This window comes from Mangrovimonas sp. CR14 (assembly GCF_011764015.1).
GTDB classification, from domain to species: domain Bacteria; phylum Bacteroidota; class Bacteroidia; order Flavobacteriales; family Flavobacteriaceae; genus Mangrovimonas; species Mangrovimonas futianensis.
Map to the genome: position 1 here is coordinate 461,372 of NZ_JAAFZY010000002.1, position 57,671 is coordinate 519,042.

Below are 57,671 nucleotides of genomic sequence, written 5' to 3' on the forward strand. Positions count from 1 at the left end.
TATGACAGTATTCTTATTAGTGGTTGTAACATTCATGATTATGACAAAGCGCTTATTTACGGTAATGTAACGGGGGCGGTTCTAAACTCTTTCACAGTAGAAAATAGTATTGTAACAAATGTATTGACGAATGGAGGTGATTTTATCGACTTTAGAAATTCAGATGTTTTAAATATCGATGTAAATACTAGTACTTTCAATAACTGTGCACCAGGAAGAGATTTCTTTAGAATTGATGCGGCCGGAGATTCTAATGGTGTAGGCTTGACAAGCAATATTAATTTAGCTAATTGTACGCTATACGCCTGCTCAAATTCTGATAGTAGAAGAATCTTTTACGTAAGATTTGACAGTAATGATATTACGGTTACCAATAATTTGATTACTGATACTGCCGTAGAAGGTTATTCGGATAGAAATGAGACAGATGAAACCATCACATTTGCCAACAATAATTACTTCAATGCACCTACATTGTATGATTCATCAGTAGCTAGATATGATACCTCTACTACCTACACAACAGTAGACCCTGGATATGTAGACGCTGCAAATGGAGATTTCACAGTAACCACTCAATCGTTAATCGATTTTAATGTTGGAGACCCACGTTGGCTTCAATAATAAGTTAGTTTGAATTAGTCTATAAAGGGAGGAGTGAATAAAAATCACTCCTCTTTTTTTAATTTTATACACATGAAACTTTTAGCACCTCTTTTTATTTTTACCCTCTTTTTAAATTTTAGCACCTCTTGCTCCTCTCAAGATTTGGCATTCCCATCGGCTGAAGGTTTTGGTAAATTTGTGTCAGGAGGAAGAGATGGCATTGTTTACAAAGTCACCAACCTAAATGACGACGGAGAGGGTAGCCTAAGAAAGGGTATTTTAAAAAGCGGCCCTCGCATCATCATTTTTGACGTATCTGGCACCATTGAATTAAAGAAAGATTTGGATATCAACAAAGGAGATTTATCCATATTGGGGCAAACTGCTCCTGGCGATGGAATTACAATTAAAGGATATCCCGTTACTATTAAAGCGGACAATGTTATTGTTAGATATTTAAGATTCCGAATGGGGGATGTCAATCAGGTTGAAGGTGATGCATTAGGATGCAGAAAAACCAATAATGTGATTATAGACCATTGCTCCATAAGTTGGGGGACCGATGAAAATGCCTCCTTTTATAACAACAAAAATTTCACCCTGCAATGGTGTGTCATCTCTGAAGCTTTAAATCGTTCTGTTCATCACAAAGGAGCACATGGATATGGCGGCATTTGGGGCGGTGTAAGAGCATCTTTCCATCACAACCTATTAGCACACAACAACAGCAGAAATCCGCGTTTTAGCGGCTCTGAAACAACTCAAAATTCGGAAAATGAATTTGTAGATTTTAGAAACAACGTCATCTACAATTGGGGTGAAAATAGCATTTATGGAGGAGAAAAAGGTCGCTACAACCTTGTCAACAATTATTTTAAATCGGGTCCTGCAACAACCTCATCTAAATTGAATCGGATTGTAAGTCCTTCTGAACCTTATGGTCAATTTTATGTGGATGGCAATTTTGTATATGGCTACCCAGCCGTTTCCGAAGATAATTGGAATGGCGGCGTTCAATGTGAAAATCCGAATGAGGCCAAACTAATAGAACCGATTGCTATATTCAACAATACGGTAACTCAAACAGCACTAACTGCTTTTGATTGCGTATTGACAACTGCAGGAGCTAGTCTACATAGAGATGCCGTAGACTTAAGAATCGCAAGCAATGTACTTCATGGCGCAGTTTCTTACCAAAACGGGATTATTGATTCCCAAATGAATGTTGGAGGTTGGCCTCAACTCATTTCGAAAAAACTAGACAAAGATTCGGATGAAGACGGCATACCAGATGATTGGGAGTTACAAAATGGCTTGGATCCAAATAAAAAGGATTCCAACCTAAAATCGATAAACCCCAACTATTCAAACATTGAGGTTTATGCCAATTCTCTAATAAGTAATAAGTAAATATCCTTAATTAATCCTGAAATTCAAAGGCTCCAATATCGGGAGCTGTCCCTGAAAAAGGCAATCCTACATCCGCTCCTTGATCAATTAAATCACTCGTAGAAACAAGTTTCAGAAAGTCAATATCTGGCAAACTTCCATCAGCATTTCTGGGTGAGGCCAAAAGATTAATATCCACACTTACAAAATCGGAAGCATCAGTCACCAAACCAGATTGCCAACCGTTATGGCTTATGTCTGTTTGGGTAGCTGAATAGGAATCAGAATTAACGCCTGAAAAAGAAAGCGTATTTTTAATCAAAAGAAAATTAGCAATATTGGTACTGCTGAAATTAATATTTCTTCCATTGTTGTAGGCCGAACAATTGTATAATTCGACATCTCCCCTATTACTATTATGATCAAAGCCATCATAAATGTTTCCTGCTGCAATACAGTTTTTATAGACACCATGATGCTTTAAGGTCTTGTCATCGCTACCCCCAGTTTTAAATCCGTTACCATCACCGGCTCCCGGGTTTCCGTCCATTAAGTAGCCATTATTAAAGGCCCAACAGTTTTCATAATAGGTCGTGATATCATCATTATCCCTTAAATAGCCATCCCAGCCATCATCTAAATTTTGCCAAGCCCTACAACCAATAAACTTATTATTGGAACCAGCAGTAAGCTTACAAGCAAATCCATCGGCATTCTCTAAGGTCGAATCAGCATTATAATAGGAGTCGCAATTCAAAATAGTATTATTACTTCCACCCGAAGAAATTTGCAGTCCAGAGTCGGCATTCTCACTAAAGGTGCAAAACTCTATTAGATTGTTATCCCCTGTTATATACATACCGTTATCACCAGCTCCAAAAATATCAACACCCTTAATGTGCCAATAGTCTCCAGAAAGATAAACTCCTCTATTATTTGAGTTTTCAGTCATAGAAGAAAAATTAAACTTGGGACGTTCTGTAGCTTCCGGGTTAGCCATTAAAATGATGGGATTTCCATTTGTTCCTGATCCAGAAATTTGAATGGTGGAACTGAATTCATATTCCCCTCCTTGAATGTAAATAATATCTCCTGCAGAGGCATTAGCAATCGCTTGAAGAATTTCTTGGCTGGTTTGCACTATATTATCAGGAATAGAACCCACCCCCGATATTGAAAAGGATCTTTCTCCATATGCTCCAGACCCATCTTTAGCTATGGCTTGTACTACAACAGATCCGTTGGAAACAGCTGTTAGTAATCCGGTGTTAGATATAGTCGCTACGGCTGTATTGGAAACCCACCAATTGACCGATTTATTGGTCGCATTGGTTGGCAAGACTTGAACCGATAGCTGACTGCTGCCTCCATCCGTTATCGTCTCTCCTATAATGGATATGGAACTCACTTTGACATCGTTTTCCTCACTAGGGGAATCCTCACTACAGCTCGTATAACAGAAAGCCAAAGTAAAAATCAAAATTTGGGCAAAAAATCTTTTCATGGCATGTATAAATAGGTTAAAAACTATAAAGAAACCCCTCGTTTCCAAGGAATAAAGTCATCTTGATTTAAAAGTTTAGCCTTTGCTTGCTTTGTGCCACTAGCAATTTGTATAATCTCCTCCAAAGTTTGCTCAGCCATTTCTTCAATGGTCTTTTCGCCTTTGATAATTCCTCCGGTATCGATGTCGATGATATCATTCATTTTCTTAGCTAATTCGGAGTTGGAAGACACCTTTATAATAGGAGCAATCGGATTACCCGTTGGCGTACCCAATCCAGTCGTAAAAAGAACCACATTGGCTCCAGAACCTACCATAGCTGTCGTACTTTCCACATCGTTTCCTGGTGTACATAACAGATTCAAGCCAGATTCAGTCACATATTCTCCATAATCCAAGACATCTACAATCGGCGAAATACCGCCCTTTTTAGCAGCTCCAGCCGATTTCATGGCATCTGTTATCAAACCATCTTTTATGTTACCAGGTGACGGATTCATATCAAATCCAGAGCCGGCATTAACCACTGACGCTTCAAAATCTTTCATCAGACCCAAAAACTTATCTGCCTTTTCTTCAGTCACACAACGATTAACTAACTCCTGCTCCACGCCACATAACTCTGGAAACTCTGATAGTATGGCTGTCCCTCCTAAAGCTACCAAAAGATCAGACGTATAGCCTAAAGTTGGGTTTGCAGAAATACCTGAAAAACCATCTGAGCCGCCACATTCCAAACCTAATCTTAACTTGGATAGCGGTGCTGGCTTACGCTCTATTTTATTAGCTTCTTTGATGCCTTCAAATGACTTTTTAATAATAGCAGAAAGCATTTCATCAACCGTCCCCATTTTTTGTTGTTCATACATTAAAATGGGTTTCTTATTATCGGGGCTGATAGCTTCCAATGCTTGATTAAATATATCTATCTGCAAATTTTGACACCCTAAACTCAATACCGTAGCTCCGGCCACATTGGGGTTTTTTACATATCCAGCTAATAATCGGGCTAAGGTTTCAGAATCTTGTCTAATACCACCACAACCACCAGCATGGGTAATAAATTTCACTTCGATATTGTCAAATACATTGGTTGTTACCTCATGCGTTTCTGTCGCTACCGAGCTTTCCCCATCATTCACCAAAGAACGCAACAGCATTCTATGGCTATTTGTTTTTTGTGTTAAAAGTTCCTTTTCAAAAACTTCTTTTAGGATTTCAATATTTCGATTTTCACAGAAAACCAATGGAAAAAACAACCAAACATTGGCTGTACCTACTTGACCATCTTCACGATGATATCCCATAAAAGTGCGGTCTTTCCATTTATCTATATTTGGTGGATTCCACCCAATACTATCCGTTTTGCCAAACACCTTCTCACTTTGATGGGTTACATTACCCGTAGTAAGAACCTCACCCTTTTGAATTTTAGTATTGGCTTTCCCAACCAAAACCCCATACATGATTATTTTATCAGATGGCTCCAAATCGGTTAAAGCAATTTTATGCTTTGCTTTGACATCTGAAACCAATAAGATTTCTTGCTCTTCTAAAAATGCATTTTCACCCTTAGAAAGGTTGATAAGTGCCACAGCAACATTATCAGATGGATGGACTTTTATTAATTGTTTCTGCATAATCCTGAATCTTTTTATAAGGATTCTTTAAAGTTCTTGAATCCCTTCTCTACACCATGTTCTTCAATTTCCTTCAGTGCCGTAGCCACTGCCTTTGACAAGTTGGGCACTTGATTTAAATCTTCGTCCCAAAAAGCAATTTGACCTAACACATTTTCCACAAGTTTGTCATAATCGTTTTCCTTCCAAGCATTTTCAAAATATGCAACGATATCTGCACCATCTTTAACCGGAAGAGTAGCTCCTTTCCATGTGCCTTTATAGAATCTTATCAAACAAGCAAATGCAAATGTTAAATGAGCTGGCAAGGCACTTTTTCTTTGGGCATATTCCAGCAAACTGGGAAGTACACGAACCTTAAATTTTGATATGGAATTCAAGGCAATGTCTGCCAATTGGTGTTTAATAAATGGATTTCTGAAACGGTCCAAAACTTCATGGGCAAACTCTTGCAATTCGGTCTTGTCCATATCCAAAGTTTCAATGATTTCATCAAAAATCGCTTTATTGACGAAATCTCCTGTAAAATCATTATCCACAGTTTCCTTCACCGTGGTATTTCCATAAAGTAAAGAAAATGGCACCATGGTAGTATGAGCACCATTTAAAATTCGAACCTTTCTAGTTCGATATGGCTGCATATCTTCCACGATTTTCACATCCAATTCGGTTTTATCGAATGGAAGTTTGGCCTTTAAATCGGCTCCTCCCTCTATGACCCAAAGGAAAAAAGCTTCAGCTGTTACAACCAAATTATCGTGATAATCTAATTCAGCCAAATAAGTATCAATATCGTCCTTTGGATATCCTGGAACAATGCGGTCTACCAACGTATTATGGAAAGTACATGCTGTATTTATCCATGTTTTAAAACCATCTCCCAATTCCCAATCATTACAATAATCCAAGATGATTTTCTGAAGTGTATCGGCATTGTAATTAATTAATTCACAAGGTATGATGGTAAGCCCTTTTTCTGGATCACCAGAAAAATGTTCAAAACGCTCCCAAAGAAATCTTGTTAGTTTAGCCGGAAAGGAAGTTGGCGGCGTCATATCTGCCCTATCATCTGCTTGATAAGCGATTCCAGCTTCCGTAGTATTAGAAATAATAAATTGTAAAGAGCTTTCTCTAGCTAGAGCCAAATAAGCATCATATTGGGTATAAGGATCGATACCTTTGACAATATTGGTTATCAATTCACTCTGATCAATAACCTGCCCTTTTCGTAATCCTTTTAAGAATAGTGTGTAAAGTCCATCTTGATCATTGAGCATAGATACCATACCACGATCAATAGGTTGAACTACAGCGATTCCTGCATTAAAATCTACTGCTTGATTCAGCTTTTGAAATGCGTATTCCACAAAAGCCCTTAAAAAATTGCCTTCTCCAAATTGAAGGACTTTAATAGGAAATAAGTCTCCCACAGAGACATTATTTCTATTTAATGGTTGTTTCTTATCTATATTTTGTGCCATTCCTAAACAATTACAAATTAAACAATCGAGGTAACCACAAGGTCAACTCTGGAAAATAGGTTACCAAAAACAGGGCAACAATCATTGCCAAGAATAAAGGAACCAAAGGTTTTACAACTTTTTGTATGGTAGTTTGTGCCACACCAACACCTACGAACAGCACCGATCCTACAGGTGGTGTACAAAGTCCAATACAAAGGTTAAGCACCATGATAATTCCAAAATGAATGGGGTCCATACCCAATTTGGTTACCACTGGTAAAAAGATGGGCGTGAATATTAAAACCGCTGGAGTCATATCCATAAAAATCCCTACAAACAAAAGCAGCAAATTAATAATCAATAAAATGACAATCTTATTGTCACTTATAGATAATAAAGCAGAACTGATATCTTGAGGTATGTTCTCATAAGACATTACCCATGACATACTCATAGATGCTCCAATCAATAACATAACTACAGCCGTAGTAGACGAAGAATCCAACAAGATCTCTGGAAGTGATTTAAAGGTGATTTCTTTGTAGTAAAATCCGAGAAGCAAGGTATACAACACGGCAATGGCAGAGGCCTCTGTAGCTGTAAAAATCCCGCTAACGATACCTCCAATAACTACTACCAACAACATCAAACTTGGCAAAGCCGCAATAAAGGTCTTTGTTACCTCCTTTAAAGAGCTACGCTCTCCTTGCTTATATTTTTTCTTTTTGGCCCAAAACGATGCCACCAACATTAAAAACAATCCTGTTAATATACCAGGAATATATCCTGCCAAAAACAGAGCTGCAATAGATACACCCCCACTAGCTAATGAATAAACGATTAATACATTACTAGGAGGAATTACCAATCCTGTGGTGGCCGAAGTAATATTTACGGCAGCACCAAACTCTTTTGAGTAGCCTTCTTTCTCCATTTCAGGACCCAAAATACTTCCCATAGCTGAAGCCGAAGCCATAGCCGAACCCGCAATAGCACCCATTAACATGGCGCCTATAACATTGATTAAGGCTAACCCACCTGGAAGGGATCCAACCAAGGTTTTCGCAAACGCAATAAGTCTATGGGCTATGCCCCCTTTATTCATTAATTGGCCCGAGAGTATAAAAAACGGAATTGCCAAAAGGGCAAAACTATCCAAACCAGTACCCATCCTTTGAGAAACCGTGGTAAGTGCTGGTAAGCTAGGAATACTCACCAACATGGTTAAAACAGATGAAATAGAGATACTCCAAGCGACTGGTGTTCCTATTGACAATAAGGCAATAAAACTAAAAACTAGTACAATTACTGGGAAATAATCCATGGTTAGTTAAGGGTTTTAATATCAGAAATCTTATAAAAAATAATCAATAGGCCACTCAAGGGGATACAAGAATAAACCCATGCTAATGGAATTTGTAAGGCTGGCGAATGCTGTCCCAACACAGAGGTAATATAAACAAGCCTAATCCCTCCTATAACCAAACAAAAAAAGGCAAATGCAATAATCAATATATAGACTATGCGTTTTATTTTTTTCTGGGTTTCGGTAGTTGCTTTTTGAGGCAAAACATCAATTGCCACATGCATGTTTCTACCTGAAACATAAGCTGCTCCCAAAATTCCCAACCAAATCATAAGATATCTTGCCAATTCATCTGTAAATGAACTTGGGGTCCCAACCACAAACCTGGTAAAGACCTGCCATAAAACATTCACTACCATCACCGCCATAATGGTGATAAGTAGTCTACCCAAAATCAAATCAATTCTGCTTCTAAGATTCATATTATCTGGTACTTTTTATTTGATCTATCAATTCTTTGATTTCGGGATCCTGCTCATATTGCTTGTAAACCGATTTCGTTTTTTCTGAAAAAGGCTCCTTGTTTGGCAATATGACTGAAACGCCAGCTGCCTTAACGGCCTCTAGAGCTTCTTTTTCCGAATCTTCCCAAAGCACTCTTTGATAAGTCACAGATTTGTCTACGGCCTCTTGCAACCAAACACGTTCCTGGTCTGATAAATGATCCCATGTATGCTTCCCAATGATTAAGACATCAGGAAGTAAGGTATGTTCATCTAAACTGTAGTATTTACAAACCTCATAGTGTCTAGACAAATAAAAACTAGGAGGATTGTTCTCTGCCCCATCCACGACACCTTGTTGCAAGGAGGTGTATAATTCACCCCATGAAATAGGTGTTGGAGAGCCTCCTAAACTTTTAACCATTTCAATGGCTGAGGCACTTTCCATAACCCTGATTTTCATTCCTTTTAAATCAGATGGTTCTTCAATGGGTTTTTCCTTGGTATAAAAACTTCGGCTACCAGCATCATAATATCCCATACCCTTAATCCAATAATCCTCACCTTCATCCAAAAGTTGTTTCCCTATAGGACCATCTAAAATTTGAAACGCATGTTCCTTATCCCTAAACAAATAGGGAAGACCAAACACTTTCATTTTTGGCGCAAAATTTTCCATGACTCCAACAGAAACTTTGGTCATGTCTAAACTTCCTATTTGCAGCAATTCAACACATTCCCTTTCGGTTCCTAATTGTTGACTTGGATAAATTTCCAATTCCATTTTACCACCTGAAATTTCGGCGAGATCCTCACCCATTTTCACCATGGCTTTATGTACCGAATGATTCACATCCAGTCCATGACCTAGTTTAATAACACGGTGTTCCTGTGTATTAGCACAGCCCATGAAAATTAAAAATCCAAGTAACGATAATGCTGCAAGAAGTTTATTTTGCATCTTATTTTCTAACTTTCTTAATGATGTCTAAAGCGTCTTTCACCTTTGCTTCCAACCCTTTAAAATCTTTATTTGCTAAAATATCTTTTGAAATAAGCTTAGAACCCATTCCTACGCAAGTAACACCTGCGTCAAACCAAGCTCTTAGGTTGTCTTCTTCTGGAGAAACACCACCCGTAGGCATAATCGATGTCCAAGGTTGTGGCCCTTTAACACCTTTTACAAACTGCGGTCCGTAAATATCACCCGGGAATAATTTGACAATCTCGCAGCCTAATTCCTCTGCTCTAGCAATTTCAGTCAAGGAACCACATCCTGGAGACCACAATACTTTTCTACGGTTACATACCACAGCGATATCCTCTCTCAAAACAGGAGTTACAATAAAATTGGCTCCCAATTGCATATATAGGGATGCTGCTGCTGCATCGGTAACTGATCCTACTCCTAAAATCATACCTGGCAATTCTGCTGAAGCATACTTTACCAATTCACCAAAAACCTCATGAGCAAAGTCACCTCTCGCGGTAAACTCTAGCAAACGAGCACCTCCATCAAAACAGGCTTTTAAAACCTTCTTACTTAATTCTATATCTCTATGAAAAAACAATGGAATCATTCCATTCTCTTTCATTACTTGAGCCACCTCAAGTCGTGTATATTGTGCCATAATCTGTTATGTTATAGTCCTGTGAATGCTGAATGACCCGTTCTTTTCATTACAGCATCCACATGAACCCATTTAAATATTTTTAATTAGCGAGCCACTCTTCCAGAAGCGTCTCCTCCCATAAGTTTTTTCACCTCATCAATAGTTACCAAGTTGGCATCTCCCTTGATGGTATGTTTTAAACAAGAAGCTGCAACAGCAAAATCCAAGGCATTTTGATCATCATCAGGATAGGTCAATAAACCATAGATAAGACCTCCCATAAAGGAATCACCACCTCCTACACGGTCAACAATATCTGTAATTTGATATTGTCTGGTTTCAAACATTTTCTCTCCGTTGTAAAGAACTCCAGCCCATGTGTTATGTGAAGCCGAGATTGATCCTCTTAAGGTAGTAATCACTTTTTTAGCTCTTGGAAACTTCTCCATCATCTGTTGGCAAACAGACAAAAAGGCCTCAGCTTTGACATTGTGCCCTTCTGTTTGCACAGAAATACCTTCTGGCTTAATTCCAAAGTGCATTTCAGCATCTTCTTCATTTCCAAGAATGATATCACAGTATGACGTCAATTCGGTCATGATAGCTTCTCTATCACCACCATATTTCCATAATTTAGCACGGTAATTCAAGTCGGTTGAAATGGTAATACCCTTTTTACTAGCAGCCTTAACAGCCTCTAGACAAACGTCTGCTGAACTTTGTGAAATAGCAGGAGTAATTCCTGTCCAGTGAAACCAATTGGCTCCCTCAAATACCTCATCCCAATCAATCATGCCTGGTTGAATCTCACTCATCGCAGAATGCGCTCGGTCGTATACCACCTTAGAACCACGTGATACAGCCCCAGTCTCTAAGAAGTAGATTCCTAAACGGTCTCCACCCCATACGATCTTATCTACGCCTACGCCTCTCTTTCTCATTTCCATCATGGCACATTCACCAATGTCATTTTTTGGTAATCTGGTCACAAAATCTACAGGTACACCATAGTTTGCTAAAGAAACAGCTACATTTGATTCTCCTCCTCCATAAACGACATCAAAATTATTAGCTTGTGAAAATCTTAAAAATCCTTGTGGAGCCAATCTTAGCATGATCTCTCCAAATGTTACTACTTTGCTCATGTATTCTAGTGGTTATAATTATTCTTTAGTTATAAAATCTTCTCTCATGGGACTAAACACATCTACCAGCAAACCGCTTTCTAGACAGCTTACCCCATGAATAGTATTTGAAGGGATAAAAAAGCAATCCCCTTTGCTTAATTCTTTAGTTTCATCACCAATGGTCACTTCAAACTTACCAGAAGCGATGTGGGTTACTTGAGAATGTGGATGATGGTGTAAGGCACCAACGCCACCCTTTTCAAAAAGCACGTGAACCATCATAAGGTGATTATCATAACTTACAATCTGCCTTTTAATTTTAGGTTCTACCTGCTCCCAGGACGCGGACGAATGTTCAAAAAATAACGGATTCATTGTTGGATTCCTTTTAAAATTTGAAATAATCTTTGGCGTTGTAATAGCTGATATCCTGAACAATCTTTCCAATCCATTCCATTTCATTAGGCAGTTCACCTCGTTTTATCTCATCTCCCAAAATCTGACATAACAACCTTCTGAAATATTCGTGTCTTGGAAACGAAAGAAAACTTCTGGAGTCTGTCAACATTCCAACAAAGCAACTTAAAAGTCCCATGTTAGATAAGGCGTTTAACTGTTTGGTCATTCCATCCTTTTGGTCTAAAAACCACCAGCCCGAACCAAACTGTACTTTTCCTTTAACGCTCCCATCATTGAAATTACCAATCATGGTCGCCATCACTTCATTATCTGAAGGATTCAAGTTATAAAGTATGGTCTTGGTTAGTTTATCTTTACTATCAAGAGCATTTAAGAAAGCAGATAGATTCACTGCCTGCGGATAGTCTCCTATGGAATCCCATCCCGTATCAGGTCCTAATTGCCTATGCATTCTTGCATTATTGTTTCTCAAAGCTCCCAAGTGGAATTGTTGCACCCAACCATAGCTATGGTATGTTTCTGATAAAAACATTAAAATAGCTGTATGGAATTTTTGAATATCTTCTACTGACAAGGTCTCACCCTGCAATTTTCTCGTGAAAATTTGATTAATTTCCTGATCGGATGCTGGTAAATAATCAATATAATTGAGTCCATGATCACATAACTTGCAACCATTTTCATTAAAATATGCAACTCTTTGTAACAAAGCATCACACAAATTCTGATAGGATTGAATCTCAATCTGGGTAACTTCTCCTAACTTTTGCAGGTAGTCTGTATAGCCCTCAGCCTCAATCAATATAGATTTATCTGGCCTAAATGCCGTAGATACTTTCACTTTGAAATCACCACCGCTCAATTGTTTATGATACTGAAGATTATCTATAGGGTCTTCAGTAGTACAAACCAACTCGGCATTCATCTTTAGCAATAGGTTCTGACAACTGAAAGCCTCTGAACTTAATTTCTCCGAAGTTTCTTCATAGATACGATTAGCCGTTTTTGGACTCAACAAATCGTACTCCCCAAAATACCTTGCCAATTCTAAATGTGTCCAATGGTATAATGGATTTCTTAAGGTATATGGCACCGTTTCGGCCCATTTCAAAAATTTATCCTTGTCTGATGCCTCCCCTGTAATGAAGTGCTCATCAATTCCTAAGGTTCTCATGGCTCTCCATTTGTAATGGTCACCATTGATCCAAACTTGTGATAAATTTCCATATATTTTATTATCAACCATTTCCTGAGGTGGTAAATGGTTGTGATAATCTATAATAGGAAGCTCTTTAGCATAGTTATGATACAACTCTTCCGCATAAGAGTTCTCTAACAAAAAATTATCATGAATAAAATGTTTGCTCATAAAGTTATGACATTTAATTTTCGTTGGCTGGCTTCCCTATGGTTGCCAAAATCCCTCCATCGACATAGATGATTTGTCCGTTGACAAAATCACTTGCCTTGGAAGCCAAAAACACGGCAGCACCTTGTAAATCGGATGGATCTCCCCATCGGGCAGCTGGTGTTCTATTAATAATGAATTCGTTAAATGGATGGCCATCAACTCTTATTGGCTCTGTTTGGGAAGTTGCAAAATATCCAGGACCTATACCATTAACTTGAATTCCATATTTAGCCCATTCGGTTGCTAAATTTCGAGTCAACATTTTTAAACCTCCTTTAGCAGAGGCATAGGCACTTACAGTATTTCTACCAAGTTCACTCATCATAGAGCAAATATTGATGATTTTACCTTCTCCTCTTTTGATCATACTTCTTCCAACGAGTTGGGACATGATAAAAGCCCCTACCAAATCAACATCTACAACTCTTCGAAACTCCTCAACCGACATATCTTCAGCAGGAACACGTTTGATGATACCCGCATTATTCACTAGAATATCAATTGGCCCTTCCTCTTCCATCAAATCCACCTGTTTAGCCGATTCCTTTTCATCAGTCACATCAAACAAATATCCAGAGGCCTGAAACCCCAATTCCTTGTAATAGGCCAAGGCCTTTTCCAATTTTTCGGGGGTGGTGCTGGTAATAATAAGTTCGGCACCAGCCTTTCCTAAGCCTTCAGCCATGGCCATTCCCAATCCGTGGGTACCACCAGTGACTAAAGCTCTTTTATTTTTTAAACTAAAAAGTTCCATGCTTTTATTTTAATTCGTTTGGAGGACACACATCCATATCACCATAATCCAAATTCTCTCCTGCCATACCCCAAATAAACGTATAGTTAGATGTTCCTGCTCCAGAATGGATAGACCATTCTGGCGAAAGCACTGCTTGGTGATTGTTCATGAAAATGTGTCTTGTATTTTGTGGCTGCCCCATAAAGTGACAAATGGTTTGATCTGGATCCAAATCAAAATAGAAATACGCCTCCATCCTTCTCTCATGAGTATGTGCTGGCATCGTATTCCATACGTTACCTGGTAGCAACTCAGTCATTCCCATTTGCAACTGGCAAGTTTCCACTATACTATTAACGATAAGCTTATTTAAGATACGCTTGTTGGCTTGTTTTTCATCTCCTAACTCGATAATCTCAGCATCTTCACGACCTATTTTTTTAGTTGTAAAACTTTGATGCGCCGGAGCTGAATTGATATAGAATAAAGCTTGCTCCCCATCATGACTTGCAAACAACACGTCTTTATGACCTTTGGCTACGTAAAGCGCCTCTTTTGTTTTCAACTCATAGACCGTTCCATCAACCGTAACAGAACCTGTTCCGCCGATATTGATGATCCCCAATTCTCTTCTATCCAAAAAGTTTTCAGACTTCAAATAAGGAATGGTTTCCAATTTTAAGGATTGCCCCACTGGCATCACACCACCTACAATCAATCTATCGTACATGGAATAGGTCACATTGATCTGATTTTCAACAAATAAATTCTCAATTAAGAAATGCTCACGCAACTCCTCAGTACTATATTTATTGGCATCTGTAGGGTTGGCAGCATATCTAAAGCTATAATTCATCATAATTTTCTATTTTCGCATTGTAATCGATTACACAAATATAAAATATTTTATTTTAAATATCATAAATTTTTATTTTTACAATTTAATAGGTGCTTTTTTAAGGAATTAGCAACGATAATTTCGAGGAGCAACCCATTTTAAATCAATAAATTACATCAATCTCATGAAAATTGCACACAATTATACAGGAAAAGTTGCTGTCATTACCGGTGGTGGTGGAGCCCTTGGAGGCGCTATGGCTCTTGGCTTAGCCCTAGAAGGTATTACAGTGATACTATTAGGAAGAACCCAACAGAGTCTGGAAGAGCAAGCCAAAAAAATAGGCAATCTAGGCGGGCAGGCAGTTGGGATGGTTGCAGATGTTTTAGACAAAGAGAGTTTAGAAACAGTCAAAGAAGAGATTCTTGAGCGCTTCCATAAAATTGATATTTTGGTTAATGCGGCAGGAGGCAATATCAAAGGAGCTGTCATCCAACCTGAAGAAAGTGTCTTTGATATGGACATGGCCGATTTTGACAAGGTTGTAGACCTTAATTTGAAAGGTTCCTTATTACCAACTTTGGTATTTGGTAAGGAAATGTCTAAAAATGCTCATGCGAATATTATTAATATTTCCTCTATCGCTGCCCAAGAGACTTTAACTAGAGTCCTGGGTTATTCAGCTTCTAAGGCTGCCATTGAAAACACTACAAAATGGTTAGCCGTAGAATTTGCCAAGAAATATGAAAATCCGATAAGGGTCAATGCCATTGCGCCTGGTTTTTTTATTGGGGAACAAAACAGAAACCTGCTTCTAAATGCCGATGGAAGCCTTACTGAAAGAGGAGCAACCATTATTCAAAACACACCTATGGGTCGCTTTGGAAAACCAGAAGAACTTATTTCCTCGCTTCTCTATTTAGTATCTGATGCCTCGAGCTTTATCACGGGCACCGTGCTATATGTAGACGGCGGATTTAAAACGTTTTCTGGGGTTTAAATCTTTTCCGTTATTCATGTAAACATTATTCAACACCAAAAATATTTGATTGACATATCATAAACATCCTTTTAAAAATAGTATTCACTTTTAGACTCACTTGATATCGAAAAGTATATCCGACCATTTTGTTTTAAGGGCATTCCCTTAAAGAATTTACATATATTTGAGTTTTAAATCTCAAGGTAAAATCAACCAATCTTTTAGGCATTTAACTAATGAATGATAATATAATTGTCATAGTAGTTTTACTATTATATTTCTCACCCGTTTTTTATCAATTGAGCTTATTAATAAGGGAGAAAAATTCAGATAGCAAAATCCTTATTAAAAAAATCAGAAAGTATCTAAAAGTAAGTTTATTTGTTTTAGTACCGAGCATAATAGCATTTGCCATTTTAATTCACACCAACTTTTTGGATTATGAAAAGCCAATGACCTTTGATAAGTATAACCAAATTACTTTCGAAAATTTTAGAGGTTTAGAATTTTTCAAAAAATCATTATATGGAAATGAACGATTTGCATATGTAGTTACAGAAATAGATAGTGACATAAAAAATAATTCTGTAACAGTTCAATCTTTGTTTTACCCCTCCCGATCATTTGTTTATAAAAAAAACACCAATAGTAAGGAATTACTAACTCATGAAAAATACCATATTAAAATAACTGAATTATATGCCCGAAAAGCCAAAGAAAAAATTTCAAACCTCAATAAACCGGAAAAAGGAATAATCAAGAAAATAATTGAAGAAATTAAAATTGAGGAACGTAAATACCAGCGAAAATATGATTACGATACGTTTCATAGTTATGTTCTGAAAGAACAAAAAAAATACGAAAAAGAAATTGACAGTTTATTAAATTTACTGTCCAAATTTAAGAACCCACAAATTAACTTTAATGAACAAATTTAAATTTATAATTCTAGCAATAAGTACCATTATTTTAACCAACTGCAATTCTGACAACCACGAATTTCCTATTGACAAAAGATATTGGGACTTAAATGACTACCATGAAGCAGTTCTAGAATTAAACTACGGCTATGAAAAGGATGAAAAATTACCAACATTTGATGACCCTGAAACAAGAATTATTGTTGAGAAACTTACCGACGAAACAAATTTTGAGATTGTACTGGGTGATGATGAGCTGGGTCTAAAACATAGAAATGATATTGCAGACAAATTCTTTGATGAATGGAGAAGCATGAATGATATTTATAATGCCCTTGATAGGAAAGACCAGTATTTATATGGAAAGGAAATGCTTGCTGTTTGGCAATTTGGCTTAGGACTCCAATTAAAATCTTTTAAACTTGGAAACGATCAAATCAAGGAAAGGGCAGACGACCCTGATTCCTTTCAGGTCAAAAATAATGTTGACTCGAATATAAAAATACTTATCAATAATTTTATTATTTATTTGGATCACATTAATAATGAAAATGCATTTACTGAAGAAGGTAAAGCAAAGCTTGCCGAAGGCATAAATAACTATTTCCCTAAATTAATAGAGCAAAATCCTGATGCAAATTATAGTAGCATGAAAAATAAGGCAGAGTTAATGGATAAAAAAAGTGAATCAGTTGTTATTAAGAAGGCACTAAATGACTTAATTCAATTAATAGATTCAAAAAAAACGAGTAGAGAATAATTTTTCAACCCAAAATATAGGCTCTAAACCAGAATCAATTCCATTGTCTCTGGTTTTTTTTATAGGTGAACAAAATAGAAACTTGCTCCTAAATGCCGATGGAAGTCTTACTGAAAGAGGAGCAACCATTATTCAAAACACACCTATGGGACGCTTTGGAAAACCAGAAGAACTTATTTCCTCTCTTCTCTATTTAGTATCTGACGCCTCGAGCTTTATCACAGGAACTGTGCTATATGTAGACGGCGGATTTAAAACGTTTTCTGGGGTGTAAAATCAATCGATTTTGTGATGTTATTCGTTTTGTTTGGCAAAAATCACAGTCCTTTTTTTTAGCAAACTTAAGGACAGAGCTTTTCGAAAAATTTGTCTTTTAAAAAGTTTTGATATAATTTCAAAGACAGCAACCAAAACTTCTTAATATCAAGCCCTTTAAGGGGCTAGAAATTATGAAGTGGTGTTTTTGAATTGGAAACCAAATACTTTTTCATTTCAATGGAATTAAAAAAACAGCCAATTTTAACTCTCATTACATGAAACCACATACGATAAGTTATTACTTCATTTGCCTCATTTTATTATGTACCACTGGGATGAGTGCTCAATCATACATAGGAGCCACAACAGATCATTATTCGGGTATACATGGGGTCATTTTAAACCCTGCCTATATTGTCAACACGCCTTATAGGGTGGATATCAATTTGGCTTCAGCAAGCGCTCTTGGTGGCAGTGATTATTTTGCAATCAATGTGGGCGATATCTTAAAATCAAATGGCGGCTTTGATTTTGATGAAGACGTTGACAAATTTCCTAAAGACGACAACAACTTCTTTTTCAATGCTGATGTATTAGGACCTTCATTAATGTTTAATTTAAACAGTAAAAGCAGTTTTGGTTTTTCAACAAGAGCAAGAGGATTTTTGAACCTAAATAACATCAACGGTCAATTATATGAAAATCTGGAAGACGGCTTTGATAATTCCCAAGATTTCAATTTCAACTTGGAGGACTTTGTTGGGAAGGTTAACGCCTGGGGTGAAATAGGGTTCACATATGCCAGAACCCTTATACAAACGGACAAAAATATCTTTGCGGGAGGTATCACACTTAAGTATTTAATGGGTGCAGGTTCAGCCTTTTTTAATACACCCATGTTATCTGGACAATATGACGCTACCTCTAACACCCTATCTACCAATGGTTCTTTAAGTTACGGATTGAGTCACCCAGATTTTTCACCCGAAAACATCAAGTTCAACCACCTAACCTCAGGTTTTGGTGCCGATTTAGGTATAAGCTACCAATGGAATGAAGAAAATGCAGATGGTATAAATTCTGAGTCTTACATCCCATACAAATTAAAACTAGGGGTTTCGATAACGGATATCGGATCAATTAATTACAAAAATGGCGAAGTCACGCAATATGACATGAACAACATTGTGGATGCTGACATTTTTGATGAAGATGACTTCCAACAAGTTTTAGAAGATTATTATAGCGGAGAGACCACATCTAGAAATATTAAAATCAAACTGCCTACGGCATTTCACCTCATGGCAGATTACCATATCAAGAATAATTTTTACGCGAGTATTAACGGAGATTTTTCTTTGATTTCAAGTAAAAAACATAAGGTAAGTCACATAATAAACAACTTCACCCTTACACCAAGATTTACCACCAAATGGTTTAGCGTCTATAGCCCATTTAGCTTAAGAGAATATGGGAATTTTGCTTGGGGCTTTGGTTTTAGGGCCGGTCCTCTTATGGTAGGATCTGGATCAGCATTGAGCAATTTGATTAGTAATAACTCAAAATCTACGGATATTTATGTAGGTTTAAAGGTCCCTTTGTATCTTTAAATTATTTCCTTTTATTAAAACTTACATGAAACAATGCAACGAAAAAAAAAGGTTAAAATTTTGGGGTTAATTCTTCTTCTCATTGGAATCATCACGCAGTTTGCTTTTCAAGGAAAAATTATTGACATGGTTGCCAGCATGTTTATAGGCGGAGGTGTCGGATTACTCGTGGGAGCATGGGTAGGGAAAAAACAAGAAACCAACAATTAACCCTTTTTAAAAAATTCGCAATGATCAAAATCAGATATAGCAAAAGAAGATTGAAAAGTTATTTCCTCCTGGGGCTTTTCATGATTATCATCGGCATCCTTTTTCATTTACTTTCTATATTTTATGAAACGTGGAGCAAACCTCCATTAAACACTTTAGGTATCGGACAGGTGTCAGCCGGTATTTTCTTTTGGGTGATTTCTCTTTTTGAAAACACGAAACAATACCTAACTATAAAAAACGAGGTATTAATAAAGCACACACTTTTTGCAAAAAAGATAAACTTAAACGACATTACTGAAATACGGGAATTTGCAGGAGATTTAAAGCTGATTACCAACCAGACAGAATTTGTTATCGACACTCAAATCGCGGATCCCGATTCTCTTCAGGAACTCAAAAAAGCATTAAAACAATATAATAAAGCTTGGACCTAAAAAAATAGATTCTCAAAATATTCCATTTAAAAAAGATGCCATAAGAAAAAAGAAAGTAACTTACTCTTAATATTTGGATTCTAACACCTATTAAAACAATTGTAAGTTGATTAAAACCATCCTTTTAATACTACTGGGACTCTTTTTTATTCTTAATGGAATAAACCACTTGATTAACACCCATACTTATAAAGAATATGCAGATAAAAAAGGGTTGATTTCACCTAGATTAATGGTTAGGATAAGTGGTATCGCTCTTATTTTTGGTGGACTATCTATTGCCACGGGATATTTTTTATTGATTGGCATCATTGGGCTTTCTCTTTTCCTGGTTGTAGCCTCTTTCACCATTCATCAATTTTGGAAGGAGTCCAATACCGAAAAACGGTTGTTGGAAGGGATGCACTTTGCAAAAAATATGGCCATCTTAACAGAATTAATTTACATCGCCTACTCTTAAAAACCACAAGATGAAAACAAGCCGTTTAGAAGCCTTTAGTGATGGCGTTCTTGCCATAGTAATAACTATCATGGTTTTAGAATTAAAAGTTCCAATTGGATCTGACTTTGAAACCTTAAAACCACTCATTCCCAAATTTTTATCTTACATCCTTAGTTTTGTTTATTTAGGTATTTACTGGAACAACCACCACCATCTTTTCCAAGCTATAGAAAAAGTAAATGGTCAGGTACTTTGGGCTAATTTAGCCCTTCTCTTTACTCTATCCATGGTTCCCTTTACGACCGCTTGGATGGGTGAAAACAACTGGGCTAAAAATCCAGTGGCACTTTACGGAATCAATCTTCTGTTGAGCGCCATCGCTTTCTTGGTGCTTGAAAGAACAGCCATAAAACATGAGGGAAAAGCTTCTAAAATTGGTTTGGCCATAAAAAATCACAAAAAGGAAATCCTATCTATTGCCTTGTATATTGTGGGCGTAATCGGTTCCATAAAATTTCCTATTTTAGGAATCCTATGTTATGCCTTGGTCGCCCTCATTTGGCTGACCCCTGATAGTAGGGTTGAAAAACAATTAAAAAAATCAATTATGACAACAAAAGAATACACCAACGGAGAGGTTACCATACTTTGGAAACCAGAAAAATGTATCCATTCAGGAATTTGTGTAAAAACACTACCCAAAGTATACAACCCAAAAGAAAAACCATGGGTCAAGCCTGAGAATGCATCAAGTGAAGAGCTCATAAATCAGGTGGCTAAATGTCCTTCAGGCGCTTTAAGCATCAAAAAATAAAAATTATATGGTAAGCATTGAAAGAGAGGAAACAGGCAGCAAAGGAAGGTTTGTGATTTATGAAGATGGTGTTTTTGCTGGAGAAATGACCTATACATGGGCAGGTTCTAACAAGTTCATTATTGACCACACAGGCATCGAACCTGGATTTTCTGGAAAAGGTTTTGGAAAGAAAATGGTTTTGGAGGCAGTCGAAATGGCTCGAAAACAGAACGTAAAAATCTTACCGCTTTGTCCCTTTGCCAAAGCTGAATTTGACAAAAACAAGTCCATTGCAGATGTGAGATTCTAGGGGAAATTCCTCTAAAAAAAGATAAAAAGCCCCAATTTCTTGGAGCTTTGTGCATTTTTGCGGTCTGGACGGGACTCGAACATTAATGATATACCTCTAAGCTTTAAACTTTGATAATAGAATAACGCCCACGAGGTCTCCTTTTTTATTATATTCTTCTTGTTTAACCATACCTACCCCCTTAGCATACCAAATTTTATTAGTGCCCTTTTTGGTAATCATCATTTTGGTTTCTGAATTTTCAGTTATAATCACACAATCAAAAGTACCTGCTGGAACCGTAATGGTTTCCTCACCCACTACCTTTTTATTGAAACTTTTCACTCCAAAATCCATTTTAAGACTTCCAGACTGAATTTCCATTTCCATGGTTGAATCTGGCAATTCTTGACCAACGCTTAAATTATTTGGCATTGCAGCATTGGTCCCAGACACCTTAGCCTCGGCATCTGAGTTACTTTCAGATAACGATGAAGAAAGCTTTTCCTTCAACAAGGTAATGGTATCCACTGTAATTTTATCGCCATCACAAATCATTTCGTAATTAGCATTGACCGTTTCCTCCCCTTTGCTATCAGTAGTAACAGCATGTACAACGGCTACCGTTTGACCTCCTTTGTTGGTTACTTGAGTAATCACATTTTTAGTGGTCGATTCTAACCTGTTTTTTTTGTCATAACTTTTTGTCTCAAACTCCACTCCTTTTTTCATGGGGTGATATCCCTCGCAATTTTGTGAAAACCCAAGGGAACAAGACCCCACAAAAAAGCTCAATACTAACATACTTTTTATCCAATTTTTCATATTATTTTCCATTTATAATTATCATTAAAGTTTACTAATTCTACCAAATTTTTACACGGCTATCTGGAGCCAAGTACAAAGAATCCCCTGGTTTGATACCAAAGGCCTCATACCAAGCATCCATATTGCGAACCACACCATTTACTCGAAATTTACCGGGACTGTGATTATCTGAAACAGCCATCATCCTGGCATAGTCATCCGTCATAATCCAACTCCACAATTGGGCATTGGCTATAAAAAAACGTTGATCCCCAGTTAAACCATCTATCACTGGTGCTTCACCATTTTGATGATCGTTTACATAGTTATGATAAGCCTCTAAAGCAATAGCCAAACCTCCCACATCACCTATATTCTCTCCTAGAGTGAGCCGCCCATTCAAATACACACCTGGAATCGTTTCATATTGATCATATTGATTAGCTAATTCAGTTGCTCTATTTTCAAATTCTTCTCTAGATGCCACTGTCCACCAGTTTCGCAACAATCCTTCTGCATCCGATTTGCTACCCTTATCATCAAAACCATGGCCGACCTCATGGCCTACAACCGAAAGTACTCCACCAAAATTAGATGCAGGATCTGCCGTTGGGTCAAAATTGGGTGACTGTAGAATACCCACTGGTATAACCACGTCATTCATTTCTGACTGGTAATAGGCATTAACCATTTGAGGAGGCATCAGCCACTCCCATTCCCTTTTTGCCTCTGTAAGTCTTGAAATCTGGTCTTCTGATTCTGATTTTGCAATCTTTCTAAAATTCCCAATTAAATCATCCTCTTCAAATTCCAAACTAGACAAATCAATAATTTTATCTGGTCGTCCCACCTTCCAGTGGATATTATTGAATTTTGCTACAGCCTCTTTTTTGGTTTCCTCGTCCATCCATACGTTGGATTCCAATCTGTTTACTATCGCTTGTTTCATATAACCTACTAGCATTTCAATTGTTTCCTCTACTTCGGTTGTATAATATTTATCCGCATAGAGTTCTCCTAACTGCCAACTCAGAAACTTATTAAGGATCCCTTTAGCTTTATCCTCAAGGGATTGTTGCTCAGCAACTCCCATCATTATTTTTCCCGCAAAATCAAAATAGACATCATTAATCTCTGTCGATAAAAAGGTAGCATTGGATTTTATTAAATAGAATGCCATAAGGGATTTTAAATCATCCATTGAAGCTTCTCCAAATATTTTTGAAACTCCCTTGATGGCGGTATCTGTCTGTACTACCAATTCAGAATAACTTCCTTTACCGTTGGCATCCCAATAGGCCTGCCAGTCAATTCCTGGCGCATAGGCTTTCAATTCCTCAGTGGTCATCAAGTGGTACATCTTATCTGGGTCTCTTTTTTGAGTCCCTGTCCAAAAAACATTGGCCATTTTTGTTTCTAATCGTAAGATGGCTTCGGCCCTTTTCTGTGGGCTGTCAATTCCAGCATACGTAAACAAAGACTTAATTAAATCCACATATTTTTTACGTATATCTATATTCCTTTCTGTATCCTGTAAATAATATTCCATTTCACCAATTCCTAAATCAGGCTGACTGATAATGGGAACATACCGCTTGGTATTCTTGGCATCCAAAAACACATAACCGCCCCACATATGTGGCATTAAAGGCTGTGCCATAATTCGGGATAAATCTGATCGCGTTTTGGCTGCAAAAATGGTATCCAATTCGGGCTGAAGTGCCTTCATTCCCAATTCATTTCTAGTGATGGTATCCATGTAGCTTTTATAAAACGCCTGGATTTGGCCTTTGGGAGAGTTTTTGGGGAAGTCCCCTTCCTTTAAGACTTCGGCCATGATCTCTCCTACTTGATTTTGGGTTCTGAAAGTTAATTCTATCATATTACCATTCATGGGCATCCCAGGATACATATCGGCCGTTTTTAACCATTCACCATTGGCATACCTAAAGAAATTATTTCCGGGAACAGTAGTACTGTCTATATGGCTCAAATTTATCCCGGATGTTTGTTCCTCATCTATTTTTGTTTGCGCCTCTTTTTCCTTGCATGAAAAAAGACTTAGCAATAGAGCCGAAAAAAGTATTACATTTTTCATATTGATAATTTTTAATTACTGAAAAAAAAAGTGGATTCCATTCAATTGAAACCCACTCCAAACTTTACAATAATCGATTATTAACCTGAGATTTATTTACTAACATAACTTGAACCTCAATGGTTTTGAAGCAAGCTGACTATAAATTTTCATCGCAGTGATGCGAGAAAAGTATTTTTTCCAATTTATAATCGTAACTAACTGTTTTTAAACACTCTTTAGATCTATAGTTGTACCACAACTTGTAAGTATAACCATCTTTTTGAAACAACTTGATTTCCTTGAAATTATCATCTTGTAGTTTACGATACATACTTGTAGCAGATCCATTGACATAGGTTTGGTAATTATCATGGCTTCTATCATTATCATAGGAGTGATAAAAGTCGCGTCTATCTCTATCTCTATCTCTATATCTATCCCTATCTCTATTATTGTTATATGACGAACTACTACCATCATCATCACAATTACTTGAATTTGACTTGTAAATTGATTTCACACGACCATCTGAAACACGAACCATAACACATTTGTCTCTTCTTCTACTCCACCAATATTGGTGTATGGTGTTCCCTGCCTTATTGGATTTTATAAAGCGATACCCTTCATCTTCCATGGCATTATCTAAGGAACTGGCTCTTGCATCAACCAAATCCCTAAGTTCATCTACATTAGATTGTCCATAAGATGCCAAACCTATTAAAACAATGGCACCCGTTAAAAACATTTTTTTCATAATTTAATAGCTTAAAATTTCTCTTTTAAATATAATTAATAAAAATTTTCCTACCAATAAAAGGATTTCTAAAAATTTGACTTTAAAACATTTACAAAATAACTCACGGCATCCTCATTTAGCACTTAAATTGTAAATATCTAAAAATCATAACATTGACTCCCCTGACAAAGTATAATCCCTTTCTTTTTATGAGTTAAATTTTTTCATAAAAACATCAATTTAAATATCAATTAATAAGCAATTGAATAGATTTCTCTGTTAAAAAACTACAAATTGAAAAAGTTTTAAAGCAGAAAAAACATCATCCATGAAAAAATCACCCTTTTGAAATAAAAAAATAACTAACTTGAGAATGAATTTTTTTTAACTAATCCAACTTAATCCCCTTTTTATGAAAAAAATAGCCTTAGTTCCCGCTTTCCTTATTTTTCTTGTTTGGTTCTTTTTTACCTTTGGCCTTCAATTTGTCATGGGGACTCATGAATCAGGCATTGATCTAAGTGAGATTGTTTCGAAGCAATTAAACTACGGCATCTTTTTATCGGCCCTAACCTGTTTAATTTTTGCCTATTTTGGAAAACATCAAATACGGGTAGGCTTAAGTGGCTCAAGGAAATTTACTGATAAAGTTATAATCATTCCCATCATATTTATCATTATCGCTCAAATTGGAGCTTTTACCGGTGGCGCCTATTCCAACTCCTCTTTTGTTACTTGGGTTTTAATCAACACCTTGTTCGTAGGTATTTCTGAAGAGATGATGTTTCGTGGCATTTTTATGAGTTCTTTTACCAATAAATTTGGGTATTGGCCTGCGGTTATTTGGACCTCACTGATTTTTGGAGGCATCCACGTCCTTAATGGTTTTATAACTGGCGATTTTGCTATGGCTACACTTCAAGCGTTTATGGCAACGTGTTCTGGATTGTTGTTTCTTGCCATTAGGGTTAGAACTTTAAGTATTATCACTGCCATTATTTTACATTGGATTTGGGACTTCACAGTATTCATTTCAGGAACAGTAATAACGCCTACAGAAGACTTGGTTAGCTTGATTCCGTCCATGCTATTAGTAATAGCACCGGTTCTCTTTGGGATTATTGGTATTCTATCCCTTCGCAACAAAAAAGCCGCAGAAGCTTATGTTGCAAGTCAAGCAGAAGGATAAACACTACCCTAGAAAATAGCCAACCTAATAGGACACCTAAAACGGAAGAAAAGGCTACTTTTCAGTAACCTATAAACACAAAAAAAGCCCCAATTTCTTGGAGCTCTTTATTTGCTTATAACTTATCTATAAAGATTCTAATCTAAATAGAATTTGCTACCCTAAGTTATCAAGCAATTGCTATTAATAAATTGACTAAAACAAATTCGAAAAGACTCCATGGAGCTTTCTTTATATGACAGTTATTTTACAACGATTCTTTTCACTAATCTTTGCCCGTAGATATCCTCTATAGCCAATAAATAGATTCCTGTTTTCACAGATGAAACATCTAACCGTCCATCAATCAACTGGTTTGACTGTAATACTTTTTTTCCTGTAACATCAAATAAAGTCACTTTATCCACAACTACACCAGAGATATTGATAACCCCATGACTTACTGGGTTAGGAAATATTTGTGCCTGTAACACTGAATTTTCTTCAACATTTAAAGTACCACCAGAGCTAAATACGATCCTGTCGATTACAAAATCTCCAGGAGATGAAGCATTACCATTATTTGTATCTCTAATAATAACTTGAATATTCTGTGTCATCCCTAACCAATAAGCAACACCTCCATTCAGCTCTTGGGAAAGATCAACGGAGAATGTTGCAAAATTACCCATAGATGTAGCCATGTCGTAGGATTTTCCTTTATATGAACTATAATCATCAACGGGACTCTGCCATTGCACTCTAAACTGGTTATTAAGAGAAGATTCATTTTTATATACCATGTGCATCCAATGATAAGAATCTGCATCTATGGTTCCAGGATAAATAACCTTTCCGTTTTCACCAACATTTGGAGTTATGGTCATATTTCCACCTGCCACAGAAATAGTTGAGCTGTTTTCTTCCCATCCTTCAGAATCACCATCTGAGTTAAATTCAAAAGCTACTTCTGTTCCAGGCTCCGTATTCTCCGCCACTATTTCAATCTCATCAATTTTTAGACTTCCAGAAATAGTTGGTCCTGATTTAATTCTTAGACCCAGACGAGAAATATCACCACTGGCATTTGGACTTGATGGAATAGTTATGACATACTCATTAAATCCAGATCCGTAAGGAATTTCAAAATCCTGTTTCCCAGCTGAACCCCAACTAGTACTTCCTGTTGGAAGATTACCTAATTGGAACGTTGTATGTTGAGCTCCATCAACCATGATTAAATTCTCAGCAATAATCCTAACCGTCATGTATTCAGAAGAAGATAATTCTGGGCTAAAATCAGAATTTTGATTCATACCTGCATATCCTCCAGGGAAATCACCTCCGCCATCGCCTTGAAGTGTATAGATACCTCCTGAAACATCCCAACCTGGAGCTCCAGAATTTGCCCAACCTTCATTATCACCATCGGTGTTGAAATCGTAAACTATTGATTGAGCCTGGGAAACCATAGCAACAAACAACATTGTAAATAATAAAGTAATTTTTTTCATAATATTAGTATTAGATTATTGGTTAATAATTAGTTTTTTAATTTGCGTATCCCCCTGCTTTGTACGCATTCTTATAAAGTAAAGCCCTCGGTTTACATTTGGTAGTGTTACCAAATTCCCGTTGAAGGACAAAGGAAATACTTGCCCAGTTACCGAAACCAAATCCATGTTTTCAACATGCTCTAGATGCTTTCCAGAAATATGCACATAGTTTGAGGAGGTGGGGTTCGGATAAATTTTATATTCATTTGTCATTTGCAATTCTGCCACCGAAAGAGAAGACAAATCTGTCATTGAAAAATCATCAAAGTAATAGGTCCCTTGGTCCCTTCCACACAAAACTTGCAATTGTAAGGCCGTAACAGCTGAAGGAATTTCAAAATCACTTTCAAAATATTCAAAAGTTGAGGACAAGGTATTTATCGAACCAAACAGATAACTAGTACTTGTTCCTTCAACAACCTTCAATCGTATTCTGAAAGCTTGATCCTCAACAGATCCTTTAGCGAAACATGAAAATCGTAATGTGGTATCCCCATAAGTGGAGGCATCAACTTCCAAATTCCTTAACATAACAGAATTCCAAGCGCCTGAGGCAGAAGCCACATCTACTTGCATGGTCAATCCGTAATAGGAATTAGCTGAAGTGGCATTTTCATTAGTGGCTTCAGACACTCCTTGAATAAAAAGATCCCACCCCGTATCATATCCACATTCAACATCAGCATTGGTAATAATCCCTGAAGTTTCGCAAGCTTCAGAATTTTCTCCTAGCAAAGCCTCTTTTACATCTTCTACCCAGGTTTGGGAACTTACCAAATAAATGGATTTATTGGCCTTCTCTCCGGCATCCCAGGCAGTAAAACTGAACCCTCTGCTAATAGCTGCCTCAGCTACATATTCATGATATAAAACTCTAGAGGCGTTATCGGGTCCGCCATAAGGACTGTAAGTACCATTATAATAATTGTAGCCTTCGACATTATCGGCTCCAAACTCGCCAAGAAACACAGGCACATTATTGGTAGCAGCCCAATCCATCACCTGATCAAAGTGGTTATCTATATTAGCCATATCGGCTTCTGTTCCCCAATCAAAATCATTCCAATTCTCTTTGGAAGAACTCGTAAAAGCAAACGGTTTGTAATAATGGAAAGTGGGTATCAAAAAGTTGTCACTGACCAAAAAATCAGTAGGCAACTGCAATGGTGCTTCCCAAGAGTTCACGCCGCCTCCATTTACAATGACATTGCGGGTTGGATTGGTTAACCGAATGATATCTAAAATCTCTTGATTGATAAAATTGACTTCATCAGCATTCATACTGAAATAAGCTTCATTCATAATCTCAAATAGCAGATCTTCTGATTTGCTCTGAAACCTTTCAGAAATATCTCTCCAGATGGCTCTAAAGCGATCCTCTGCGGCCAATCGGTCATTTCCTACGCGGTAATAATCACTCTCTTCATTGTAGCTTTCCCAGAACCAATGGTCGCCATGAACATCAATAATGGCCACCATTCCATTATTAAGAGCCCAATCGGTTACTTCTTCAACGCGATCTAAATAAGATTCGTTAACCAAATAATCGTCCGGACTCCCAATATAATTCCCTCCACCGTCTTCATAGGTCACCTCATCAAATGGTGTGGTTTGGGTATCAAACCTAATGGGAATTCTTACCGTTTCAAATCCAGCGATTGCCACGTTTTCAAAATAACTTTCTTCAACAGGGTCTGCCCAGTTCCCCTCATATGGAGCACTTAGGGTATTCCCAAGGTTAATTCCTCGCCCCATCCTTTCTACCATTTGAAATGGTGTGGCTTGAGCAAATCCTATAAAAGGACTTAAAAAGTAAACAATGGCAATCAAATTTTTCACTAGTCTTTTCCTTTTTAAATGACTTATTAGTCTTCAGACATTTGGTCCTTACCTTTTTTCCTTGCCTTTTTTTGGTCTTTAGTCAAAACGTCATTAAAGATTTGCTTAAAATACTTTTTGTTTATAGCTTTCATTTTATCCTGATCTCCCCCTGCTTTTCGCTCTATTTTTAACTCTTGTAAACGAGCCAAGTGTAATTCATAAACCTGATCTTTTTGTTCCTTTGACAAAGCCAAAGATTTATCCCCTTCAACTATTTGTTCATTCAATTCATTGACTTTTTCCATGGCCTTTTCCTTCATGTTATCAGATTGCGAAAATCCAGTAATTGTGAGTCCAAGAATTAAAATAAAAGTTGTTATTATTTTTTTCATTTCTATTAAATTTAAATTAGTTGTTGATAATATTAGTTTGTTGTGTTATTAATTAAAAACCTTCAAGTTGTCTAACCTCCATTGTGTTTTCCAATAAGTATCATCAATCGTTTGGAAAACCCTAACTGAGACATAAAAATTAGACTCAGGTGAAATATTCATTTCCTTTCTTTTGTAATTACTGATAGCATATCCCTCAGACTCCATATCCATAGCAGTTTCCACATCTATTTCAATCCAATCACTTTCATTCCAGACTCCAGAACCCGTGTAAGATGTAGAATAGTAAAAGGTAACCACTGCATTATTAAATTGTGGCGCTTGATTATAAGTTAAATCAAGAGATACGGTCACGTCTCCAGAAACTTCCATTAGAGGAGAAATCACCACGTTATCAATAACACCATTTCCATTCTGAGCATTACTATAAAAAAGGACCAAGCCACCATCCGATGTTTGAGTGACATCATCCACATCGGCATACTTCCCAGCGTTAATATTGTATTTAAATTTTTTAGTATCAGGTAAGTCTTGAGCAGGTAGAGAAAATGCTTCAAAACCTACCTCTTCTAGTTGTGAAACGGTGGCATCTTCAAACGTTTGAAGAAAATTAAAGGATGCGAAGTCATTATCCTCAATCGTCATGGTCATTTCCTGAACATTTACCCCTGGTAATAAACCTCCCGTAACTGAAGTAATAGTTAAGACAATATCCTCGGCCTCTTCTAAATCTGAATCATCTAGTATTTCTAAATTCAAAGTGGCAGAACTAGAACCAGCTGGAATCATTAGCACATACGGATTTGTAGAACCTCCATCTACCGTAAAATCTGAACCTAGAGTAGCATCTCCCGAAAAACTGATTTCAACAGTAGCATCAGCTGTAGTAGTTCCTGATATATCAAACAACACTGCTACTGTACCATCCCCTTCGTTAACAGACATTGATGACGTAGTAAAATCCATCACCGGATTGGGGCTTGCGTCATCATTTATAATGGTCACTACAGTTTGTGAAGTGGCCCCAATAGTTAGTCCGCCATCTACTTCTGAAATAGCAAAGAGAATATCCTTATCTGCTTCAAATTCATCATTATCAATTGAAAGTATATTGAAGTTTGCGGAAGTTGCACCTCCTGGCACGTTTAAAGTGAAGGTATTTGACGATTGTCCTTCAATCGTATAATCTGTACCATAAACCGCATCTCCTGTAGCTTCTATGGTAATTGCACCTCCATCTGTGGTTGCTTGGTCAAATGATAAATTAACAGTAGTCGGTAAGGTATCATTCTCATCCATTTCTTGAGAAACACTCTCAAAATTCACAAGAGCTATGTTTGGGTCATCATTTTCTATTATCCTGAAGGTTAAAACATTTTGTTCTCCTACCTGTAAACTACCAGAAGCTTCACTTATGGTTACGGTCAAATATTTATCCTCCCCAATGACATCATCGTCAATAGGTTTTATGGAAAATGTGGATAACAATCCACCTGCAGGCACCTCCATTGTGAAATTGGAAGCGTTGGCACTCGTTTCATAATCTACGCCATATTGAGCGCCTGTTATATCAATGGTATAAGAACCACCTCCATGGTACACATTGTCCATACCAACATTTATAGATAAGGCGGCCGTAGCATTTTCAATTTCAACCAATTCTTCTAATGAAAAATTAACGTTTGCTGTTCCCCCATAGTTGGACTCATCATCCTCACAGGCAAACAGAATACTCGTAATTATCAATAGTGTTGTTAAAAGCTTGCTTTTCATAGTTTGTGTTAATTTTGCATGATAAAATTCCTAAAATTTATAAAAATCAAGGTTTAATAATTGTCAGATAGGGTTCGAAAATTGTGATAACTGTAATTTTTACAGTGTAAATTTGAATAAAGAGCAATAAATTAGGGTTCCTATTAAAAAACTAATACCCCTCGATATTCATTTTATAATTGGCATGCAAAACGGAATGAAGTTGCTTTACGATATCCTGATAGGCAAGTTTACCCACCACATTTTCATTTTCATCTGGATCCAAATTAAGGTCGTAAAGCATACTATCTACTAAAGACCCATCTTGGAGATTAATGTATTCTGTATAGCTATAATTTGGAGTTTGCAATGTAAAGCCATTGCCTTTTTTAATCAAAATATAATCCTTCCCTGGTAAGTTTGGATTCTCTAGAATAGGGACCAGACTCTTACCATCTAACTTATCTTTTGGCATTTGAAGTTCACACAATTCTGCCAAGGTCGGATAAATATCTACAAGCTCTACAAGTGCATTGGATGATGTTCCATTATTTTTTGAAAATGGATTGTAAATAATCAATGGAACTTTGGTAGATGTGCGGTAGTTGGTAAATTTGGCCCATTGGGTATGCTCTTGCAAATTATAACCGTGATCTGAAACCAAAACAACCAAGGTGTTGTCATCAAGATTTTGTTCTCGTAATTCCTTTAAAATTTTCCCAATCAAGGTATCAACATAACTTACCGTTGCATAATAACCATGTATAAGATCAACTGCCAACGAATCGCTCACTTGACCTTCTTTTGGAATCCCAGAATAAGCTCTCATTTCAGGCCATTTGCTTATGGATATGCTCGGTGCATTCTTGGGTACAAAATTATTGTAAGGTTGCTTAACACTATCCCTTGGATATAAATCCCAATATTTTTTAGGAGCATTAAATGGTAAATGCGGACTAATAAAGCCAGCTGTCAAAAAAAATGGAGTCTTCGAATTCTTTAATTTCTTCAGATCTCGTATAACCTTTTCCGTCATCAAACCATCTATATAAATGGAATCATGGACCGCTGCACTTTCAAAAGCTGGTCCTGTATTTGTCAATCGGTATTCCTCAATGTTTTCAGGCAATTGATAATCTTTCCAAAGCGATTGCCAATAATCAGTTGGAGATAATCCCAAGTCGTTCTCATCAAAAGCATATGGCCGCCATATTTCATCCCAGTCCTCTTCCCTATCATCGAGATGATGATAAATTTTTCCATTGGAAATAGTAGTATAACCATTCATCCGAAACAATTGAGGCAAAGTAACCGCATCAGGTGTTTCTTCTTCCACAAATGTATTATAATTCAGAAACCGATTCTTGGTTGGCAATAATCCTGTTAACATACTGGCTCTTGAGGCACCACAGACTGGTACATTACAATAAGCGTTATTGAACTTTATACCATTGACAGCTAAATTATCCATGTTTGGTGCAATTACCATGGGTTGTCCATAGGCAGCCCATTCTGGACGCAAGTCGTCCATATACAACAAAAGCACATTAGGTTTCAAATTTGCTGGTTGAAATAAGTCCCCTTTAAAACTCATGAAAATCAAAACCAACGACAACGATGCCAGTCCAATTATCTTTCTACGCATGTTAATAGTTTTCTACTATGATTAAAATGATGAATGTCTTCAAGCCTTCCTTTTCTAAAATCAATATTAAACAAGAAAGACTCCTATCTATAATTTATACCTTTTGATATCACTTTCTTTGTAGCCGATTCTTTGTGACATTGTATAAATGTAAAATCCTTGTTTTACATCAATTGGTTTAGAATACAACTTCCAGCCACTATCAAAATCTAATTTCTCATCAGGATTTTCTGAAATATAGTAGGCTACGGATGCTCCTTGTGTATCACAGTCTAAGGAAACTTCTCCATTTTCATAATTCAATTTAACGGGCTTGGTTATAGGCTGTTCAAATTGGGGCCACATGGCTGCAATCAATTCACTCTCTGGCATGGTGCCTAAATCTGGTCTATCCTTTTGAAATTCCTCCAAAGCATGTCTCATTTTGATTAGATCTTCTGTGTAGGTAGAATCCAATGCCAAATTATTGAGGTTATGAGGGTCCTTTTCCACATCATATAATTCCTCAATTTTTTTGGTTTCAAACCACATTTGTTCGATGGAATCTAGCTTACCTTGTTCTTGAAGCCCTAGAAAAACTGGCATCATTGGGATTTGTTTTCTGTACCCAACATCTTTGTATTTCGTTAGCTCTGGAAAATCATTTCTTAAGTAAAGAAACCGTTTATTCCTTATCGCCCTAATACGGTCTGAAAATTCATCAAATCGGTCAGAACTGCCGAATACAAAATCTCTTTCTTTTGCCTTGTAATCACCCATAAAAGCATGTCCCTCCATATAAGGCTTTGGTTTTTCGCCAATAAGGCTTAACATGGTAGGCGCCAAATCCACAAACGAAATCAGTTGGTCAGTTCTACCTACCGCACCATTAAGATTCTTTACCATAAAAGGAACCTTTAATCCTGAATCGTAAATTTCACGTTTTTGACGCGGTAGCGGTCCACCATGATCACTGTAGAAGAAAATAATGGTATTGTCATAAAGGTTGGCATCTTTCAATTCCTCAATAATCTTACCAACCTTAGCGTCCATAATCTCTATATTGCTGTAATTTCTTGCCACTGTTTCCCTTGTAGCCTTGTTATCTGGTAAATAAGGTGGAACAGGAACACCATCTGCATTTACCGTTAAAGGCCTATCTTCATGTTTCCATAATTGACTTTCATGGGTTTCATTGATATTAAAAACAGCAAAGAATGGTTGATTTTTGGATCTGTTTTTAAAATGGGCTTTGGGTCCATTTTCATCCCAAGCCGTAACTGGTGCCGCAAATTGATAATCCGTTTTTGGATTGTTTGTACAGAAATACCCCAATTCTCTCATATATTCTGTAAAACATTTAACATCTGGCGGAATCACGGCAGCATATTGTCTTATAGGATGACCTTCAAGATCATTCGTTTGATATGCTTCAGCAGATTTATATTCACGCTTTCCCCAACCTTGAACATCCATTCCAGTTCTCATATGCATGGTCCCAATACTGGTTGGGTACATACCCGTAATAATACTCGATCTGCTTGGAGCACACACCCCTACTGGAGCAAAGGCGTTGTCAAAAATCAAACTTTCTTTTGCCAATCGGTCTAAGTTTGGTGTTTGTGCCGTTGAATCTCCATAAAATGACAAGGTAGGACTGATATCCTCACAGGTTATCCAAACAATATTTGGTCTTTGCTTGCCTTCTTGTACCGAATTTTGACCCTTTTTTGTATCAAGATTTTCACAAGTAAACAAAAGAAGGACCATCAAAAAAATACTTCCTAGTCTCACTATATATTGATTTTGAATGTTGAATTTTTACGTGGCAATAAATCAAAAGTTCCTTTGATTACTTTTCCATCTTTTACAAAAGAATATTCATAGGTTCCAAAAAACCCCCTCCCAGATGCTTCCCCATTTTCATTGGTTTCACCATAAACATTGGTTTTCCATTCCTCATGAACCAAGGAGAAAAAAGCCTTCCCCATAACTCCTATTTGCCCATCTTCTGTATAGATATCTACTTTATCTCTGTCATCATCTGTACAACCCCAAAATAGAAACTCACTCACATAAGGGTGGCTAAAAGCTGCAATCATAAAATCTCTTGTGTACTGCTCTCTGATTTCGGGATCCTGAACATCCATGGTGAATTCAGACACTCCGATTTGTTTCCCAAGAGATGCGTAATAATTCAATAGTTCCAAAACCCTTTCTGGAGGCGTTAAATCACTTCCTATATGACATTGAATTCCGATACCTTGAACCAATCCGCCAGTGTTGGCATCAATCCGTTTGATAAAATCGTAATACCATTGTTGCTTTTTGGTATCAATTCCCCCTTTGCTTATGATCCCATATTCGTTGGTGTACCTTAAAGCTAGAGGCTGATGCTTTTTAGCTGCTTTAAAACCATCATACAGAATTTGTTCAGAACCTGTGATTTTCTGTAAGTCTTTATTGGTATAAGCCTCATTTACTACATCCCACTTAAAAATACGGCCTTTGGTAACTTCAAGCAGATTATTGACGTGGGTTTCCATAATCTCAGTAACCTTTTCGGGATTGTCCCTGTTTTGTCTAACCTCGGGAGTCAAATATTGAAACCCGGGCCAAATTAAAACATGTCCCTTGACATCAATATCATCTTTCTCCAAAACATCCAAAGCTTCTAAGGTTGCTTTTCTTTTATTCTCTCGATTCCAAGCTTTGATTTTTAAATCGTTTGCCAAGACCGTGTAATGAAACGCCTTTTTGAAGTTTTCATATTTAAGGTTCCCTTCAACTATGTCTTGTGCATCCATGGCTGCACCAAATGGAAATGCATGTTTTACCAATTTAATACTGATATTTTGGTGGGCAGCCGGTTGACCATCCTTAAGTAATTGAACCGTGAACTTGCCCTTTCTCAGCATCTCAATGCGCTCATTGGCTTTTTGGCGCCATTCGGCATCGGCTTCCATACCGACATAAGAAATTTTAGTTTTGGGTAAAGAGGTTACCTCTGTTCCTCTTGGATAAACTTGAAATTTAATATCCTTAATTAAAAATTCTTGAGGTTTGAACCCATATTGAAGAACCAATCTAAAATCATCTTTTGATATATCCCTTGTCGCCTGAAATGGAATAAAATATTCCTGCCAATCTGAAGAGATACTCAGAGTACTCGTGAGATTATCTTGATAAGATTCTGATTGCCTAAAGAGCCAAAGCATTTTTGCCTCCCCCGTTTCAAGTGAAGAAAAAACTGTTTTGGCCTGAAATGAAAGCAAGAATACCTGGTCCTTACTTAAATTGGTATGCTTCGTTGGTATTTTATTGGCTAGTTGATAGATAAATTGAGGTTGATCACTGGTTGTAACCGTAAAAATTTGCTCATCATCCACTTGGTTCATCGTTATCTTCCCGCTATCCTTGTCACTGGTTAGAAACCTCATTTTTGATGCATCAATGATATTGTGACCATTTATTATAGTCTGAGCTTTTACAAATCCGGTCATCAAAAAAAACAGGATAAGAAATTGCTTTCCTCTTTTAAAATTTTTCATGTTCAATAAATTTTTTCTCCTAATTGACGTTTAAATCTCTCAATCCTTTTTTGGACTTAATTTATAATTTGGATTTGGTCTTGGATCTTGATAGCTCGTTTCGTTTTTCCATTGTTCTAATTGTATCTTTAGTTTTTTGGACACTTCAGGAAAATCCTGATAGATATCCTTAGTTTCATATGGGTCCGTTGTTAAATGATACATATAATAAGAATGATTCTCAACCACTTCTGTTAACTTATACCCATCCATTTGAATTACATTCACCCATTGACTCCTGAATTCACGAGTTTTAGGATTATACCCAGCATAATTGGTATATTCCCAAATTAAGGCCTTCCTTTTTGTCTTGTTTTGAGATCCTAATAGGATAGGGGATAAATCTTCACCATCCAATTGATAGTTTTCTGGTTTTTGAGAGTTAGTTAAACCTAGAATAGTTGGGTAAAGGTCTATATGGATTATTGGCTCTTTGCTTAAAGTATTAAAAGCAATGTGGTTTGGCCATTTGAAAATATACGGAACACGTATACCTCCTTCAAAAGTTTCTCCTTTCACACCTTTATATGGCTGATTAAAGATATTGCTTTCGGTTTTGTAATGACCATTGTCACTAGTAAATATAACAATTGTATCATCTTCCAATCCTAATTCATTTAGTTTAGATAATAACTGACCTACACTATCATCTAAGCTCTTTATCATGGCTAAAACTTTAATTTCGTCAGGGCCTACCGAATCATTTCCTTGGAGTTTATTTTTAAAATGGTCAAGGTATTTTTTTTTAGGTTCTAGAGGTTTGTGAACCAAATAGTAGGGAACATATGCAAAGAAAGGATTTTTAGAAGCTTTGGCTTTTTTTATAAAATCAATAGTTTTTTCAGTTATATAATCGGCTGAATATAAAGACGCGTCTATGTTGTTTTGTTTAGGATAGGTTTTAAAGTTATAATGTCCAGTGATTTCAAAACCTTCATCAAAACCTTGATTTTGAATTTGAAGTTCGTTATGACCCAAATGCCATTTCCCATAAGCGGATGTCATGTAGCCATTAGCTTTTAAAGCTTCAGCTATTGTGATCTTATTTAAGGTTAGACCCACCCCAGAACCTTCTAAGTGGTAGTTGTCTGGAGGGAGATATTTCATTCCATTTAGTGTTTTTTCATCTTTTTTAAACCGGTCTGCAACCCGATACACTTGATGTCTCGGAACGTACTGGCCAGACATAATTGAAGCTCTGGAGGGCGCGCAAGTTGGATCGTTAGAATAACCATTAGTAAAATGCATCCCTTCGGAAAACAACTTATCAATATTTGGAGATTCCACAAGATGGTTACCATAACAGTTTAAGGCGTTAATACCTAGGTCATCTGCTAAAATAAATAAGATGTTAGGCTTATTTACAGTCTTGTTCTGAGCTTGCCCAATGTAAAGTATTAGGCAAGAAAGGAGAATTAAAAATTTATTCATAAACATTGAATGCGGTTATTTGAGTTGTATAAACACTTTCTAGAACATTAAATCGAATCGCTGTGATAGGAGCTCCATTCATCTTGACACGTAACCCCTCGCCAATAGTTTGTCCCGTAACTACTTTTTTCCAATAACCATAAATGTCTTTAGTCTCAATGCTGAATTTTCTTAGTGAATGCGAACGCATGTTTTCACTTAACAATATGGTCTTTATATTTTTAGGGGTTTTAAAATCTAATTGTAACCAAGGAGTTTTATCATTTTTTTCAGGTTCCCACCATGATTTCAGGTGAATCCCTTCACTAAACACGTTGCCTTTGGTTTTATAAATAACTTCAGGAGTGTTTTTTTCTTTGATATAGGAAGATGAAGATACCTCAAACTCCAATTTGCTAACTGGTTTTGCTTTCCAGGTTTCAATTCTCTCAAAGTGTTTAGGATTTTCTTTTAACTCAAGCGCTACAATATTATCTAGATGATTGTTATACTTGTTTTTATCAAATTTAAGAATAAGCCTATTGTCTTTAATTTCATAGCCTTCAAAACCATCAGTGATTCCTACAGCAGCAACTATTTCAGTAGGTAACTTGGGCAACTCAAAAATAGCCTGATTGTCATCAGATACTTTTTCTATAAAATGAAGGTATAATATATTGTCCTTTTGTGTCGAGGCTCCCCAGTCGCCTCCCATTAAAAATCCTCTTCGTGTGTTGTAAAGGGTATGACCATATTTTTTTAAAAAGGCTCCTACTCTATAACCTTCCTCTGCTTCTTCTTTAACAAATTCACCTTTTCCATTCGGGCCAAAATTAAGAAGTAAATTACCGCCATTACCTATAACTTGAATTAGCATTCCAATGATGGTTTCAGCAGGTTTTATAGGACCGTTTTTATGATAAAGCCATTTATCTGTCATGGTTAAGTTCGCCTCCCAATATCTGGGATGATTGACAGGACCTAGGCTTTGTTCCGGATTATCATAATCCCCTCGTAAGTTATCATCAGGCCACCCAAAACCAACGCGAGAATTAGACAACAGTCCCGGTTGGTCTTTTTTCATTTGTTTTAGAACATGATAAGAGTCCCATTGCCAGTACTTAGTTGCCAAATGATCCCAAAACACACCGTCAATTCGACCATAATCAGTGAATAACGTATTGATATGTTCTTTCATATAAGGAAGGTAATTTTCATAGTGACTCTCTCTTAAACAATCGGGCTGATGCCAATCAGGTTGTGAGTAATACCAAAACAATTTAATACCTGCCTTATGAGCTGCATCAGCTAATTGTTTACAGATATCCCTACCATATGGTGTATTCATAATATCGAAGTCCGTATTCTTAGCGTCAAAAAAACAGAAACCGTCATGATGTTTGGCTGTAAATACCAAATAGCTGGCACCAAATTCCTTTACTTGCTGCATCCATTTATCGGCATCAAAATTTACTGGGTTGAATTGTTTGTATAAGGTATCATACACCTCCGGTTTTACACCTTTTAAAGCCGGTTTTCCTGCACCTGGCCTTTCTCCAAATCGCCCCCAACTCAAAACGTCAGTTGCCAAAAGAGCTGGACCCCAATGCACGAAGATTCCTAATTTGGCATCTTTAAACCACTTCATATCCTCTTCGGAGGCAAGTAACTCTTTTTGTTGATCCAAGTTCACTTTCATGGATGTATCTTTTGGTTCAAATTGCCATTTTGCCTTGTAGGACATTTTCTTTTGAGCAAATGAGAATCCTCCACAAAGAATGATTAAGACTAGTGTTAGATTTTTCATCATAAATTTTTTAGGTTTTATTTTCTTAATCCAATTAAATGGTTGGCTCACCATCAAGATATCCCAACGATTTTAAAAAAAGATCTGTTTTCCTCAAGGTATCTATAAAATAATTTCCTTTGTTGAAGAATGAATGTGTTGCACCTTCGTATAAAAATAAATCACACCTACTACCGATGGCTTTCATCTTCTTTTCATATAGTTTAGATGATTCCAATGGTGTAGTCTTGTCTTTAGATCCAAAAAAGATTATGGTTGGAGGAGCTCCTTTGGTAATATTGTGCAAAGGAGATATTTCTAAATACCTGCCATTCATTCTGTTATACCCAAATCCCTTTTTACTGTTATCGTATACAGGATTAAATAGAACTAAAGCATTAGGTTTTGAACTAATACTTAAATCCTCTTTAGGTCCTTCCAAGCCTTCTATGTTACCACATGCTGCTGCCAAATGACCGCCTGCCGATCCACCACCAGCAGCTATCTTATTAGGGTTTATACATAACTTTTCGGCATGTTTTCTAACATATCTAATGGCAGATTTGGCGTCTTCAACGGCATCAAACGGTGTTGTACCATGTATTTTTTTAATTCTATAATCTACCGAAATGGCTATCATGCCTCTTGATGCTAAATAACTAGACTGTCTTTTAAAGGCTTTATAGTTTCCCGTATTCCAACCTCCCCCATGAAAAAATACAATGCTGTTGTATGCTTTATTTTTATTGAAATTTTGAGGTTTATAAATATGTAAATAGAGTTTAACTGTATCTACCAATTTGTATTGAATAGTTTCTGGTTGTATCTCGGGCATGGAAGACTGCCCTTGAATTGTGTAACACAAAATATTTATCCAAATTAGTAAAAATGCTCTCATAACAAATGGTTATTAAAACTTGGCTTTCCAATTATTTAATTCAGTTAATAAACTATTTGCTAGTTCAGGCATTTCTCCTGAAAGATTATGAGATTCTGAAGGGTCTTTTGAAATATTATAAAGCTCAGTTCTACCTTCTACATACCAATTAATCAACTTATAATCCCCTTTTCTAATGGCAGAAGATTTGGTATCTCCAGTATTTACAGGTCTTGCTTTTGAAGAGTGCCAAAAGACCGTTCTATTACTCCACTTTTCTTTATTATGAAGAATGGGCAGAAAACTCTTTCCTTCAGTCTCTAGTGATTTTTTAGTTGTAATATCCAACAAGGTTGGAAAAACATCCATGAGCACCACAAGAGATTCTTCATCTGTCTTAGGGTTAAATTGGCCCTTCCACTTTACAAAAAGAGGCACTTTAATTCCGCCTTCATATAACCAACCTTTTCCAGCCCGGAGCGGAAAATTTGTAGTAGCCAAATCTCTTTCTTTGGTTCCGTCATTGGAAAGTCCTCCATGATCTGAGGAAAAAACAACGATGGTGTTGTCTTCAATTTGCAAATCTTTAAGCAGTTGCAATAACTTACCCACATTTTCATCCATGGTTTCTACCATGGCCGCATACTTAGGATGATCTTGACGCATTTTGGTGCGCCCTGTTCCTTCTTTGATATATTCTGGTTGATTTCCAAAATCAAAATTTCGGATTTCTTCCTGATTCCTTTCAATATCTTTTTCCTTTGCTTCTAGCGGTTGATGGACTGCATAAAAAGAGAACATGGCCATAAAAGGTTTGTTTTTGTCTCTAGTTTTAATGTATGACATGACATTTTCTGTCATAACATCCATCAAATAGTCTCCATCTTTACTTACTTCATCTACATCTGGAATTGGCGTTTTCTTTGATTTACCATTGCCCCACTTTTGTTGGTTGAACGGATATAAAAAACTGATGGGAGAACCGGCATGACCAGCGGCAAAACTGAATTCATAACCAAATTCTTTTAAGCTCATCTCATCTCCCAAATGCCATTTCCCAAAATAAGCTGTTTGATATCCTGCTTTTTTAATGTTCTTTACAAAATTTTTATTTTCTGGAACATGGTCCATTTTAAATCCATCATCTGGAACATCCCCATTTTGAATAGGGTAATCTCCAGTCATCATGGCATATCTAGATGGGACACAACGCGGGTAATTGGCATAAGCGTTATTCAATACAACTGACTCTGATGCCAATTTATCTATATTGGGAGTTTGGTATATTTGGCTTCCATTGCAGCTTAAATCATGAAACCCCAAATCATCCACATGGATAATGAGTATGTTCGGTTTTTTGTCCAGAACTTGTGTTTCCTCCTCTGCGACAGTTGTAGTAGAATTGCATGAATTCAACACCAAACCGATAATCCCTATAAAAATTAAAAACCTATAACCGTTCATACCTCCTATTTCCTATTTCTTTATAATTTTTAAAAATTGTACTCCATTTTCAGTTTCAACTTTTAAAACATACATGCCCTTTAATAGTTGGGATACATTTACCGTGTCTTCAAAAAAATGATCATTGGAATAAATTTTTGCCCCGGTCATGTCGTAAATATGCAAGGACTTAATTGGGTTTGGGCATTTCAAATTCAACTGGTCGTTTACTGGATTTGGATAAACAGACAACTCGGATATCAAGGACTCTTTTACTCCTAAAGTATTTTGAACTTCAATTAAAGAAATAGAAAACTGACCTGCCATAAATGAAGCTCCTACCGTAGAAGTACTAGTCAAAATATTTGAATCCCCATCTGCCACACCCGAAATGTAAGGTTGTAAGGATTGATATTGGGTTAAATTACGCACCCCAGAGTAGGTTAGGAGATTGTCTAAATCAACTTCATCAAAATCGATATTATTGATATTGATAATTAGAAGGGTTTCTTTTTCAGCATTTTTAAATTTTAAGCCAAACAATGATTCAATACCATTTACGGATATAGGATTGGTTTCAAAATTAATTTTTTGCATCTCGTCCATGTCCACCGTGGCATCAGCAATTAGTTTTTGGGCCATTCCTACTGGAGCCAACTTCATGGGTGAGGCAGCGTTAACCACATTATTATCTGAAATATAATGCCAATATAGCTGCTCTACTTTTTCACCCAAATTCAACCAACTGTAAATCAATGCTACATAACGAACTGCCGAAGCCCATGTTTCTTCAGCTATTTCTTTAACCTCTCCGTATTCTGTATACCAAATCTTATAATTATCTGGCACTAGATTATAATCTGATTGTTTATCAATGGGGTATTGTATACCTTCTGCAATGGTTACTTTGGCACTTGCCACATTGATAATCTCATCTTGAACCCCATAATTAGCATTTAAATAATGATGTTGGGTTACTGCATCAATTTCTGCAGCCAGGGTTGTAAATTCAATATTATTTTCAAGGTTATTGAAAATTGTATTATTCCATCTATCCCTCGCAGGAGTTCCACCTTTGGTAGTTGTCAAGGCTATTTTCATCTCTGGATATTCTGTCTTGATGGCAGTTACAATGGCCTTACAATGTTCCAGATAAAATAAAGCTGAAATTTCTGTTGCATCTGCTTTGGTTGCCGATTCAAAGGGCGTATTTGTTTCAAAATCCCAACCAGAATAAAACTGTCCATTTTCCTGAACTATTTGATAAATGCCACTTTCAATATTTCCAAAGTAATATTCGTTTCCCAACTCCACAGCAAAAGGCAATTTCCCATTGGCTTCAAATTCACTTAAAGCATTAAGCATATCTTCAATTTTCAAAGCTAAAGTCGTGTCACTTTTTAGCATCTGCTCACTGGCATTTACATCGACACCCGTTACAGGTGTGGGTCTTGCCATATTAAGTACATAGATGGCTTTAGTCCTTGTTGGAAGTGCATTTAAAAATGTTGAAATGGTGACAATTTCTTTGTTCCCCCATACCTTATCGGTATTGGGAATAAATTGACCTGTACTCCAATCCCAATAATTGGCTTGTGTACCAGCGGGATATCTAACTACATCGGGATCCATGTCCTCAACGAGGTCTATAAAGGAATTATCTGTCCACCAGGTTCCATTATCAGATCTTCTATTAAACCCTATATGAAGCTCACTTACATCTCTAACTTCTGTATCCAGACTTGTTACCACCTGAGCCTCTATTCTATTGGAAAAACCGACAGCAACTATAAGACAAAGTGAAAAAAATGGTTTTATCATAGCTAGAATTAGACATTAAATTATTTTCGACCTGCATTAATGGCTTGCTGAACACTATAATAAGCAGGAGTTGGTTTAAAATCCTCATCATAGACAGATTGGAATTCTCCCGTACCTTTCTTCACACGTGTAGCTACATCCCACAAATTCAAAGTCACCTCCCCTTGTTTGCTTTTATCAATGAGCACTTGGACTATCCTTTCATAAATTTTCTTTTGAATGTCACGCTCTTCTTTAAGCTTTGATTTATCTTTTACTAGATAGTCTAATTCGGTAACATGAAAAGCAAGGTCATTTTGATGGGCCCAGTCGATAAGATTTTCCAGTTTTTTCATGGTCTCATCCAAATTATCCACAAAATCCTTTCTTTTGGCTCCCAAGTTAATATGAGCCTGCCACCCAATTCCATCCACACGATACCCCTTTGATCTGAGATATAAAACCGTTTCTTTAACGTGGTTCCACATGGGAATCTCCATCCCCACATTTTGGTTATATACCAGCTTAATATTTGGAGCATAGTTCGTAGCAATCTCAAAAGCTTTTAAAATATAAAGTGGAAAGCCATTTTCATCTAGACCTATTCTTAACCATGGATTTTCCCAACTATCGGTACCTGGTTTTGGCCCGAACCAACTACCATCGGCAAGGATAGTTTCATTAACCACGTCCATGTATTTGACTGTAGGTTCCTTATCAAATCTTTTTGCAAAAGCTGTAGCAAATTCTTCTAAAATCAGACTCAACTCAGCAGGAGTACGATGATCCTCTTTTACCCATTTAGAAGCTTGCGGACTAATAGGACCATGCAATCTTATAACTAAATGGTGTTTCTTGGCAAAAGTTATAAAGTCTTCAATTTCTTGCCAATTCCAAACTCCTGGTTTTGGATGAATTCTGGTCTGTTTAGCTGAATTGGCAGGTGTTAAATAAGTAAAATCCTTTAAAAAAAGCTCTTCTTTTATTGTATTAAGTTCGCTATAATTTAAGGTCGCACCAACCAATAAACTTGATTTTTGCTTATTATTTTGAGCTTGACCTATAACATGGTTTGAAAGAAATAAACCAACAAGAAACCCTATTTTAAACAACTTTTTCACAACAATTATCCTTTCTTCTTTTTCCCGACATCCAATCTTTCTGGAACCAACATTTCTTTTTTCCAATCTTTTAATAATTGAAGCATTTGTTGTGTTTTGGCAGGTTCCCTTTTAACTAGGTTCTCCGATTCAGAAATATCAGTTTTTAGATTATAGAGCTCCAATTCTTTAGTTTCTAGAAATTGAATTAACTTATAATCACCAGACCGAACAACAATTGCTTTACTATCTCCAGTACTATGTGGTCTGGCTTTTTTTGAAATCCAATAAACAGTTCTATCGTTCCAAGAAGTTTTTTCTTGTAAAACCGAAGCATAACTTTCACCGTCAATTCCATTTATTTTTTTATTCAAAGCCAAATCCATTAAGGTTGGAAACACATCCATACCTAAAACAATGGATTTATTATCGGTATGCGGCTTCAATTCATTTTTCCATTTCACCAAAAGTGGCACTCTAATTCCTCCTTCATATAGATGGCCTTTTCCTGCACGTAACGGATTATTTGTAGTTGCTAGATGTCTTTGACCTTTATTGCCATCATTGGATAGGCCTCCGTGATCTGATGAAAACACAATAATAGTATTGTCTTCAATTTTTAAATCTTTTAGAAGTTTCAATAAGCGCCCCACATTTTCATCAACATTTTCAACCATTCCTGCATAAGCTGGATCGTCTTGCCGCATTTTCCGTCTTCCTTCCCCTTCCTTGATATATTCTGGAGTGTCACCAAAATCAATTGATTTAAGCTGCTCTTTGTTTCTGGCTTCGTCTTCTGCCTTCGCTTCTATAGGAGTATGAACTGCATAGTATGCCAAAACTGCCATAAAGGGCCGGTCTTTTGGGTTGTTTTTGATAAAGTTTATGGTGGCATCTGTCAACATATCTGAAGCATAATCACCTTCCTTACCATCTTGTTCTAAATCTTCAACAGGTTCTTTAGCTGGCTTTCCATTTTTTTGCGTGTTAAACGGGTAAAATCTAGAACCCAAGCCACCCGATCTTCCAGCAGCATAGGTATGATTGAATCCAAAATTTTCTGGGCTACTTTTTCCTTCTCCTAAATGCCACTTACCAACATAAGAGGTATTGTAACCAGCTTTTACAAATTGTTTTATAAAGTTCTTCTCTTCTGGAATACCTCCTAAATATCCTTTATTTTCATTAACGGGATAGGTTCCAGTCATCATCCCATATCTAGACGGGGTACATCGTGGATAACTACTATAAGCGTTTGTGAAATTGACACTTTCATTTCCCAATTGGTCAATATTTGGAGTGTTATATAAAACCGATCCCGTCATACCCAAATCATGATAACCTAGATCATCTGTATGAATTATAAGGATATTTGGATTCTTTTGTGCCAGTGTAGTCATTCCCATTATTAATAGCAGAATGAAAAACAGACCCTTATTTAAAAATTGGTTATTCATATAGAAATGGATAATAAATGATTTGGAAATGGATTTTGACCATTTCCAAATCACTCCTTATTGATTATAATCTTGATTCTAAATGTTTTTTGAGCTTAGCCTTTAAATCAGCAATTTCAGAAGCATAAGCCTTATCATTTACATGATTTTTGGTTTCCAAAGGATCTCTTTGATAATCATACAATTCTCTTCCTACAATATTGCTATCCTTATATGGCAAATAGCTTCTATAGTCATTATCATGCCATTCGGTATATCTAAACCTCTCAGTTCTTATGGAATAGCCCATTCGCTTACCTCGTGCATATTGATGGAAGGCCCCATCGATTGACATATTAGTTGTTGGATCGCCATCCATTAAGGCTACGAGAGATTTACCTTCTGTTTGACCCGATTTTTTCACACCGGCCAATTCAAATACTGTCGGAAATAAATCTACCAATTCCACAGGAGTTCCGTCTACTTGTCCTTTTTCAACTCCCGGACCAGCAAACATAAATGGAATTCTAGTTGCTTGTTCAAAGTTGGAGTGTTTACACCATTCTGTATGGTCTCCCAGGTGAAATCCATGATCACCCCATAAGACAATTACGGTATTCTCTAACTCTCCTTTTTCTTCAAGAAAATCTAATAACATACCTATTTGTGCATCAATAAAAGATACACAAGCCATGTAACCATGAATCAATTCTTTTTGCTTTTCTACAGGCAATGGTTCACCTACATCTTGGTTATTGGGTATATCTGAATAAGATCGTAATTCTCCAAAATTATGGAAGGCTAACCTAGGAGTCCCTTCACTCAATTCTTGAAACTCTGCAATTTTAATTTCTTCTCTTTTATACAAATCCCAATATTTCTTAGGAGCATTGAAAGGTAAATGTGGACGCTGGAAGCCTACTGCTTCAAACCAAGGTTTTCCAGAAGCCATTAAGCTTTCTAATTGCTGAATTGCCGTTTTAGTATAGACGCCATCCTGATAATAGGTATCTGGAACGTCAGGTCCCTCACTACTTGGTTTTATTTTATTGAAAACATATTTACTGATCTGACCATACTTTTTCTTTCCTTTATCAATAGCTTCCTTTTTAAGGCGATTCATTTCTGCCTTAGTTCTAGGATCTTGATACGTATTAAAAGCTGGATCTCCCTCAGGGTCTGGTAACTGATGTGGTAAACTCCAACTTTTTCCATCATGGCCAGGTGAAGAGGACCCCTTATGATAAATTTTTCCAACACCTGTTGTTTCGTAGCCTTGAGAAATAAGATATTCTGGCATTGACATTAAATCTGGTGCTACTTCTCTAAAATCGGTATGCAAATCCCAAACCTTAGTCCTATCAGGATAAGTCCCGGTCATAACACTTGCTCTAGAAGGCCCACAAACGGCATATTGTACATGAGCATTTGTGAAAGTTATACCCATATCTGCCAACCGGTCAAAATTTGGAGTAACCATTTCTTCTTGACCATAATTGGATAGAAGCGGTTTTAAATCATCGACTGCAATAAATAGAATATTCTTTTGATTCTTGGCAGACGCCATTTGAACCTGATCATTTTTAGCCTCACTTTGTTTTGGCCCCTTTTGAGCATGACACGCAAAAAGGGTCATGGCCATCATGATAACTGATATTTTTATGTGTTTCATTATCGCTTAGTAATTATTTATTTAAAATATCTCTCACTGAAGTTTCATCATCTTCTTTATCAACAATAAGACCGAAATCTTTATCGGTAATCTCTCGAAGCTCCTCAAGAGACTTCTCATTTCCATATTTTTTCTTTAGACCATTCAATTGACCCTTCAAATCTGTAATGACACTAGCATATTGCGGATCATTATAAACATTGTTTAATTGTTCTGGATCCTTTTCCAAATCGTAAAGTTCCCATACGTCAATATTGTAATAGAAATGTGCCAAAGTAAATCTTTGGGTTCTGATTCCATAATGCGGCTGAACATGGTGCCAATAAGGAAATTCGTAATAATGATAATACATGGCTTGCTGCCAATCATCAGGCGTAGTTCCATCTAATAAAGGTTTAAAACTAGTCCCTTGTGTCTTATGATTCGATTGAATATTGGCAATATCCAAAAAGGTCGAAGCAAAATCAATATTTGTGATGATGTCTTTATTTTGAGATCCTGATTTTATCATTCCAGGATACTTCATGATAAATGGCATGCGTAAGGATTCTTCATAGATGAACCTTTTATCAAAAAAGCCATGATCTCCCAAATAAAACCCCTGATCTGATGTAAGTACAATAACAGTGTTCTCTGTTAAATTATTATCATCTAAATACTTCAACACTCTTCCTATATTATCATCTACCGATTTTACGCAAGCCAGATAGTCTTTGATATAGGTCTGGTAACGCCATTTACGTCCATCTTCATCAGACATTCCCTCAGGTTGAACAACCTCACCCGGACTTGCTCCATAAAATGCCCATTCCAGTTTTTCTTTTCTATCCAAACCTTCAGGTTCCTCCAACTTCATATCTCTTCGAGAAAAATAATCCATAGTCATTTCGGTATCTCCTGCTGTTAATTCCCTACCCTTATAATCATCGTTAAAAGTCGATGGATAGGGCATTTCTATATCATCCCAGAGATCTTTATACTTGGTATCTGGTTCCCATGGTCTGTGTGGAGCTTTATACTGAAGTATCATCATAAAGGGTTCTTCTTGTTTACGTCCTTTTTGCAACCAATCAAGTGCAAAATCGGTACTTAGATTGGTAGAATACCCTTTTTCCTTGACATCCTTTCCGTTTTCATTATAAATAGGATCCCAATAATGTCCTTGTTGCCCAGCCGAATTATGGTATTTAAAAACATCAAAACCCTGTGGCTCACTCCCTAAGTGCCACTTTCCGAATAGGCTGGTTTGATACCCATTTTTTTGAAATTCTTGTGGAAAAGTCCATTTGGTTTCATCAAATTTACCTCCACTTTCATTTTTGTAATAACCATTAAGATTGCTATAATCTCCCGTTAAAATGGCAGCCCTACTGGGGCCACAGATAGCATTGGTACACATTACGTTTTGGAACAACATCCCTTCATTCGCTAGTCTATCTATATTTGGGGTTGGAGCTATTTCACTGTAGATTCCCCCATAAGCACTGATAGCTTGGGTTGTCAAATCATCGGCCATGATATAAATGATATTTGGCCTTTCCTTGGTCATTCCCAAATCCTCAGCTTTGGCTGTTTCATTAGTTCCTTTATCCTTGCACCCCAGAAACAAAACTATTAGGGTCGACATTAAAAGGAATCTTGAAGAATTCATTTTCAACATAATTAATTTAATCTAAAATTATTTTATCCGGTGCATTAATGGTTATAGACTTTAAGTCTTTGTCTGCAGAAGAATTACCTGTCATAATGGTAAATTCTCCAGGTTCCACAACAAAATGGTAGTCTGCATCATAAAAAGCTAAACTTTCAGCTTTAATTTCCAATGAAACTGTTTTGGTTTCACCAGGTTCAAGACTTACTCGCTTATACCCTTTTAATTCCTTTACTGGTCGCGTGTAAGAACTTATATTATCCCTTATATACATTTGAACTACTTCTTCCCCTTTCATTTCTCCAGTATTAGTAACATTTACACTTACAAGGATTTTATCATCGATACTATTGAAAGATGTTTTTGAAACTTGAGGCTCTGAAAATTGAAATGAAGTATAGCTTAGCCCAAAGCCAAAAGGATGTAATGGCACTTTCTTTTCGGTATTATATTTATGAATATATGCCGTTGGCTTGTGATTATAAACCATTTGCAATTGTCCAACAGATCTTGGTATGGTAAGAGGCAATTTTCCACTTGGGTTGACTTCTCCCATTAATATTTCTGCCACAGCCTGACCTCCAAATGCTCCTGGCTCCCATGCATTCACCACAGCTTTAACATTACTCTCAAGCCATGGTTCGGCAATTGGACTACCACTTACATACACAACTACAATGGGCTTTCCAGTTTCAATGATTGCTTTAGCAAGATTCAGTTGATTCCCCGAAAGTGCCAAAGTAGCCCGATCAATATTTTCACCTGTTGTTTTATTTGGCCAATCATGTCGATAAGAATTTTCACCCAAAACCAGTACAACCAAATCTGACTGTGCTGCTTTTGATTTTGCTATATTTATGTTCTCATCGGTTATCCATTTAGACCTTTGGCCACAATCATAATATTCTGAATTGAATTTATATTTCTTTGCAAATTGATCTATTCCTTCTTTTATGGTTACATAATTTTCATCGGGTTGAGGCGAAGTCCAATCTCCCAAAATAGTCATGTTATCGGCATTGGGACCCGTTATAAAAATTCTTTTACCATCTAAATTTCTTAAAGGAAGTATCCCATCATTTTTTTGAAGTACGATACCTTCTCTAGCTTGTTGTAAAGCAGCTTCTTGATGCTCTGGTGTAAAAATGGTTGTCTTTACTTTCTTCAGATCAACATAGGGATTTTCAAACAGCCCTAATTTGAATTTGGCTTCCAATATTTTATAAACGGCATCGTTAACCCGTTCTACACTCAATTTGCCTTCATTTACCAACTCCACTACATAATCTTGAAAAAATGGTCCGTGCATGTTCATATCCATTCCCGCACTTAAAGAAAACAATACCGACTCCTTAAAATCCTTGGCTACATGATGCCATTTGGCGATTCTTGAAATATCATTCCAATCACTCACATAAAAACCTTTGAATCCCCAACGATTACGCATTAAATCGGTCATCATAAATTTGTCCATATGACCTGGCATACCGTTTACTTCATTATGAGCAGCCATAATTGAAAATACGTTGGCTTCCTGAACCGCTCTACGATATGGAGGTAAAAAGATTTCAAATAGCGTTCTTTTGGACACATCTGTTGGAGAGGCATTTAAACCATTTATGGATTGACTTCCAGCAATCAGGTGTTTTGCACAAGCGATCACGTGGTTAGTTGAGGAAAAATCTTCACCCTGTAGACCTTCAATAGCTGCTACCCCCATATTTCCAACTAAAAAAGGATCTTCCCCAAAGGTTTCACCTGTTCTTCCCCATCTTGGGTCTCTCAACACATCGATATTTGGCGTGAAGGTCCATTGTGTTCCAGTGGCCCTCATTTCTATGGCGGTTTGAGCGCTAACCTTCCTCATCAAGTCATCATTAAACGTAGCGGCCTGAGTAATAGGAGTAGGATATACTGTGGCACCTCCTTGATAATAAGCATTTCCATGGATGGCATCAATTCCTATTAACAAGGGAATTTTTAATGGAGATTTTTGTGCCAAGGCTTGAAGTTCATTGGCTTCTTCTGCGGTTAACACATGTAAAAATGAGCCTATTTTGCCCTCCTCTGTTAATCTGGCAATGTCTGTTGTTTTGAAACCCGGATAAAACCCTTGCGCATCATTTTTGTCTAAATCATCTTCAGATAAATCACCTAAGGCCTTTCGCATATGCTCTAAACCCACATACTGACTCATTTGTGCAGCTTTGTCCTCTAATGTCATTCGAGACATAAGATCCTGTATTCTGGCATCCACATTAGCAGATGGATTTAGATAAATTGGTGTATCAGACTTAGATGTTTTCTTTTGGGCTTGACAACCAAAAAATAGGCTTATCGCAAGGAGGAAAGAAAACGAAACTTTTGTTAATCTCATTATTATATAATTAATTAATATCCAGGATTTTGATCAGCATCAGAAATAGCCTGATTTGAATTGGTTTCTGTTGAAGGGATAGGCATCAGCATGTTTTTAATTGAAATTGGATAAATAACATCCACATTGCCAAGATTTGGGAAATTATTATGAGTTTCAATAACCTCATCCAAAAACCATTCATAGCCCCTTCTTCTTGTATCAAACCACACATGACCTTCGCCAAGTAATTCATATTGTCTCTCTCTCATAATGCGGTGTCTGAACTCCTCTTGAGACATGGCACTCCAGTCGGCTGGCTCAGCTGCCTGAGTTCCATCAGCCATGGTTCTGGCTCTTGCCAAAACTTCGTTTACATAGGAATAAGCATTTCCAGGACCATTCAGTTCATTTTCTATTTCAGCCAACATTAAAAGAACATCGGCATATCTTAGCTTAAAATAATTTCGCTTTGTAGTGGTTCCATTATAGCTTGGGTCGGTGAACTTTTTAATGGCAGCGAATCCATTATTTCCATTCACGGTTGTTGGGTAAATATTTTGATTGACCAAAACCCCTTGGTTATTGTATCTCATATAAGACCCATAATAAAAAGTCGTTTCTAAGCGTGGGTCTCCAGGATATTGATTGGCATGTTGATCAAACACCTCCTTATTTGGTCTAATTCTTCCAAAGGTGTTTAGGTTTTGAAAGATACCGTTCGGGTTATAAAGTCGAATCAAATCTGAACTTCTTCGTCCCCCTTCAAGGGTATACTGAAGCTCAAACATAGCTTCAGAAGTATTTTCATTATCAATATCAAATAGATCCTCATAATTGGAAACCAAGGCATATTGACCATAGACTTGTATCGCTTCATCATAGGCATCTTGCCAGTAAGCTGGGTTCCCTCCGTCTTCTCCAGCTAGCTGCATGTACACCTTAGCTAAGTAAGCATTTGCAACATATTTTGCTGGACGGGAGGCATTGTATTGACCAATGTCCGGCAATAGACCTTTTGCCAAAGTTAAATCTGAAATTACCACTTCATATACCTCTTCCTTAGACGCTCTAGGCGTATGGAGATTATCTGCTGTGGCAGGTGAAGTTTTAATAGGAACACCTCCAAAAAGTCTAACCAAATCAAAATAAGTAATTCCCCTTAGCAGATAGGCCTGTCCTAAAGCGGTATCCCTATTTGATAATGGACTATCTTGCATGTTATCAATAACCACATTACAGGTATTAATGGTAGCATACATCCCTTGCCAAAGTCGGGTTAAGTTAATATTGGATGGCGTACAATTTAAACTGGTTGCATCAACATTGGCATTTTGTGTGGAATAAAATTTGCCAGACATCGGCATCATAATGTTATGCCAGTTTGCACCGTGATACTCGTATCCTGCAAATTGAATGTACATCCCCGTAACTGCAGACTCAACAGCATCTTCCGTTGAAAAAATTTGTTCGGTATAAAAATCGGTTATGGGTTCTTCCGTTAAATAATCTTCACAACTTTGTGTAAAAATCACAACTCCTAATAATAATATTTGAAATACAATTTTCTTCATGATTCTTCTCTTTTTAGAATGTGATATTTAATGAAACGGAATATGATTTTTGATTAGGAAACGAGTTCCAGTCAACACCTATTCTGGTTGGGTCATATGAAAAACTATTCACTTCGGGATCGTAACCACTATAATCTGTTAGTAACCAAAGATTTTGCCCAGACACTGAAACGTATGCACTATCCAAGAAACCAATTCCTTCTACAGGAAGGTCATAACCTAGGGTGACATAGTTCAACCTAAGGAAGCTTCCATCTTCTACAATTCTGTCTGTAAATCCTGAAGTAGTTTCAAGATCGTATCCCACTCTTGGATAAGTACCTGTTGGGTTTGTTTCACTCCAAGCATTAAAATAGGCTTCAGACCTTATATTGTCTGAGTTACGGCCACTTGCGTATGCTTCTCTTAAAAGGTTTCCATTTGCAATATCATTCCCATAAACTCCATTAAAGAAAAAGCTTAAAGAAATTCCCTTATACTCAAATCTGGAACCCAACCCAAAGCTAAAATCGGGATTCGGATCACCAATTATGGTTCTATCAGCATCGGTAATATTTCCATCACCATTTTGATCTACTAATCTTACATCTCCTAATTGAGGTGCTACACCCTGAAACGAAGGTGAATTTTCTAAATCTTGTTCGTTTGAAATAATACCATTTGTTTCAAATCCATAGAATAATCCTGGAGCTTGACCTTCAATGAAAATATTTGCAGGAACCTTAAAATGATTACCGCCTGAGATTTGCCCGCCTAAATACGCACTGTATGTTTCGGTTCCCCAAGCATCTGGCGGAATTCCTAAGTCATCAATTTTATTTCTAATTATGGAAGTATTCCCATAAAGATTCCAAGTAAAATTCTGATTCCTTATAATATCTGCCGAGAAACTAATCTCTACACCTTTATTAATTAAAGTCCCTTGATTTACATAATAATCATTAAACCCATTTGAAGGCCCTATTTGGGTATTCAATAACAAATCGTTTACTTCTTTATAAAAGACATCTCCTGTCAAAGTCAATCTATTATCCCAAAGACCTAGATCAAAACCAGCATTATATTGGCTTGAAGTTTCCCAAGTAAGTTCTGGATTCGCCAAAAACGCTGGCAGGACTCCATTCACTGATCCTCCACCTATATCTCCATAGGGAGGAACATTGGATCCTGTCATTAACGTATAGAACTGATAATTTGGAATAGCTTGATTTCCTGTTAAACCCCAACCAACTCTTAATTTTAATTCATCAATGCTTTCGGATTTTTTCAGAAAAGATTCCTGATTTACCTTCCACGCTAAAGCAAGTGCTGGAAAGTGCCCCCACTTATTTCCTTTAGCAAAACGGCTACTACCATCTGCTCTATAAGTAGCGGTAAATAAATACCTATTCTTAAAGGTATAGTTGAATCGACCTAGAAAGGATAGGAGAGATTCATTTTCCCTATACAATACTGTTGGCTGAGTTACTTCAGCATTTGAAATTCCATCTGCCCTTAAATCTTTTATAGCAAAACCATATCCTGTATTTGCAATTTGCTGTAAAAATCTTTGATCAATAACAGTTCCAACAGTTCCATTAATTCTATGGTTTTTATTAAATCGCTTTTTAAACCTTAGGGTATTATCAATATTATACCTGAATCGATTCAGGGTAGCGATACCTGCCTCTCCATTTACATTGGCTCCCCTAAAAATAGCTGTACCATACCAAACCTTTCTTTCCTTGGTTCTGTAATCTGCCCCTACGGTAAGGTTGTAATCAAAGGTTTCTGATAATTTATAATTTAAAACTGTTGATCCTAGTAGCCTAACTTCTTTGGACAAATCATCATAGTCGGTAATCCATGCTCTCGGCCCATCTAAATTTTCGGTGATATCTCCTGTTCCATAATAATTATCACCTAAGCTCAAAAATGGAGCTGAAGTAATAATTTGTCTTACCATATTATTATTGTTTCCTCCTAAGTCCTCCGTTCCCTTAGATGCCGAATAATCCCCATAAAAAGCAGAAATCTTGGTATTCATGTCCAGGCGTTCTGACAATTCATTGTTAAGTTTCATGGAAAAGTCTATACTCTTGGCAAAGGCATTAGGTACAACCCCTTCATTTTTATTATAACCTAATCCAAAATAGTAATCTCCCTTTTCACCTCCTCCTGAAGCAGTAACTCTATGAGAAGTGGAAACCGATGTTTTATAGATGTCATCTGCCCAATCAACACCCTCCAGTCTTGCAATTGTAGCTGAATTCTCAAGCATATACGCATCACTGGTTTGCCAGGATGCAATACTACCGTCTGGGTAAACATAGAATTTTGGATTGTTGCCATTGACCGCTTGGACTTCGTTGAAATAGTTGACATAATCTCCTGATTCCAATACGTCAATATTTTTACTTACGCTTCCTATTCTAGTCGTTACAGCATAATTAAATTTAGCTTCTCCCTTAATTCCCTTTTTTGTAGTAATAATGATAACTCCATTAGCCCCTCTTGACCCATAAATGGCAGTGGCAGAAGCATCTTTAAGAACCTCAATACTTTCTATATCCCTTGGATTAACACCTGTTATCCCGTTTTGAGCGGAAAGAGAACTATTTCCCCCTTGTAACGGGTCAATCACATCCTCAGTAGCTGAATCCATTATAATTCCATCAATGACATATAAGGGTTCTGTATTTCCAGTTAAGCTATTGGTTCCTCTAATTTTCACACTAGTTGTAGCTCCAGGCTCACTGCTATTGGCGCTTACTAAAACTCCTGCGGCCCTACCTTGCAATAAATCTTCTACATTTCTGGATTGAGCCACAGCATTTTCAACGGGTTTCACAGAGGTAATCGACCCTGTTAAATCCTTTTTATCTACTTGCCCATAACCAATAATGACAACCTCATCCAATTGCTCACTGCTTTCTTCCAATTTTACAGTGATCTCTGTTTGAGAAGTAATAGTAACTTCCTGAGCTATGTACCCAAGGTAGCTAACCACCAAGGTTGCTGGGGTTTCATCAAGTGAGATAGAAAATTTCCCGTCAAAATCTGTAATTTCTCCTTTGGTTGTTCCCTTTACCAATACCGAAGCTCCAGGCAAGGGAAAATTTGTTTTATCTGTGACCGTTCCCTTCACTATTTGTTGAGACACCATTATAATTGGCGACAACAGAAAAAGAATAATTAGAAATTGTTTAAGGTGTTTCATAGTTGTGTGATATTCATTTCTGTAAAACTAGGACTTTAACATCTCTTTAGGGTTTTAAAATCTATCACAAATGGTTCAATAATTGTCAAATTTTGAATATTTGACAATAATCAAACCTAGAATATGAGTAACCAGCAATTTTAACTCAAAATAATTGAGCAATTGAAAATGAAAAACTTAACAAGTAACTTCTATTTATTTTTGAAGACTTTCTATAAATCCACTAGGAGTTTGTCCGTAGAACTTCTTAAAGGATGTACTAAAATATTTGGGATTAGAAAACCCAGAGCAATAAGCAACCTCTTTTATGGTCTTTTGTCCCTCAACCAATAATTTTTTGGCATACTTCAACTTGGTATGGATAATAAAGTCTTGCGGCGATAGATCAACTAGGTTTTTAAGTTTCAGATAGAGGGAGGTTCTGCTCATTCCAAATTGTTTGGACAAGTCATGAACAGAGAAATCGTTGTTTTCAATATTATCCAAAATGGCTTTTTCCAATCCTCCGAGAAATTCTTGATCACTCTTGCTTCGGAATAAAGCCGCATTACCGGCATCTTCTTCCTGAACAAAACGTT

Annotated in this window: 48 protein-coding genes and 1 pseudogene (2 of these 49 running past the window's edge); 14 read left to right on the forward strand and 35 right to left on the reverse strand. The window is 36.8% G+C overall.

Features of this window, described 5'->3' with window-relative positions:
- Together GZ212_RS05255 and GZ212_RS05260 are read left to right on the forward strand one after the other, a co-directional pair.
- Positions 1-624 carry the final stretch of a DUF5123 domain-containing protein gene (locus GZ212_RS05255; protein WP_240923760.1) on the forward strand. Its footprint begins 930 nt before the window's first position, so only the last 624 of its 1,554 coding nucleotides appear in the window; its start codon lies beyond the left edge, outside the window; its stop codon occupies positions 622-624.
- Between the two features lie 72 nt (positions 625-696).
- A complete protein-coding gene (locus GZ212_RS05260; protein WP_206080386.1) occupies positions 697-2,016 on the forward strand; it encodes a pectate lyase in 1,320 nt (439 codons plus the stop codon).
- 10 nt (positions 2,017-2,026) lie between these two features.
- Here GZ212_RS05260 and GZ212_RS05265 read toward each other — a convergent pair whose 3' ends face one another.
- The 12 genes from GZ212_RS05265 to kduI all read right to left on the reverse strand — a co-directional run bounded on the left by GZ212_RS05265 (position 2,027) and on the right by kduI (position 14,577).
- A complete protein-coding gene (locus tag GZ212_RS05265) occupies positions 2,027-3,499 on the reverse strand; it encodes an Ig-like domain-containing protein (RefSeq protein ID WP_166957900.1) in 1,473 nt (490 codons plus the stop codon).
- A gap of 23 nt (positions 3,500-3,522) precedes the next feature.
- Positions 3,523-5,139 (reverse strand): UxaA family hydrolase, encoded by a 1,617-nt coding sequence (locus GZ212_RS05270; protein WP_166957902.1) that lies wholly within the window; start codon positions 5,137-5,139, stop codon positions 3,523-3,525.
- A 14-nt stretch (positions 5,140-5,153) separates the two neighbouring features.
- Positions 5,154-6,620: a tagaturonate reductase gene (locus GZ212_RS05275; RefSeq protein ID WP_166957904.1), complete on the reverse strand. Its 1,467-nt coding sequence runs from the start codon at positions 6,618-6,620 to the stop codon at positions 5,154-5,156.
- A 10-nt stretch (positions 6,621-6,630) separates the two neighbouring features.
- Entirely contained in the window at positions 6,631-7,926 is a 1,296-nt protein-coding gene (locus tag GZ212_RS05280) for a TRAP transporter large permease (RefSeq protein WP_053971177.1), read from the reverse strand.
- Between the two features lie 2 nt (positions 7,927-7,928).
- The gene (locus GZ212_RS05285; protein ID WP_053971176.1) at positions 7,929-8,390 is read right to left on the reverse strand and encodes a TRAP transporter small permease; all 462 of its coding nucleotides are present in this window, start codon (positions 8,388-8,390) and stop codon (positions 7,929-7,931) included.
- Position 8,391: 1 nt separating this feature from the next.
- A complete protein-coding gene (locus tag GZ212_RS05290) occupies positions 8,392-9,372 on the reverse strand; it encodes a TRAP transporter substrate-binding protein (RefSeq protein WP_166957906.1) in 981 nt (326 codons plus the stop codon).
- Between the two features lies 1 nt (position 9,373).
- Complete coding sequence (locus tag GZ212_RS05295; RefSeq protein ID WP_053971174.1) at positions 9,374-10,042, reverse strand: bifunctional 4-hydroxy-2-oxoglutarate aldolase/2-dehydro-3-deoxy-phosphogluconate aldolase; 669 nt, start codon at positions 10,040-10,042, stop codon at positions 9,374-9,376.
- An 86-nt stretch (positions 10,043-10,128) separates the two neighbouring features.
- Positions 10,129-11,169 (reverse strand): sugar kinase, encoded by a 1,041-nt coding sequence (locus GZ212_RS05300; RefSeq protein ID WP_053971173.1) that lies wholly within the window; start codon positions 11,167-11,169, stop codon positions 10,129-10,131.
- An 18-nt stretch (positions 11,170-11,187) separates the two neighbouring features.
- On the reverse strand, positions 11,188-11,526 hold the full coding sequence (locus tag GZ212_RS05305) for a cupin domain-containing protein (RefSeq protein ID WP_166957908.1): 339 nt from the start codon (positions 11,524-11,526) through the stop codon (positions 11,188-11,190).
- Positions 11,527-11,539: 13 nt separating this feature from the next.
- Entirely contained in the window at positions 11,540-12,940 is a 1,401-nt protein-coding gene (uxaC, locus tag GZ212_RS05310; RefSeq protein ID WP_166957910.1) for a glucuronate isomerase, read from the reverse strand.
- Between the two features lie 13 nt (positions 12,941-12,953).
- Positions 12,954-13,736 (reverse strand): gluconate 5-dehydrogenase, encoded by a 783-nt coding sequence (locus tag GZ212_RS05315; RefSeq protein ID WP_166957912.1) that lies wholly within the window; start codon positions 13,734-13,736, stop codon positions 12,954-12,956.
- A 4-nt stretch (positions 13,737-13,740) separates the two neighbouring features.
- On the reverse strand, positions 13,741-14,577 hold the full coding sequence (gene kduI, locus GZ212_RS05320) for a 5-dehydro-4-deoxy-D-glucuronate isomerase (RefSeq protein ID WP_166957914.1): 837 nt from the start codon (positions 14,575-14,577) through the stop codon (positions 13,741-13,743).
- Between the two features lie 163 nt (positions 14,578-14,740).
- Here kduI and GZ212_RS05325 point away from each other — a divergent pair, with 163 nt between their 5' ends.
- The 11 genes and pseudogenes from GZ212_RS05325 (at position 14,741) to GZ212_RS05375 (ending at position 21,281) form a co-directional block, all read left to right on the forward strand.
- A complete protein-coding gene (locus GZ212_RS05325; protein WP_166957916.1) occupies positions 14,741-15,556 on the forward strand; it encodes an SDR family oxidoreductase in 816 nt (271 codons plus the stop codon).
- A gap of 218 nt (positions 15,557-15,774) precedes the next feature.
- Complete coding sequence (locus GZ212_RS05330) at positions 15,775-16,476, forward strand: hypothetical protein (RefSeq protein ID WP_166957918.1); 702 nt, start codon at positions 15,775-15,777, stop codon at positions 16,474-16,476.
- Complete coding sequence (locus GZ212_RS05335) at positions 16,463-17,218, forward strand: hypothetical protein (protein ID WP_166957919.1); 756 nt, start codon at positions 16,463-16,465, stop codon at positions 17,216-17,218. Before GZ212_RS05330 ends, GZ212_RS05335 begins: the two co-directional genes overlap by 14 nt.
- A 43-nt stretch (positions 17,219-17,261) precedes the next feature.
- Positions 17,262-17,492, forward strand: a complete 231-nt coding sequence (locus tag GZ212_RS05340) for an SDR family oxidoreductase (RefSeq protein WP_206080387.1) — start codon at positions 17,262-17,264, stop codon at positions 17,490-17,492.
- Between the two features lie 259 nt (positions 17,493-17,751).
- On the forward strand, positions 17,752-19,086 hold the full coding sequence (locus tag GZ212_RS05345) for a DUF5723 family protein (protein WP_166957920.1): 1,335 nt from the start codon (positions 17,752-17,754) through the stop codon (positions 19,084-19,086).
- 33 nt (positions 19,087-19,119) lie between these two features.
- Positions 19,120-19,296 carry a hypothetical protein gene (locus tag GZ212_RS05350; RefSeq protein ID WP_166957922.1) on the forward strand — a complete coding sequence of 59 codons (177 nt, stop codon included), beginning with the start codon at positions 19,120-19,122 and terminating at the stop codon, positions 19,294-19,296.
- A gap of 20 nt (positions 19,297-19,316) precedes the next feature.
- Positions 19,317-19,733 (forward strand): hypothetical protein, encoded by a 417-nt coding sequence (locus GZ212_RS05355; protein ID WP_166957924.1) that lies wholly within the window; start codon positions 19,317-19,319, stop codon positions 19,731-19,733.
- A gap of 106 nt (positions 19,734-19,839) precedes the next feature.
- On the forward strand, positions 19,840-20,193 hold the full coding sequence (locus tag GZ212_RS05360; RefSeq protein WP_166957926.1) for a DoxX family protein: 354 nt from the start codon (positions 19,840-19,842) through the stop codon (positions 20,191-20,193).
- Between the two features lie 10 nt (positions 20,194-20,203).
- A pseudogene (locus tag GZ212_RS16215) lies at positions 20,204-20,458 on the forward strand (TMEM175 family protein); the annotation flags it as partial.
- A gap of 324 nt (positions 20,459-20,782) precedes the next feature.
- Entirely contained in the window at positions 20,783-20,989 is a 207-nt protein-coding gene (locus GZ212_RS05370; RefSeq protein WP_166958176.1) for a (4Fe-4S)-binding protein, read from the forward strand.
- A 7-nt stretch (positions 20,990-20,996) separates the two neighbouring features.
- Positions 20,997-21,281 (forward strand): GNAT family N-acetyltransferase, encoded by a 285-nt coding sequence (locus GZ212_RS05375; protein WP_166957928.1) that lies wholly within the window; start codon positions 20,997-20,999, stop codon positions 21,279-21,281.
- Between the two features lie 96 nt (positions 21,282-21,377).
- Here the strand turns inward: GZ212_RS05375 and GZ212_RS05380 are convergent, their stop codons facing one another.
- The 3 genes from GZ212_RS05380 to GZ212_RS05390 all read right to left on the reverse strand — a co-directional run bounded on the left by GZ212_RS05380 (position 21,378) and on the right by GZ212_RS05390 (position 24,904).
- Positions 21,378-22,085, reverse strand: coding sequence for a DUF3108 domain-containing protein (locus GZ212_RS05380; RefSeq protein WP_166957930.1), 708 nt, complete (start codon positions 22,083-22,085; stop codon positions 21,378-21,380).
- A 40-nt stretch (positions 22,086-22,125) separates the two neighbouring features.
- Complete coding sequence (locus GZ212_RS05385) at positions 22,126-24,165, reverse strand: M13 family metallopeptidase (RefSeq protein ID WP_166957932.1); 2,040 nt, start codon at positions 24,163-24,165, stop codon at positions 22,126-22,128.
- A 139-nt stretch (positions 24,166-24,304) separates the two neighbouring features.
- Positions 24,305-24,904, reverse strand: a complete 600-nt coding sequence (locus GZ212_RS05390) for a hypothetical protein (protein ID WP_166957934.1) — start codon at positions 24,902-24,904, stop codon at positions 24,305-24,307.
- Positions 24,905-25,298: 394 nt separating this feature from the next.
- Here GZ212_RS05390 and GZ212_RS05395 point away from each other — a divergent pair, with 394 nt between their 5' ends.
- Positions 25,299-26,075, forward strand: a complete 777-nt coding sequence (locus GZ212_RS05395) for a CPBP family intramembrane glutamic endopeptidase (protein ID WP_166957936.1) — start codon at positions 25,299-25,301, stop codon at positions 26,073-26,075.
- 242 nt (positions 26,076-26,317) lie between these two features.
- On the opposite strand, the gene GZ212_RS05400 is transcribed toward GZ212_RS05395, so the two are convergent.
- The 20 genes from GZ212_RS05400 to GZ212_RS05495 form a co-directional block, all read right to left on the reverse strand.
- On the reverse strand, positions 26,318-27,568 hold the full coding sequence (locus tag GZ212_RS05400; RefSeq protein WP_166957938.1) for a T9SS type A sorting domain-containing protein: 1,251 nt from the start codon (positions 27,566-27,568) through the stop codon (positions 26,318-26,320).
- Between the two features lie 15 nt (positions 27,569-27,583).
- On the reverse strand, positions 27,584-29,449 hold the full coding sequence (locus tag GZ212_RS05405; protein WP_166957940.1) for a cellulase family glycosylhydrolase: 1,866 nt from the start codon (positions 29,447-29,449) through the stop codon (positions 27,584-27,586).
- A gap of 26 nt (positions 29,450-29,475) precedes the next feature.
- Entirely contained in the window at positions 29,476-29,823 is a 348-nt protein-coding gene (locus GZ212_RS05410) for a hypothetical protein (protein WP_166957942.1), read from the reverse strand.
- Between the two features lie 48 nt (positions 29,824-29,871).
- Positions 29,872-31,596, reverse strand: a complete 1,725-nt coding sequence (locus GZ212_RS05415) for a Calx-beta domain-containing protein (RefSeq protein ID WP_166957944.1) — start codon at positions 31,594-31,596, stop codon at positions 29,872-29,874.
- Between the two features lie 151 nt (positions 31,597-31,747).
- Positions 31,748-33,220, reverse strand: a complete 1,473-nt coding sequence (locus GZ212_RS05420; protein WP_166957946.1) for a sulfatase — start codon at positions 33,218-33,220, stop codon at positions 31,748-31,750.
- Between the two features lie 87 nt (positions 33,221-33,307).
- Positions 33,308-34,993, reverse strand: coding sequence for a sulfatase (locus tag GZ212_RS05425; protein ID WP_166957948.1), 1,686 nt, complete (start codon positions 34,991-34,993; stop codon positions 33,308-33,310).
- The gene (locus tag GZ212_RS05430; RefSeq protein ID WP_166957950.1) at positions 34,993-36,750 is read right to left on the reverse strand and encodes an endo-1,4-beta-xylanase; all 1,758 of its coding nucleotides are present in this window, start codon (positions 36,748-36,750) and stop codon (positions 34,993-34,995) included. The genes GZ212_RS05425 and GZ212_RS05430 overlap by 1 nt, the downstream gene beginning before the upstream one ends.
- Positions 36,751-36,789: 39 nt before the next feature.
- A complete protein-coding gene (locus tag GZ212_RS05435; RefSeq protein WP_166957952.1) occupies positions 36,790-38,220 on the reverse strand; it encodes a sulfatase in 1,431 nt (476 codons plus the stop codon).
- Entirely contained in the window at positions 38,213-40,009 is a 1,797-nt protein-coding gene (locus tag GZ212_RS05440; RefSeq protein WP_166957954.1) for an alpha-L-fucosidase, read from the reverse strand. Before GZ212_RS05440 ends, GZ212_RS05435 begins: the two co-directional genes overlap by 8 nt.
- A 31-nt stretch (positions 40,010-40,040) precedes the next feature.
- Positions 40,041-40,820, reverse strand: a complete 780-nt coding sequence (locus GZ212_RS05445; protein WP_166957956.1) for an alpha/beta hydrolase — start codon at positions 40,818-40,820, stop codon at positions 40,041-40,043.
- Between the two features lie 75 nt (positions 40,821-40,895).
- A complete protein-coding gene (locus GZ212_RS05450) occupies positions 40,896-42,326 on the reverse strand; it encodes a sulfatase (protein ID WP_166957959.1) in 1,431 nt (476 codons plus the stop codon).
- Between the two features lie 12 nt (positions 42,327-42,338).
- Complete coding sequence (locus GZ212_RS05455) at positions 42,339-44,126, reverse strand: T9SS type A sorting domain-containing protein (RefSeq protein WP_166957961.1); 1,788 nt, start codon at positions 44,124-44,126, stop codon at positions 42,339-42,341.
- Positions 44,127-44,146: 20 nt separating this feature from the next.
- Entirely contained in the window at positions 44,147-45,292 is a 1,146-nt protein-coding gene (locus GZ212_RS05460; RefSeq protein WP_166957963.1) for an endo-1,4-beta-xylanase, read from the reverse strand.
- Complete coding sequence (locus tag GZ212_RS05465) at positions 45,232-46,662, reverse strand: sulfatase (RefSeq protein WP_166957965.1); 1,431 nt, start codon at positions 46,660-46,662, stop codon at positions 45,232-45,234. Before GZ212_RS05465 ends, GZ212_RS05460 begins: the two co-directional genes overlap by 61 nt.
- A 64-nt stretch (positions 46,663-46,726) precedes the next feature.
- A complete protein-coding gene (locus tag GZ212_RS05470) occupies positions 46,727-48,313 on the reverse strand; it encodes a sulfatase (protein WP_166957967.1) in 1,587 nt (528 codons plus the stop codon).
- Positions 48,314-48,326: 13 nt separating this feature from the next.
- On the reverse strand, positions 48,327-49,940 hold the full coding sequence (locus tag GZ212_RS05475; protein ID WP_166957969.1) for a sulfatase: 1,614 nt from the start codon (positions 49,938-49,940) through the stop codon (positions 48,327-48,329).
- Positions 49,941-49,980: 40 nt separating this feature from the next.
- Positions 49,981-52,341 (reverse strand): glycoside hydrolase family 3 N-terminal domain-containing protein, encoded by a 2,361-nt coding sequence (locus tag GZ212_RS05480; RefSeq protein ID WP_166957971.1) that lies wholly within the window; start codon positions 52,339-52,341, stop codon positions 49,981-49,983.
- Positions 52,342-52,355: 14 nt separating this feature from the next.
- The gene (locus GZ212_RS05485) at positions 52,356-53,894 is read right to left on the reverse strand and encodes a RagB/SusD family nutrient uptake outer membrane protein (RefSeq protein WP_166957973.1); all 1,539 of its coding nucleotides are present in this window, start codon (positions 53,892-53,894) and stop codon (positions 52,356-52,358) included.
- Positions 53,895-53,907: 13 nt separating this feature from the next.
- Entirely contained in the window at positions 53,908-57,093 is a 3,186-nt protein-coding gene (locus GZ212_RS05490; RefSeq protein ID WP_166957975.1) for a TonB-dependent receptor, read from the reverse strand.
- A 195-nt stretch (positions 57,094-57,288) separates the two neighbouring features.
- Positions 57,289-57,671, reverse strand: the final stretch of a protein-coding gene (locus GZ212_RS05495) for an ATP-binding protein (protein ID WP_166957977.1). Its footprint extends 3,478 nt past the window's final position; 383 of the gene's 3,861 nt are visible here — the last part of the coding sequence; its start codon lies beyond the right edge, outside the window; its stop codon occupies positions 57,289-57,291.

What these genes read in the sequence shown, in the direction of transcription:
- GZ212_RS05260 (WP_206080386.1), top strand. Translation starts at nt 697, where the DNA reads ATGAAACTTTTAGCACCTCTTTTTATTTTTACCCTCTTTTTAAATTTT.
- GZ212_RS05265 (WP_166957900.1), bottom strand. Translation starts at nt 3,499, where the DNA reads ATGAAAAGATTTTTTGCCCAAATTTTGATTTTTACTTTGGCTTTCTGT.
- GZ212_RS05270 (WP_166957902.1), bottom strand. Translation starts at nt 5,139, where the DNA reads ATGCAGAAACAATTAATAAAAGTCCATCCATCTGATAATGTTGCTGTG.
- GZ212_RS05275 (WP_166957904.1), bottom strand. Translation starts at nt 6,620, where the DNA reads ATGGCACAAAATATAGATAAGAAACAACCATTAAATAGAAATAATGTC.
- GZ212_RS05280 (WP_053971177.1), bottom strand. Translation starts at nt 7,926, where the DNA reads ATGGATTATTTCCCAGTAATTGTACTAGTTTTTAGTTTTATTGCCTTA.
- GZ212_RS05285 (WP_053971176.1), bottom strand. Translation starts at nt 8,390, where the DNA reads ATGAATCTTAGAAGCAGAATTGATTTGATTTTGGGTAGACTACTTATC.
- GZ212_RS05290 (WP_166957906.1), bottom strand. Translation starts at nt 9,372, where the DNA reads ATGCAAAATAAACTTCTTGCAGCATTATCGTTACTTGGATTTTTAATT.
- GZ212_RS05295 (WP_053971174.1), bottom strand. Translation starts at nt 10,042, where the DNA reads ATGGCACAATATACACGACTTGAGGTGGCTCAAGTAATGAAAGAGAAT.
- GZ212_RS05300 (WP_053971173.1), bottom strand. Translation starts at nt 11,169, where the DNA reads ATGAGCAAAGTAGTAACATTTGGAGAGATCATGCTAAGATTGGCTCCA.
- GZ212_RS05305 (WP_166957908.1), bottom strand. Translation starts at nt 11,526, where the DNA reads ATGAATCCGTTATTTTTTGAACATTCGTCCGCGTCCTGGGAGCAGGTA.
- uxaC (WP_166957910.1), bottom strand. Translation starts at nt 12,940, where the DNA reads ATGAGCAAACATTTTATTCATGATAATTTTTTGTTAGAGAACTCTTAT.
- GZ212_RS05315 (WP_166957912.1), bottom strand. Translation starts at nt 13,736, where the DNA reads ATGGAACTTTTTAGTTTAAAAAATAAAAGAGCTTTAGTCACTGGTGGT.
- kduI (WP_166957914.1), bottom strand. Translation starts at nt 14,577, where the DNA reads ATGATGAATTATAGCTTTAGATATGCTGCCAACCCTACAGATGCCAAT.
- GZ212_RS05325 (WP_166957916.1), top strand. Translation starts at nt 14,741, where the DNA reads ATGAAAATTGCACACAATTATACAGGAAAAGTTGCTGTCATTACCGGT.
- GZ212_RS05330 (WP_166957918.1), top strand. Translation starts at nt 15,775, where the DNA reads ATGAATGATAATATAATTGTCATAGTAGTTTTACTATTATATTTCTCA.
- GZ212_RS05335 (WP_166957919.1), top strand. Translation starts at nt 16,463, where the DNA reads ATGAACAAATTTAAATTTATAATTCTAGCAATAAGTACCATTATTTTA.
- GZ212_RS05345 (WP_166957920.1), top strand. Translation starts at nt 17,752, where the DNA reads ATGAAACCACATACGATAAGTTATTACTTCATTTGCCTCATTTTATTA.
- GZ212_RS05350 (WP_166957922.1), top strand. Translation starts at nt 19,120, where the DNA reads ATGCAACGAAAAAAAAAGGTTAAAATTTTGGGGTTAATTCTTCTTCTC.
- GZ212_RS05355 (WP_166957924.1), top strand. Translation starts at nt 19,317, where the DNA reads ATGATCAAAATCAGATATAGCAAAAGAAGATTGAAAAGTTATTTCCTC.
- GZ212_RS05370 (WP_166958176.1), top strand. Translation starts at nt 20,783, where the DNA reads ATGACAACAAAAGAATACACCAACGGAGAGGTTACCATACTTTGGAAA.
- GZ212_RS05375 (WP_166957928.1), top strand. Translation starts at nt 20,997, where the DNA reads ATGGTAAGCATTGAAAGAGAGGAAACAGGCAGCAAAGGAAGGTTTGTG.
- GZ212_RS05380 (WP_166957930.1), bottom strand. Translation starts at nt 22,085, where the DNA reads ATGAAAAATTGGATAAAAAGTATGTTAGTATTGAGCTTTTTTGTGGGG.
- GZ212_RS05385 (WP_166957932.1), bottom strand. Translation starts at nt 24,165, where the DNA reads ATGAAAAATGTAATACTTTTTTCGGCTCTATTGCTAAGTCTTTTTTCA.
- GZ212_RS05390 (WP_166957934.1), bottom strand. Translation starts at nt 24,904, where the DNA reads ATGAAAAAAATGTTTTTAACGGGTGCCATTGTTTTAATAGGTTTGGCA.
- GZ212_RS05395 (WP_166957936.1), top strand. Translation starts at nt 25,299, where the DNA reads ATGAAAAAAATAGCCTTAGTTCCCGCTTTCCTTATTTTTCTTGTTTGG.
- GZ212_RS05400 (WP_166957938.1), bottom strand. Translation starts at nt 27,568, where the DNA reads ATGAAAAAAATTACTTTATTATTTACAATGTTGTTTGTTGCTATGGTT.
- GZ212_RS05410 (WP_166957942.1), bottom strand. Translation starts at nt 29,823, where the DNA reads ATGAAAAAAATAATAACAACTTTTATTTTAATTCTTGGACTCACAATT.
- GZ212_RS05415 (WP_166957944.1), bottom strand. Translation starts at nt 31,596, where the DNA reads ATGAAAAGCAAGCTTTTAACAACACTATTGATAATTACGAGTATTCTG.
- GZ212_RS05420 (WP_166957946.1), bottom strand. Translation starts at nt 33,220, where the DNA reads ATGCGTAGAAAGATAATTGGACTGGCATCGTTGTCGTTGGTTTTGATT.
- GZ212_RS05430 (WP_166957950.1), bottom strand. Translation starts at nt 36,750, where the DNA reads ATGAAAAATTTTAAAAGAGGAAAGCAATTTCTTATCCTGTTTTTTTTG.
- GZ212_RS05435 (WP_166957952.1), bottom strand. Translation starts at nt 38,220, where the DNA reads ATGAATAAATTTTTAATTCTCCTTTCTTGCCTAATACTTTACATTGGG.
- GZ212_RS05440 (WP_166957954.1), bottom strand. Translation starts at nt 40,009, where the DNA reads ATGATGAAAAATCTAACACTAGTCTTAATCATTCTTTGTGGAGGATTC.
- GZ212_RS05445 (WP_166957956.1), bottom strand. Translation starts at nt 40,820, where the DNA reads ATGCCCGAGATACAACCAGAAACTATTCAATACAAATTGGTAGATACA.
- GZ212_RS05450 (WP_166957959.1), bottom strand. Translation starts at nt 42,326, where the DNA reads ATGAACGGTTATAGGTTTTTAATTTTTATAGGGATTATCGGTTTGGTG.
- GZ212_RS05455 (WP_166957961.1), bottom strand. Translation starts at nt 44,126, where the DNA reads ATGATAAAACCATTTTTTTCACTTTGTCTTATAGTTGCTGTCGGTTTT.
- GZ212_RS05465 (WP_166957965.1), bottom strand. Translation starts at nt 46,662, where the DNA reads ATGAATAACCAATTTTTAAATAAGGGTCTGTTTTTCATTCTGCTATTA.
- GZ212_RS05470 (WP_166957967.1), bottom strand. Translation starts at nt 48,313, where the DNA reads ATGAAACACATAAAAATATCAGTTATCATGATGGCCATGACCCTTTTT.
- GZ212_RS05475 (WP_166957969.1), bottom strand. Translation starts at nt 49,940, where the DNA reads ATGTCGACCCTAATAGTTTTGTTTCTGGGGTGCAAGGATAAAGGAACT.
- GZ212_RS05480 (WP_166957971.1), bottom strand. Translation starts at nt 52,341, where the DNA reads ATGAGATTAACAAAAGTTTCGTTTTCTTTCCTCCTTGCGATAAGCCTA.
- GZ212_RS05485 (WP_166957973.1), bottom strand. Translation starts at nt 53,894, where the DNA reads ATGAAGAAAATTGTATTTCAAATATTATTATTAGGAGTTGTGATTTTT.
- GZ212_RS05490 (WP_166957975.1), bottom strand. Translation starts at nt 57,093, where the DNA reads ATGAAACACCTTAAACAATTTCTAATTATTCTTTTTCTGTTGTCGCCA.